The 46,387-nt window shown below is 63.5% G+C and carries 42 protein-coding genes; 30 read left to right on the top strand and 12 right to left on the bottom strand.

The features are described from left to right. Nucleotides 1–114: 114 nt before the first annotated feature. The 11 genes from ACK41V_RS15430 to ACK41V_RS15380 all read left to right on the top strand — a co-directional run bounded on the left by ACK41V_RS15430 (nucleotide 115) and on the right by ACK41V_RS15380 (nucleotide 12,097). Nucleotides 115–864: a 16S rRNA pseudouridine(516) synthase gene (locus ACK41V_RS15430; protein ID WP_409783484.1), complete on the top strand. Its 750-nt coding sequence runs from the start codon at nucleotides 115–117 to the stop codon at nucleotides 862–864. A 233-nt stretch (nucleotides 865–1,097) separates the two neighbouring features. Further along, nucleotides 1,098–2,084, top strand: coding sequence for a YncE family protein (locus ACK41V_RS15425; protein WP_409783483.1), 987 nt, complete (start codon nucleotides 1,098–1,100; stop codon nucleotides 2,082–2,084). A gap of 161 nt (nucleotides 2,085–2,245) precedes the next feature. Further along, nucleotides 2,246–2,920: a polysaccharide deacetylase family protein gene (locus ACK41V_RS15420; RefSeq protein ID WP_409783487.1), complete on the top strand. Its 675-nt coding sequence runs from the start codon at nucleotides 2,246–2,248 to the stop codon at nucleotides 2,918–2,920. 90 nt (nucleotides 2,921–3,010) lie between these two features. Then, nucleotides 3,011–4,039 carry a sterol desaturase family protein gene (locus ACK41V_RS15415; RefSeq protein WP_409783482.1) on the top strand — a complete coding sequence of 343 codons (1,029 nt, stop codon included), beginning with the start codon at nucleotides 3,011–3,013 and terminating at the stop codon, nucleotides 4,037–4,039. A gap of 35 nt (nucleotides 4,040–4,074) precedes the next feature. Next, a complete protein-coding gene (locus ACK41V_RS15410) occupies nucleotides 4,075–5,004 on the top strand; it encodes an EI24 domain-containing protein (RefSeq protein ID WP_409783481.1) in 930 nt (309 codons plus the stop codon). Continuing rightward, nucleotides 5,001–5,822, top strand: a complete 822-nt coding sequence (locus ACK41V_RS15405) for a competence/damage-inducible protein A (protein WP_409783480.1) — start codon at nucleotides 5,001–5,003, stop codon at nucleotides 5,820–5,822. Before ACK41V_RS15410 ends, ACK41V_RS15405 begins: the two co-directional genes overlap by 4 nt. Nucleotides 5,823–5,995: 173 nt before the next feature. Continuing rightward, complete coding sequence (glnA, locus tag ACK41V_RS15400; protein WP_409783479.1) at nucleotides 5,996–7,411, top strand: type I glutamate--ammonia ligase; 1,416 nt, start codon at nucleotides 5,996–5,998, stop codon at nucleotides 7,409–7,411. A 213-nt stretch (nucleotides 7,412–7,624) separates the two neighbouring features. After that, a complete protein-coding gene (locus ACK41V_RS15395; protein WP_409783478.1) occupies nucleotides 7,625–8,128 on the top strand; it encodes a hypothetical protein in 504 nt (167 codons plus the stop codon). 71 nt (nucleotides 8,129–8,199) lie between these two features. After that, entirely contained in the window at nucleotides 8,200–9,222 is a 1,023-nt protein-coding gene (gene glnL, locus ACK41V_RS15390; RefSeq protein WP_409783486.1) for a nitrogen regulation protein NR(II), read from the top strand. Between the two features lie 51 nt (nucleotides 9,223–9,273). After that, complete coding sequence (gene ntrC / locus ACK41V_RS15385; protein ID WP_409783477.1) at nucleotides 9,274–10,926, top strand: nitrogen regulation protein NR(I); 1,653 nt, start codon at nucleotides 9,274–9,276, stop codon at nucleotides 10,924–10,926. 226 nt (nucleotides 10,927–11,152) lie between these two features. Beyond that, complete coding sequence (locus ACK41V_RS15380) at nucleotides 11,153–12,097, top strand: ferritin-like domain-containing protein (RefSeq protein WP_409783476.1); 945 nt, start codon at nucleotides 11,153–11,155, stop codon at nucleotides 12,095–12,097. Nucleotides 12,098–12,327: 230 nt separating this feature from the next. Here the strand turns inward: ACK41V_RS15380 and xth are convergent, their stop codons facing one another. The 3 genes from xth to ACK41V_RS15365 all read right to left on the bottom strand — a co-directional run bounded on the left by xth (nucleotide 12,328) and on the right by ACK41V_RS15365 (nucleotide 14,535). After that, nucleotides 12,328–13,104, bottom strand: coding sequence for an exodeoxyribonuclease III (gene xth, locus ACK41V_RS15375; RefSeq protein WP_409783475.1), 777 nt, complete (start codon nucleotides 13,102–13,104; stop codon nucleotides 12,328–12,330). A gap of 80 nt (nucleotides 13,105–13,184) precedes the next feature. Next, nucleotides 13,185–13,676: a dihydrofolate reductase gene (locus ACK41V_RS15370; protein WP_409783474.1), complete on the bottom strand. Its 492-nt coding sequence runs from the start codon at nucleotides 13,674–13,676 to the stop codon at nucleotides 13,185–13,187. A gap of 19 nt (nucleotides 13,677–13,695) precedes the next feature. Next, nucleotides 13,696–14,535 (bottom strand): thymidylate synthase, encoded by an 840-nt coding sequence (locus tag ACK41V_RS15365; RefSeq protein ID WP_409783473.1) that lies wholly within the window; start codon nucleotides 14,533–14,535, stop codon nucleotides 13,696–13,698. A gap of 110 nt (nucleotides 14,536–14,645) precedes the next feature. On the opposite strand from ACK41V_RS15365, the gene ACK41V_RS15360 reads away from it, so the two are divergent. The 14 genes from ACK41V_RS15360 to ACK41V_RS15295 all read left to right on the top strand — a co-directional run bounded on the left by ACK41V_RS15360 (nucleotide 14,646) and on the right by ACK41V_RS15295 (nucleotide 30,740). Continuing rightward, complete coding sequence (locus ACK41V_RS15360) at nucleotides 14,646–15,191, top strand: hypothetical protein (protein ID WP_409783472.1); 546 nt, start codon at nucleotides 14,646–14,648, stop codon at nucleotides 15,189–15,191. A gap of 80 nt (nucleotides 15,192–15,271) precedes the next feature. Further along, entirely contained in the window at nucleotides 15,272–15,784 is a 513-nt protein-coding gene (locus ACK41V_RS15355; protein WP_409783471.1) for a sigma-70 family RNA polymerase sigma factor, read from the top strand. Continuing rightward, nucleotides 15,781–16,875, top strand: a complete 1,095-nt coding sequence (locus ACK41V_RS15350; RefSeq protein ID WP_409783470.1) for a FecR domain-containing protein — start codon at nucleotides 15,781–15,783, stop codon at nucleotides 16,873–16,875. Before ACK41V_RS15355 ends, ACK41V_RS15350 begins: the two co-directional genes overlap by 4 nt. Before the next feature lie 304 nt (nucleotides 16,876–17,179). Then, nucleotides 17,180–19,666 (top strand): TonB-dependent siderophore receptor, encoded by a 2,487-nt coding sequence (locus ACK41V_RS15345; protein ID WP_409783469.1) that lies wholly within the window; start codon nucleotides 17,180–17,182, stop codon nucleotides 19,664–19,666. 383 nt (nucleotides 19,667–20,049) lie between these two features. Beyond that, complete coding sequence (locus ACK41V_RS15340; RefSeq protein ID WP_409783468.1) at nucleotides 20,050–21,393, top strand: ABC transporter substrate-binding protein; 1,344 nt, start codon at nucleotides 20,050–20,052, stop codon at nucleotides 21,391–21,393. Nucleotides 21,394–21,564: 171 nt separating this feature from the next. After that, nucleotides 21,565–22,428: a carbohydrate ABC transporter permease gene (locus tag ACK41V_RS15335; protein WP_409783467.1), complete on the top strand. Its 864-nt coding sequence runs from the start codon at nucleotides 21,565–21,567 to the stop codon at nucleotides 22,426–22,428. 13 nt (nucleotides 22,429–22,441) lie between these two features. Further along, complete coding sequence (locus ACK41V_RS15330) at nucleotides 22,442–23,284, top strand: carbohydrate ABC transporter permease (RefSeq protein WP_409783466.1); 843 nt, start codon at nucleotides 22,442–22,444, stop codon at nucleotides 23,282–23,284. Between the two features lie 49 nt (nucleotides 23,285–23,333). Beyond that, nucleotides 23,334–24,377 (top strand): ABC transporter ATP-binding protein, encoded by a 1,044-nt coding sequence (locus ACK41V_RS15325; RefSeq protein ID WP_409783465.1) that lies wholly within the window; start codon nucleotides 23,334–23,336, stop codon nucleotides 24,375–24,377. 5 nt (nucleotides 24,378–24,382) lie between these two features. After that, nucleotides 24,383–25,117, top strand: coding sequence for an SDR family oxidoreductase (locus tag ACK41V_RS15320; RefSeq protein ID WP_409783464.1), 735 nt, complete (start codon nucleotides 24,383–24,385; stop codon nucleotides 25,115–25,117). A gap of 30 nt (nucleotides 25,118–25,147) precedes the next feature. Continuing rightward, nucleotides 25,148–26,539: a D-arabinitol 4-dehydrogenase gene (gene dalD / locus ACK41V_RS15315; RefSeq protein WP_409783463.1), complete on the top strand. Its 1,392-nt coding sequence runs from the start codon at nucleotides 25,148–25,150 to the stop codon at nucleotides 26,537–26,539. Nucleotides 26,540–26,569: 30 nt separating this feature from the next. Then, nucleotides 26,570–27,502: a helix-turn-helix domain-containing protein gene (locus ACK41V_RS15310; protein WP_409783462.1), complete on the top strand. Its 933-nt coding sequence runs from the start codon at nucleotides 26,570–26,572 to the stop codon at nucleotides 27,500–27,502. A gap of 178 nt (nucleotides 27,503–27,680) precedes the next feature. Further along, entirely contained in the window at nucleotides 27,681–29,165 is a 1,485-nt protein-coding gene (gene xylB / locus ACK41V_RS15305; RefSeq protein ID WP_409783461.1) for a xylulokinase, read from the top strand. A gap of 28 nt (nucleotides 29,166–29,193) precedes the next feature. Beyond that, nucleotides 29,194–30,222, top strand: a complete 1,029-nt coding sequence (locus tag ACK41V_RS15300; RefSeq protein WP_409783460.1) for a PfkB family carbohydrate kinase — start codon at nucleotides 29,194–29,196, stop codon at nucleotides 30,220–30,222. A 23-nt stretch (nucleotides 30,223–30,245) separates the two neighbouring features. Then, nucleotides 30,246–30,740 (top strand): GNAT family N-acetyltransferase, encoded by a 495-nt coding sequence (locus ACK41V_RS15295; RefSeq protein ID WP_409783459.1) that lies wholly within the window; start codon nucleotides 30,246–30,248, stop codon nucleotides 30,738–30,740. A gap of 121 nt (nucleotides 30,741–30,861) precedes the next feature. On the opposite strand, the gene ACK41V_RS15290 is transcribed toward ACK41V_RS15295, so the two are convergent. Beyond that, entirely contained in the window at nucleotides 30,862–31,332 is a 471-nt protein-coding gene (locus ACK41V_RS15290; protein WP_409783458.1) for an N-acetyltransferase family protein, read from the bottom strand. Nucleotides 31,333–31,555: 223 nt separating this feature from the next. Here ACK41V_RS15290 and ACK41V_RS15285 point away from each other — a divergent pair, with 223 nt between their 5' ends. Continuing rightward, on the top strand, nucleotides 31,556–32,647 hold the full coding sequence (locus ACK41V_RS15285; RefSeq protein WP_409783457.1) for a hypothetical protein: 1,092 nt from the start codon (nucleotides 31,556–31,558) through the stop codon (nucleotides 32,645–32,647). Nucleotides 32,648–32,677: 30 nt separating this feature from the next. Here ACK41V_RS15285 and ACK41V_RS15280 read toward each other — a convergent pair whose 3' ends face one another. Together ACK41V_RS15280 and ACK41V_RS15275 are read right to left on the bottom strand one after the other, a co-directional pair. Further along, complete coding sequence (locus ACK41V_RS15280; RefSeq protein WP_409783456.1) at nucleotides 32,678–34,096, bottom strand: FAD-binding oxidoreductase; 1,419 nt, start codon at nucleotides 34,094–34,096, stop codon at nucleotides 32,678–32,680. Between the two features lie 96 nt (nucleotides 34,097–34,192). Beyond that, entirely contained in the window at nucleotides 34,193–34,648 is a 456-nt protein-coding gene (locus ACK41V_RS15275; RefSeq protein WP_409783455.1) for a DUF2069 domain-containing protein, read from the bottom strand. 21 nt (nucleotides 34,649–34,669) lie between these two features. Between ACK41V_RS15275 and ACK41V_RS15270 the strand changes: the two genes are divergently transcribed. Continuing rightward, nucleotides 34,670–35,920: a YihY family inner membrane protein gene (locus ACK41V_RS15270; RefSeq protein WP_409783454.1), complete on the top strand. Its 1,251-nt coding sequence runs from the start codon at nucleotides 34,670–34,672 to the stop codon at nucleotides 35,918–35,920. 125 nt (nucleotides 35,921–36,045) lie between these two features. Here ACK41V_RS15270 and ACK41V_RS15265 read toward each other — a convergent pair whose 3' ends face one another. The 3 genes from ACK41V_RS15265 to ACK41V_RS15255 all read right to left on the bottom strand — a co-directional run bounded on the left by ACK41V_RS15265 (nucleotide 36,046) and on the right by ACK41V_RS15255 (nucleotide 38,768). Next, a complete protein-coding gene (locus ACK41V_RS15265; RefSeq protein ID WP_409783453.1) occupies nucleotides 36,046–36,393 on the bottom strand; it encodes an Mpo1-like protein in 348 nt (115 codons plus the stop codon). A 157-nt stretch (nucleotides 36,394–36,550) separates the two neighbouring features. Then, entirely contained in the window at nucleotides 36,551–37,369 is an 819-nt protein-coding gene (locus ACK41V_RS15260; protein WP_409783452.1) for an alpha/beta fold hydrolase, read from the bottom strand. 85 nt (nucleotides 37,370–37,454) lie between these two features. Then, a complete protein-coding gene (locus ACK41V_RS15255; protein WP_409783451.1) occupies nucleotides 37,455–38,768 on the bottom strand; it encodes an O-acetylhomoserine aminocarboxypropyltransferase in 1,314 nt (437 codons plus the stop codon). 147 nt (nucleotides 38,769–38,915) lie between these two features. Between ACK41V_RS15255 and ACK41V_RS15250 the strand changes: the two genes are divergently transcribed. Then, the gene (locus ACK41V_RS15250) at nucleotides 38,916–39,365 is read left to right on the top strand and encodes a CBS domain-containing protein (protein WP_409783450.1); all 450 of its coding nucleotides are present in this window, start codon (nucleotides 38,916–38,918) and stop codon (nucleotides 39,363–39,365) included. Between the two features lie 37 nt (nucleotides 39,366–39,402). Here the strand turns inward: ACK41V_RS15250 and ACK41V_RS15245 are convergent, their stop codons facing one another. Continuing rightward, a complete protein-coding gene (locus tag ACK41V_RS15245) occupies nucleotides 39,403–41,637 on the bottom strand; it encodes an EAL domain-containing protein (RefSeq protein WP_409783449.1) in 2,235 nt (744 codons plus the stop codon). Between the two features lie 178 nt (nucleotides 41,638–41,815). On the opposite strand from ACK41V_RS15245, the gene aroC reads away from it, so the two are divergent. Beyond that, on the top strand, nucleotides 41,816–42,913 hold the full coding sequence (aroC, locus tag ACK41V_RS15240; RefSeq protein WP_409783448.1) for a chorismate synthase: 1,098 nt from the start codon (nucleotides 41,816–41,818) through the stop codon (nucleotides 42,911–42,913). Between the two features lie 90 nt (nucleotides 42,914–43,003). Further along, the gene (locus tag ACK41V_RS15235; RefSeq protein ID WP_409783485.1) at nucleotides 43,004–44,773 is read left to right on the top strand and encodes a bifunctional metallophosphatase/5'-nucleotidase; all 1,770 of its coding nucleotides are present in this window, start codon (nucleotides 43,004–43,006) and stop codon (nucleotides 44,771–44,773) included. Between the two features lie 172 nt (nucleotides 44,774–44,945). Here ACK41V_RS15235 and ACK41V_RS15230 read toward each other — a convergent pair whose 3' ends face one another. Together ACK41V_RS15230 and ACK41V_RS15225 are read right to left on the bottom strand one after the other, a co-directional pair. Next, nucleotides 44,946–45,851: a DMT family transporter gene (locus tag ACK41V_RS15230; protein ID WP_409783447.1), complete on the bottom strand. Its 906-nt coding sequence runs from the start codon at nucleotides 45,849–45,851 to the stop codon at nucleotides 44,946–44,948. A 274-nt stretch (nucleotides 45,852–46,125) separates the two neighbouring features. Further along, on the bottom strand, nucleotides 46,126–46,387 hold a 262-nt coding region (locus ACK41V_RS15225; RefSeq protein ID WP_409783446.1), incomplete at its 5' end, for an ATP cone domain-containing protein.

The raw sequence follows: 46,387 nt of genomic DNA, 5'->3' as shown, positions 1-46,387 counted from the left end.
AAAGTAGGTCATCGTCAGGCTCTTATAGCCCCAAACCCCCTCAGTCTCCAAAGGACTGGGGGGTTTTGCGTTGGGGCGCAGGAAAGTATCGATTAACTTTTCCCAGTCCATTTCATGCAATTACAGGATATTTTGTATTCGCAAGGTTTCGGAACTCGCCGTGTTTGTTCCGGACTCATTCAGCAGGGTTGGGTTTCGGTGTGTCTGGCGGGGGCAGACACTGAATATGTAAATTGCTTAAATGCGACTGCCGAGTTCGATCTGCAAGGTTTGCAACTGCGAGTTCAAGGCGTAGATTGGCCCTGTTATGAGAAAGCTTATGTGTTGTTGCACAAGCCAGCGGGCACAGAGTGTTCTCAAAAACCTTCTACTTACCCAAGTATTTACACACTACTGCCTGCGCCTTTGCGCCAGCGGCCGACGAAAAGCGCGGTGCAAGGGGTGCAGGCTGTGGGCCGACTTGATCAAGACACGACAGGAATGCTCTTGCTGAGTGATGACGGGCAATTTATTCATCGGCTCAGTTCTCCGAAGAAACATGTTCCCAAGGTCTACCAAATTACCACCAAGCACGCGGTGGATGCGTCACAAGTTGCGCGGCTTTTAAGTGGAGTTGTGCTGGATGATGATCCAAAGCCTGTAAGGGCCGCTGCGTGTGAGGTTATCGGAAGCAATCGGATAGACCTCACCTTGACCGAGGGGAAGTACCACCAAGTGAAGCGAATGCTCGCTGCGGTCGGCAATCGTGTGGAAGGGTTGCATCGGTCCCGGATTGGCGCTATGGAACTGCCAAGTGATCTGCCGCCAGGAGCGTGGAAATGGCTAAGCAACGATGACCTGGTTTTACTCAATCAGATGACCTGACAAATCGTAGCTTCGCCAACTCATCGACGGTTTCGGTTGTCTCCCATCGTTGGGCGCTAAATACGTAGATGTTTCTTTGAGATCGTGGCGAACTTGAGCAAGGATGCAGTCGCTCGGTGCTGGCACTCCAGTTCACGTGCAGCAATCGATCTCAATCCAAGATGTTACGTGTGCCCGCAAACGTCTAAGACAGGCGCCGCGCTACACTTGCAGGCTTAGCTGAAAGTGGTTCTGTGAAGATTTTTTCGTTTGTGCGTGCGTGTGTTGCGCTTGGCGGGCTCTGCCTGGCGGTCGTCAACGGAGCGTCGGCTGCTCCTACGCCCATCTTTGTATTGAATTCGCTGGAGGCGAATGTCAGTGTCATTGATCCTGTGACTTTGACTGAGACGGCCCGCATCCCCACGGGTAAAGAGCCGCATCATCTCTATCTCACCCCTGACGAAAAATCGATCATTGTGGCGAATGCACTGGGGGATACGCTGACGTTTGTGGACCCCCGAACGGCCCAGATACAGCGCACAGTTCGAGGGATCGTAGACCCGTACCATCTGCGTTTTAGCCCGGACATGAAGTGGTTCATCACAGCCGCCAACCGGCTGAACCATATTGATTTTTACCGCTGGGATGGCAAGGACCTGACGCTGGTTCAACGAGTAGCCACTTCGCGCACGCCGAGCCATCTATGGATCGACAGTCGCAGCACGACCGTGTATTCGACCATGCAGGACAGCGATGAATTGGTGGCTATCGACATTGCGACCCAGGGGATTAAGTGGCGGATAAAAACCGGTGCCATGCCGGCGGATGTCTACGGATCGTCGGATGACAAGCGTGTATTTGTCGGCCTCACGGGCAGCGACAGTGTGGAGGTGTTTGATGTCTCTGGTCGCGAGCCGATCAGCATCAAGAAAATCAAGACAGGGAACGGCGCACACGCCTTTCGTGCTGCTGGGGACGGTCGCCATCTTTACGTCAGCAACCGCGTCGCCAACACCATCAGCAAGATAGACATGGCGACGTACCAAGTGGTGGATTCTTATCCTGTACCGGGAGGGCCCGACTGCATGGAAGTTTCTGCCGACGGCCGGTTCATCTATGTCAGCTCGCGCTGGGCGCGCAAATTGTCTGTGGTCGATACGCACGCCAAAAAAGTGGTGCGGCAGGTCACGGTAGGGAAATCTCCCCATGGCGTTTGGACCTTGCAGCACGCTCCGCGTTAAGGCGTTGCTACCGATAGATGGGCGCTTTGAGGAAAACTCCTGTGAACACGCAGCGCGCTTCGTTTGCTATATTATTTGTAGCGTTATGCGCTTGCTACTCAAGCGCTAGAGCCCAAAAAGACTGTGAAAAACCGCTGTACTTGACCTTCGACACGGGTCACATGGCGATTGCCCCGTTGGTGGCCGACGTGCTCCACCGACAGCAGGTACGGGTTACGTTCTTCGCCGCAAACGAGCGGACGAAAGAAGGAGACGGGAGTCTGGGTGACCATTGGGCTCCCTGGTGGCGTGCCCGGGCGGCGGAAGGCCATGAGTTTGCCTCGCATACGTGGGACCACACCTATTGGCGTGCTGACATGGGAGCCTCAGATCAGCCGCTCTTCCGAGTCCGACCGTCTTCGGGCCCGCGTGAAGGCCAGGATTTCGTACTTTCCGCTGCTGGATATTGCTCTGAATTGACCAAGGCGGCGGATCGTTTAAAACAGATCACGGGCAAAACGCCACTGCCTCTGTTTCGTGCGCCGGGTGGCAAAACGTCAGCGCAACTTCTGACCAGCGCGCGTGCTTGCGGTTACACGCATGTGGGATGGTCGCCCGCCGGTTTTTTGGGTGACGAGCTTTCCAGCGAAAGTTTCAGCAACACCGCGCTGTTGAACAAAGCATTGCGCAACGTGCGCAGTGGAGACATTCTTCTCGCTCACCTGGGTATCTGGTCGCGCAAAGACCCGTGGGCACCTGCGGTGCTTGAGCCATTGATTGAAGGGCTCAAGCAGCGGGGGTTTTGTTTTCGCACCCTGCGCGAACACCCTGTGTACGGTCAGCAGACGGTGCGCTGAGCGCCATTTGGGCAATGCTTCAGATCCTCAACGCACGGATGCAAGGCGAGCGCGCGCATGTGTCTTTTGTGGCTGAGGGAGCGTAGGGAGATGGAATTGCTCGGCAACTGGTTTGACAGCGTGCAGCAGTGGTTGTTTGAAAGCGTGATGCAGCCGCTGATGTTTCATGTGGGTCTGGGAAACGTTCTCGAAACGGGTTACGAGGCGTCTGGATGGCTGTTGGTGGGCCTGTTGCAGCTAGTGGTGATTCTGGTGGTGATCGGCCCGTTGCAGCGACTCTGGCCGGTAGAACCGGTGACCGACCGTGCCACAATCCGTACCGATATTCTCTATACCCTGATCCACCGCCTGGGCCTTTTCCGCCTGGGTTTGTTCCTCGCCATTGATCCTTTGGTCGATGATGTTTTTGGGGCCTTGCGGGTCGCAGGTATCAGCACATTTCAGCTCGATGGCATTTGGCCGGGTATCTCCGATATCCCCTGGGTCAGCCTGTTGATGTACTTGGTCGTGTTCGATTTTGTGGACTATTGGATCCACCGGGGGCAGCACCATTTTGAGTGGTGGTGGCGTCTGCACTCCCTGCACCATGCCCAGCAGCAGATGACGATGTGGAGCGACAACCGCAACCACTTGCTGGATGACCTGCTGCGCGACACCATTTTGGTGGTGGTGGCCCAGCTCATTGGTGTGGCGCCTGGCCAGTTCATCGCTATTGTGGCGATCACGCAGCTGAGCGAGAGCTTTCAACACGCGAATGTGCGACTGTGGTTTGGCCGCTGGGGTGAGCGCTTGTGGGTGAGTCCGCGTTTTCATCGCCTGCACCACAGTGTCGGCATAGGTCACGAGACCATCAAACGGATGAATGGCCCGCTTGGCGATGCGGACGCCACAGGCTTGCCCAGCCCCAGGCATCGTGTGGTGCTGGGAGGGCACAATTTTGGGGTGCTGCTGCCCTGGTGGGACGTGCTGATGCGCACGGCCAATTTTGAATTGCGCTACGACCCTACCGGCGTACGCGACCAGGTAGAGCCCGGAGCAAACGGACAACTGCGCGACTATGGCAAAGGCTTCTGGTCCCAGCAGTGGCGTGGGGTGCTTCGGCTGTTTGGCAAAGCCTGATCGGCGCTGCAGGCGGTCCATGTATGCTTGCTGGCATGGGACTACTGTTCGATTCTTTCTGGCGCGCTGCCGTTTATTGCCTGCGACCGCGCGTCATCGTCTTGTCGCTGCTGCCACTGCTGTTGATGGCGGCGCTGGGATTGGGCTTGGGGTACTTTTATTGGGATGCAGCGGTACAAGGCATGCGGTCGTTGCTGGACGCATCCACACTGCTGGCGGGCTTCTGGAGCTGGCTACAAGGCTGGGGCGTGGGCGATGTGACGACGGTAGTCGCCCCCCTGATGGTTGTGCTGGCGATCACTCCACTGTTGGTAGTGCTTTCGTTGCTGGTGGTAGCCGTGCTCATGACACCCGCGCTGGTGGCGTTGGTAGCCGACCGGCGCTTCCCCAAGCTAGAGCGCAAGAAGGGCGGCTCTTTCATTGCCAGTGTGGCTTGGTCGCTCAGTTCTACCCTCCTGGCTTTGGTGGCCTTGGTGGTGTCTATCCCCTTGTGGCTTGTTCCGCCCCTTGTCCTCATTCTCCCGCCGCTGATATGGGGTTGGCTCACCTACCGCGTCATGGTGTTTGATGCTTTGGCAGACCATGCCAGCAAAGAAGAACGACGCGAGTTGTTTCTCCGGCACCGCAGCAGTCTGCTGGGCATTGGCATCCTCACCGGATATCTGGGGGCTGCACCCAGCATCGTGTGGGCATCGGGCGTGGTGTTTGCCGCCGCCTTTTTTGTGCTGGTGCCGCTGGCGATCTGGATCTACACACTCGTTTTTGCATTTTCGTCGCTGTGGTTCTCCCACTACTGCCTGGCGGCGCTTGAGCGCTTGCGATCAGAAAAAGAAGAAAGCTTGCGAAATGCCCCTGTCGCGGGTGGCTCCGCAGAGGGTTCAGATTCGACCCTGCTGCCCCAGGCCCCGGCCCCAGCATCTTTGCCAGAACCTGCAACATCTGCCAATGGAGCCCCTGCACCATGACTCCCCAATTTGGTCTCGTCATCGTTGGCGATGAAATCCTCTCTGGCAAGCGCGCGGACAAGCACATGCCCAAGGTGATCGAGTTGCTAGCGGCCCGCGGACTCTCTCTGTCGTATGCGGACTATGTGGGCGACAACCCCGATCGCCTCACTGCCACGTTGCAGCGCGCGTTCGCTAATGGGGACGTTGTGTTCTCGTGCGGAGGCATTGGCGCCACGCCAGACGACCGCACGCGCCAGTGCGCGGCACGCGCTTTGGGCGTTGAGCTTGTTTTGCACCCCGAGGCAGAGGCCCTGATCCGGGAGCGCATGCAAGACGTGGCGCGCGAGCAGGGTGTTCCGTACGAAGCCGACCGCCCGGACAACGTGCACCGCCTGAACATGGGCATGTTTCCTTTCGGCGCGCAAATCATTCCCAATCCCTACAACAAGATCCCCGGCTTCAGTTGCGGGGGCCCTGGCGGTGGGGCGGTGCACTTCGTGCCTGGATTTCCCGTCATGGCCTGGCCGATGATTGAGTGGGTGCTGGACCACCACTATTCAGCCCACTTCAATCGCACACCCCAGACCGAGCAATCGGTGGTGGTTTATGGTGCGATGGAGGCTGCGCTGACGCCGCTCATGCAACGCATCGAAATAATGCACCCCGAGGTGCGGGTGTTCAGTTTGCCCAGCGTGGATCATCCACAATACGGGCGGCATATCGAACTGGGCGTCAAAGGCCCGGCACCTTCTGTCCCGGCCGCATGGCAAGACCTGAAAAATGGACTGCACGAATTTGGTGCAACATGCGGCCCTGAATTGGTGCGCAACCTTTGATGTTCCTGGTTGATTCATGGATTGCACTTTATTGGTGCATTCCGCCGGGTGCCGAGCAGGTGCATAGCCCCTAGTGCTCCGTCCTAGTGCGAAGCCTGCACTGGGCTGGCACGCAAACTGCTTTTAAACCGGCAAATTCTTTTTTCAACAAGCGCTTTACCCAGGAGAACCTGATGGCCAAGACCATTGCAGACGTGATGAAGATGGTGAAGGAGAACGAAGTCAAGTTCGTTGACTTCCGTTTTACCGACACCCGTGGCAAGGAACAGCACGTCACCGTGCCCGTGTCCCACTTCGATGAAGACAAGTTCGCATCCGGTCATGCATTTGACGGTTCGTCTGTGGCCGGTTGGAAGGGTATTGAAGCTTCGGACATGCAGCTCATGCCCGACCCCAACACTGCCAACATCGACCCGTTCTTCGAAGAAACCACGATGTTTCTGCAGTGCGACGTGATCGAACCCGGCGACGGCAAAGCCTACGACCGCGATCCACGCTCCATTGCCAAGCGCGCTGAAGCCTACTTGAAGGCCTCCGGCCTGGGCGATACGGCCTACTTCGGACCAGAACCAGAATTCTTCATCTTCGACGGCGTTCGTTGGTCCAACGAACCCGGCAAAGTCATGTTCGAGATCGAAGAGTACGAAGCCCCCTGGAACTCGGGCGCCAAGCTCGAAGGTGGCAACCGTGGCCATCGTCCCACCGTCAAGGGCGGCTACTTCCCCGTGCCTCCTGTCGACAGCACGCAAGACATGCGCGCCGAGATGTCCCTGATCCTCGAATCCCTGGGCATCCCGGTCGAAGTGTTCCACCACGAAGTGGCGGGCGCTGGCCAGAACGAAATCGGCACGCGTTTCAGCACGCTGGTCGAACGCGCTGACTGGACCCAAGTCCTGAAGTACGTGGTCTGGAACGTGGCCAACGCCTATGGCAAGACCGCCACCTTCATGCCCAAGCCCTACGCTGGCGACAACGGTTCCGGCATGCACGTGCACCAGTCCATCTGGAAGGACGGCAAGAACCTGTTTGCAGGCGACGGCTATGCTGGCCTGTCGGACTTCGCGCTGTACTACATCGGCGGCATCATCAAGCACGCACGTGCCCTGAACGCCATCACCAACCCTGGTACCAACTCGTACAAGCGCCTGGTGCCCGGCTTCGAAGCCCCGGTGAAGCTGGCCTACTCGGCCCGCAACCGCTCGGCCTCGATCCGTATTCCGTATGTGGCCAACCCCAAGGGCCGCCGCATTGAAGCGCGTTTCCCCGATCCATCGGCCAACCCTTACCTGTGCTTCTCGGCCTTGATGATGGCCGGTCTGGACGGCGTGGAAAACAAGATTCATCCCGGCGAAGCCGCCACGAAGGATCTGTACCATCTGCCACCCGAAGAAGACAAGCTGGTGCCTACCGTGTGCCACAGCCTGGACCAAGCGCTGGACTATCTGGACAAGGACCGTGGTTTCCTTACCAAGGGTGGCGTCTTTACCGACTCCATGCTGGATGCCTACATTGACCTCAAGATGGGTGAAGTCACGCGTTTCCGCATGGCGCCTCACCCCGTTGAGTACGACATGTACTACTCCCTGTAATGGCTTGCTAGCAGGCCACTACGAACCAAAAGGCGGCGCAAGCCGCCTTTTTTTATGGGGACGCCGCGGCCAATGCCCGCGATTTTGGAACCAACGATGGCAGGCGCGTATCCGTAAGCAAAGCCCCGCCGGGGTGTGCAAGTGTTGAATTGGCGATGTGTGGTGATTGGGGGATACTCCCCTGAAACCTGCGTGGCAGTGCGAGGAAACCGAATGAAAAAAACGCTCATCACCCTGATAGTCATCGCCGCATCGGCACCCGCCGTCTGGGCGCAAGACCGCATTTACCGCTGCGGCAATGAATACACCAACAACGCCACCCAGGCCAAAGAGCGCGGCTGCAAGCTGGTGGAGGGCGGCAATGTCACGGTCGTGCAGGGCACGCGCCCTGCGACAGCAGCCGCGGCTCCAGCGCCTGCTGGTGGCGCAGCGCCAGCCGCGTCCCCGGCCAACGCACCACGCGTCAGTAACAACGACCAGAAGGCACGTGACGCCGATGCACGCTCCATTCTTGAATCCGAGCTGCGCAAAGCCGAAGCCCGCCATGCGGATCTGGCCAAGGAATACAACAACGGCGCGCCAGAGCGCAATGCGTTGGACCTGCGCAATCCCCAGCGCTACATGGAGCGCACCGCCGAGCTCAAGGCCAGCGTGGCCCGCAGCGAAAGCGACATCGCAGGTATTAAGCGCGAGCTTGCCCGCCTGCCCGCAAATTAATCACCAAAGTGAGTTCTTTTGCCCCTGACGCTCCGGGTGCTGGCACGGAGCGTTTTCATTCACTGGACCTGATGTCCACCCTGGTCGCCGTACTGCGTGCAGACGGCGCCGTCCAGTTTGCCAATGCCGCCCTGGAAAACACGCTGGGCCTGTCGCGGCGCACCCTGGAAGGCGTCGATTTTTCTACCTTTTTTACCGACCCCGCGCTGCTGCAAACCGCGCTTGCAGGGGCTCGTGGCAAAGACTTTGCTGCGCTGCGCTACGAGGCCAGCCTGAAGCGCCTGCACCAAGAGCCCGTGCCGGTGCACGTCAGCGTGGCCGACGCCGAGCAGGTGGGCGAAATTTTGGTCGAGCTGTGGCCCCTGGAGCAGCAAGCCCGCCAAGACCGTGAAGAGCGCTTGCTGGACCAGGCCCAAGCCAACAAGGAGCTGATCCGCAATCTGGCCCATGAGATCAAGAACCCCTTGGGGGGTATCCGCGGCGCCGCGCAATTGCTGGAGATGGAGCTGGAAAGCCGCGAGCTCACCGAATACACCCAGGTCATCATCCACGAGGCCGATCGCCTGCAAAGCTTGGTAGACCGCCTGCTGGCCCCGCACCGCCACCCCCATCTGGTGGGGGACGTCAACGTCCATGAGGTGTGCGAGCGGGTCCGCTCCCTGGTGCTGGTGGAGTATCCGCAAGGCCTTCGGGTGCAACGCGACTACGACACCTCGATCCCAGAGTTTCGGGGGGACCGCGCCCAGCTCATCCAGGCGCTGCTCAACGTTGTGCAGAACGCTGCCCAGGCCCTCACAGACCGCATCGCTGCAGGCGATGCCGTGATCACATTGCGCACCCGCGTGGCCCGACAAGTAACGTTTGGTCGCCAGCGCTATCGGCTGGCACTGGAATTGCATGTCATCGACAACGGACCAGGCGTGCCCGACGCGATCAAGGAGCGGATTTTTTACCCTCTTGTATCGGGTCGGGACGGCGGGTCAGGGCTGGGGCTCACGTTGGCACAAACCTTCGTACAGCGGCACCATGGATTGATCGAATGCGACAGCGTACCGGGTCGCACCGACTTCCGTATCCTGATTCCCTTGCCTTAAAAACGCACGATGGTCCCTGACACGCAACCACAGGGAAGGTAAGAAAAACATATGAAGCCGATCTGGTTAGTAGATGACGACCCCTCGATCCGCTTCGTCCTGGAAAAGGCGCTAGCCCGGGAGAACCTGCCCACGCGCAGCTTCACGCACCCCCGTGAAGTGCTCGATGCGCTGGCCGACATCACACCGGGCGATGCCGCACGACAAGGCCCCCAGGTTCTGGTCAGCGACATCCGCATGCCCGGAGGCTCGGGCCTGCAGCTGCTCGAAAAAGTACGCGAACTCCAACCCGGACTGCCCGTCATCATCATGACGGCGTATTCCGACCTGGACAGCGCCGTATCGGCCTTTCAGCGCGGTGCGTTTGAATACCTGCCCAAGCCCTTCGACCTGCCCAAAGCGGTGGAGCTGATCCGCCGCGCGGTCGAAGAAAGCCAGCGCGAGGAAGTGACCGAAGAGCGCCAGGCCGAAACCCCCGAGATGATGGGTCAGGCGCCTGCCATGCAGGACGTGTTCCGCGCCATCGGCCGACTCAGCCAGAGCCAAGTGACGGTGCTGATCACGGGCGAATCAGGTTCCGGCAAAGAGCTGGTAGCGCGTGCACTGCACAAGCACTCGCCCTGTGCCGACGGACCCTTCGTGGCCATCAACACGGCCGCCATTCCCAAAGACCTGCTCGAATCCGAACTCTTCGGCCACGAGCGGGGTGCGTTCACGGGCGCACAGACGCAGCGGCGCGGCCGCTTTGAGCAGGCCGAAGGCGGCACGCTGTTCCTCGACGAAATCGGCGACATGCCGTTTGACCTGCAAACGCGTCTGTTGCGTGTGCTGTCGGATGGCCAGTTCTACCGCGTGGGCGGCCATGCGGCCGTGAAAGCCCACGTGCGCGTGATCGCTGCCACCCACCAAGATCTGGAAAAACGCGTGAAGGAAGGGGGCTTCCGCGAGGATTTGTTCCACCGCCTGAACGTGATCCGCCTGCGCTTGCCCGCGCTGCGCGAGCGGCACGAAGACGTGCCCATGCTGACCCGCCACTTTCTGCAGCAAAGCGCGCGGCAGCTGGGTGTGGAGCCCAAGCGCATTGCCGACTCGGCCCTGGCCCGGTTGGAGCTGTTCGCCTTCCCGGGCAACGTGCGCCAGCTAGAGAACATCTGCCACTGGCTGACGGTGATGGCGCCCGCGCAAGTTATCTCCGTGCAAGACCTGCCCCCCGAAGTGCTGGAAGCGCCGACGTACCAGTTGCCGGTGCGGGCTGACCAGCCTGCCGCTGCGTCTGCCGCTGCGCATGCGGCGCCTGTCGTGTCGGCACCGCCGTCCGAGCTGGTCGGCGGGATTCACCCTGCGGCTTCGGCGCCTTCCACTCCTTCGGTCGGCGCGTCGGCTGCGGCTGTGACGGGTGCGGTGCTGGCAGGGGCACCCTCGTGGTCCGTGGCCGATGCTCACGCAGCGCCTGTGGCCGTTGCCGCGAGCACCATCCACACCTGGGAGCAGGCCCTGGAAGCCGAGGCGCAAAAGCTGCTGGCAGGTGGTCAGCCAGAGGTGTGGGACGCGTTGACGCGCCGCTTCGAGTCGCGGCTGATTCGCACCGCCTTGTTGGCCACCCATGGCCGCCGGATGGAGGCGGCTCAGCGTCTGGGCATCGGTCGCAACACCATCACCCGCAAGATCCAGGAACTGGGGCTGGATGCCCCGGATGAAGCATGAAATAGGCTGCTAGCGCTTGATGGATAAGCGCTAGTAGCTATCAAAATTGCAAAATCGGCGCCCGCTGAACAGCCGCTGTGATCTCGATCACAGCGTGCTGCCAGTGCGTGGGCGCGGACTGCCGGGCAGGTTCCCATGTCCTACAAGCAGGCCCTCCCTGTGCCGACCCAAGGCTCTGGCGACAGCTTCAACAATGAAGTCACTGTCAACCAACCGGAGACCTTCTATGTCGGATTTCAATGATGCCAACCGTGACCCTTTGACCAATGAGCCAGGCGCTCATCCTGTCGGAACGGGTGTGGGTGCGGCAATGGGTGGCGCCGCAGCTGGTGCAGCCGCTGGTGCCTTTGGCGGCCCTGTGGGCGCAGTCATCGGCGGCGTGGCGGGTGCTGTGGCAGGTGGCTTGGCCGGCAAGGCCGCCGCCGAAGCCGTGAACCCCACCGAAGAAGACGCTTACTGGCGTGAAAACTATGAACGCGAGCCTTACTTTGTGGGCGGACGCACCTATGACCATTACCGCCCTGCATACGAGTTGGGTTGGTCGTCGGTAGGCCGCTACGAGGGCGATTTCGACGCCGTCGAACCCCGGCTGGCCGATGACTGGCGCGCCCGCCATGCCACCGACGGCCTGGCCTGGACGGATGTGCGTCCCGCCACTCGCGCTGCCTGGGACCGTGCCTCCGGTACTGCCTTGAACAACGACCGTCCCATGGACGTTCTGGACAACGACGACGTAGTTGATGTACTGAACGACCTGCTGGAATCGTCCCGCGATGGCGAGTACGGCTTTCATGCGTGTGCAGAGCACGCCGAGTCCGGCGAGCTGAAGGGGATCTTTCAGCGCCATTCCCGCGAATGTGCTGCCGCCGCCGTGGAGCTGGAGCACGAGATCCGTCGCCTGGGTGGTGACCCCGCATCAGGTGGTTCCGTATCTGGTGCGTTGCACCGCGGCTGGGTCTCGGTCAAGACCGCCCTGTCCACCAGTGACGACAAGGCCGTTCTGGAAGAGTGTGAACGCGGTGAAGACGCAGCAGTCGCCCGTTACCGCAAGGCGCTGAAGGCCAACCTGCCCGTTGATATCCGTACGCTGCTGGAACGCCAATCGCAAGGTGCTCAGCGCAACCACGACGAAGTGCGTGCACTGCGCGACGGCTTTTCGCCACAACGCTAAGCGGTAGTGCAGGGCGCCCTGCCTGTCGTGACCGTGCACTTGGGTAGTGCACAGTGCGACCGGGGTGCGACCTGCGCATAGCAACAAACTAGCAAAACGCAGCAGCACAATTGGCCTGCTGCCGTCGCCAGAAAAAAGGCTGCAAGGAGAAATCCTTTCAGCCTTTTAGCCTTTGGCCCATAGAGAACGTGCGCCCGCGAGACCCGCGTCTCCACGCAGGCGGTGGATCTTCAGGACATCGTCACCACCACGGGCGCGTGATCACTTGGCTGCGGATTTTTGCGCGGTACGCGGTCGACCACACAAGCGGTCACACGGGGCTTGAGCGCTTCGCTCACCAGGATGTGGTCAATGCGCAGCCCCCGGTTTTTCTGAAAGCCGAGCATGCGGTAGTCCCACCACGAATAGGCTTTCTCGGGCTGGTCAAACATACGGAATGCGTCGGTCAGCCCCAAGGCCAGCAGTGCCTGGAAGTGGTTGCGCTCTTCGGTGGTGTGGTGAATGGTCTCGCGCAAACCGACGGGGTCGTACGAGTCGCGGTCTTCCGGCGCAACGTTGAAGTCGCCCACCAGCACCAGGCCTGGGTGGGCCGCCATCTCGGCGCGCACCATGTCTTGCAGCGCCTGCAGCCAGCGCATCTTGTAGGCAAATTTTTCAGACCCAGGCTCTTGCCCGTTCACAAAATAGCCATTGAGCAGGCGCAAGGGCCCCGACGGGGTGTCCAGCGTGGCGCCAATCACGCGGGCCTGTTCGTCGCCAAACGCCGGGATGTTGCGCACCACATCGCGCATCGGATGGCGGCTGAGGATGGCGACCCCGTTGTAGGTCTTCTGGCCCAAAGCCACCGCTTCATAGCCGAGCTCCTTGAAGGCATCGTGCGGAAACTTGTCGTCCGTCAGCTTCAGCTCTTGCAGCCCCAGTGCGTCGACTGGATTGGTGGCCAACCAGGCCAGCACCTGCGGTAAACGCACGGTGAGGGAGTTGATGTTCCAGGTGGCAATTTGCATATGTTTTTGGCCTCTAGCGCTTTATCTATAAGCGCTAGTAGCTATCAATAGATGAGTAAGTAGGGGATTGATCTCGTCCGTCAAACCCCGGCCCGCCGATAGGTCACAAAACTGAAAGGCAAGCCCTTGGTGCTGACATGGCGGCTGCGCGCTGCGGCCACCCATTCGGTACCGAGTGCAGGTGCCACCGCGTCGCCGTCAAAGTCCTGCTCGATCTCGGTCACTTCGACGCAGTCGGCCAGCGGCAGTGCCTCGGCATAAATCTGCGCGCCACCGATCACCCAGATGGTCTGCTGCGCGTCGCACAGCGCCAGGGCTGCGGGCAAGCTGGCGGCGGGTTGTGCGCCGTCGGCCTGCCAGTCGCTTTGGCGCGTGACCACGATGTTGGTGCGCCCCGGTAGCGGGCGAAACCGCGGCGGCAGCGAGTCCCAGGTCTTGCGGCCCATGATGACCGGGCAACCCTGCGTGAGCTGCTTGAAGTGCGCCATGTCTTCGGGGATGTGCCAGGGAATGGTGTTGTCTTTGCCGATGACGCCGTTGGCTGCGCGGGCGTAGATGAGGTGCAGAGGCATGACGTTCTCTCCGCGTTCGTCAGACGGCCACGGGCGCCTTGATGGCAGCGTGACACTGGTAGTCCAGCACTTCGAAATCTTCGTACTCGTAGCCGAAGATGCTGTCGGGCTTGCGCTTGATGTTCAGCGCGGGGTAGGGGTAGGGCGTGCGCGCCAGTTGCGTCTGCACCTGCTCGTGGTGGTTGCTGTAGATGTGGCAATCGCCGCCGGTCCAGATGAAATCACCCACGTCCAGGTCGCACTGTTGCGCCACCATGTGGGTGAGCAGCGCGTAGCTGGCAATGTTGAAGGGCACGCCCAAAAAGATGTCCGCACTGCGCTGGTACAGCTGGCAGCTCAGCGTGCCGCGCCCGCCGGGCTCCTGCGCCGGTGCCACATAGAACTGGAAGAACGCATGGCACGGCATGAGGGCCATCTTGTTCAGCTCGGCCACGTTCCAGGCGCTCACGATGATGCGGCGCGAATCGGGGTTGGTCTTCAGCGTCTGGATCACGTCGCTGATCTGATCGATGTGCCCACCGTCGGGTGTCGGCCAACTGCGCCACTGCACACCGTACACCGGGCCCAGGTCGCCGTCCTCGCGCGCCCATTCGTCCCAGATGGTGACGCCGCGCTCCTTGAGCCAGTTGTTGTTGCTCGATCCGGTCAGGAACCACAACAGTTCCTGAATGATGGACCGCAGGTGCACCTTCTTGGTCGTAACCAGCGGAAAGCCCTCTTTCAAGTCAAACCGCATCTGGTGGCCGAAGACGCTGCGCGTGCCGGTGCCCGTGCGGTCGGATTTCTCGACACCGTGCGTGAACACATGGCGCATGAAGTCTTCGTACTGGGAGCGGACGGGGTGGGCGTGTTCTGTCATGGCGGTGGGAAGTCGAAAGACGCGATTTTAGGGGGGCGGGAGAGCTGGCAGTCCGGCTAAGCTAGCAGACCTTCCTGTCTCGCAGTCCTTTCCAGAAAGCACCACACACCATGCGCCCGGTTGCCCCTGCCTCCCTTTGCTCTGCCACGTTGGCTGCACTTGCCCTGGCGCTGCTGGCGGGCTGTGGAGGCACCGTGCCTACTGCGCCCACTGCTACCGGCACATCCAGCGTATCTGGCGCATCGGGGGGCTGGGGGCGTCCGTCAACCCCCGCCACCGTCATCAGGGCGGTCAACCCCTGGCCCGGCTTGCAGGCGCAGGTGGGTCGTTACCCGACGGAGGGCACAGACTACCTGCGCACTGGCCCGCTGGCCGACCGGTTGCGCGGGCTGCTGGGGTCTACCAACTACCCCGTGCTGCTGGACAACCTGGCCGTCAGCAGCCCGCTTCGGCAAGAGGGGGCGATGCTTTACATCACCGGCAATCGGCCGCACGCGGGCGGCATCGAGGCCGCCGCCGTGGTGATCCACCCCGCGACGGACGCGGTGCGCGTGTGGTTGCTGACCGGTGGCGAGGAATGGGATGTGCAGGACCAGGGCGCCCCCAAAATCCTGCCTGCCGACGTCGTCACGATGATGGAAAACGCGCGGCGCTGAGCCTGCGCGCCCCGGCGGGGCGGGTAGATGGGCGAATGCATTTTCTATAATCGAGAATCATTCGCAAAAACAGTCGCACTATGCCCGCCGCCCATCCCCTGCATGCGCTTTACAGCGATCACCACGGGTGGTTGCAGTCCTGGCTGCACCGGCGGCTGGGTTGCGCCGACGATGCGGCGGACCTGGCGCAGGACACCTTTGTGCGCCTGCTCGCCCGCCCGGCGGCCCTAGCGCCCGACGCGCTGCGCGAACCCCGGGCCTACTTGACCACCGTGGCGCGTGGACTGCTGGTGGATTTCTGGCGCCGCGGGGAGCTGCAGCGCGCCTACCTGGCCGACTTGGCGCAGCAACCGGAGCCGCTGCACCCCTCGCCCGAGGAACGCCTGGCCGCCGTGCAGATGCTGCAGGCGGTCGACGCGCTGCTGCAGGGCCTGACTCCCAAGACGCGTGCCGCCTGGCTGATGAGTCGACTCGATGGCCTGACGCATGCAGAAATCGCCGAGCAACTGCAGGTCTCAGTCCCTCGCGTGCGCCAATATTTGGCCACCGCCGTGCGCCGCGCCTACCACCTGCGATTCGGCGGCGCCGCGTGAGCGCCACTTGGCCTAATGGCAGCAATGGCAGCCAGCCCGGCACGGCGGCAGATGACCGGCCCGTGCCGCCTGCGGTGCTTGACGCCGCCATCGACTGGCAACTGCGGCTCGCCCCCGAGCGTGACGACACGGCCGCGCCGACCGACAGGCAGGCACTGGCGGATTGGCTGGCAGCCCACCCCGACCATGCCCGCGCGTGGCGCCAATTGGGCGAGATCGACGCGCAGTTCACCCGCGCGGGTGGCGCAGCAGTGGGCCTCGCCGCCCGCGCAGCGCTGTTGAACCGCCGCCAGCGCCGCCCGGTGCGCGCAGCCGGTGCCGTGCTGGGGCTCGCGCTGGCAGTGGCCTGCGGTGTGCTGCTGTTGGACCGCTTTCAACCCGTGGGCCACTTGCTGGCCGACCACCGCACTGCCACCGGAGAGCGCCGCACCATCGTGCTGCCCGACCAGACCGTGCTGCACCTGAATACCCGCAGCGCCGTGGATGTGGTGTTCACGCAGGACCAGCGCGCCATCCGCCTGCTGGAGGGCGAGGTGGCCGTGGAGACCAGCCACTCCGACCCGTTCGAGCAGCGCCCGTTCGTTGTGACGACCGAAGACGGCAGTCTCCGCGCGCTGGGCACCCGGTTCACCGTGCGCCGCTGGCCCCAGACGGACGCCGAACGCGATGCCGGTCAGGCCGGCACCGAGGTCGCCGTCACCCAGTCGGCCGTCGCGGCTCGCCCGGCGGCCTGTGCCGTGGCGGCGCCCGAGCCTTGCGCCGCCGAGCGCATCGTGCCCGCAGGGCAGGGCGTGCGACTGGTGAGCGGGCGCGTGGAGCCTTTGACCACCACCGTGCCCGATGCCGACGCTTGGAAGGACGGCATGCTCGTTGTCGACAACCAGCCGCTGGGTGACGTGGTGGCCACGCTAGCGCGCTACCGCGCCGGGCGCCTCAGCGTCGATCCCCGCGTGGCCAGCCTGCGGGTCACGGGCACGCTGCCGCTGGCCGACACCGACCAAGCCCTGCTGGCGCTGACCGCAGCGGTGCCGGTGGATGTGGTGTCGACGACCCGGTGGTGGGTCACGTTGGAGCCGCGTTCTGAACGTTGAGTCAAAAATATGAATGAAAATGCACTGTAGCGCTTGATGGATAAGCGCTGGTAGCTATTGAAAAGTGAGTAATTCGCAGTCCATCTAGCCTGCGCGTGCGGCAAGGCGCTGTCAGCAGGCAACTGCAGGGGGCAGGCATAGCAACACGCCACTGGCTTGCTGCTACGCCAGCTCAGTCGCCAGATTTCTCTTTTTATTTCCACACGCCCCTCTCACTTTTCCGCGCTCGTTCGGCAATCAGACAGAGACCGTGCATTCGCGCGGTTGTTCTCTTCTTCGATGTGACCGTTACGGAGCCTGATCCATGCCCTCTGCCGTTCTCCCTTTCCCGCTGAACCCTCGCGCCGCGGCGCTGCTGCTTGCGCTGGCGGCCTCTGCCGTGGCCACGCAGCCAGCCATGGCGCAGGTCACCACAGCCACGCCCGCAGCTGCTGCGGCGCGCGACTACGACCTGCCCGCAGGTCCGCTGGGTGGCACGTTGAACCGCATCGCACGCGAGGCGGGCCTGGCGCTCACCGCCGATGCGCAACTGATGGAAGGCCGCAGGGCAGCCCCGGTGCGCGGGCGCTTGGATGCGCCGGAGGCGCTGCGCCGCGCGCTGGCGGGATCGGGGCTGGAGCTGCGGGAGGCCACGGGCGGCATCTTCACCCTGCGCGAGGCGCCGCGGCCTGCCGCGCAGCAGGCGCCTCGGCTCAGCGACGCCGCGACCTTGGGCGCCGTCACGGTGACGGCCAGCGCCGACACAGAACCCAGCGATCTGCCGCCCGCCTACGCGGGCGGCCAGGTTGCCACGGGTAGCCGGGTCGGTGTGCTGGGCAATCAGAGCCTGATGGACACCCCGTTCCACATCACCAGCTACACGGCCGAACTCATGCAGGACCAGCAGGCGATCACCGTGGCCGATGTGCTGGCCAACGACCCCTCGGTGCGCACTGTGTCGTACAGCCTGACGAACGCCGCCGCAGGGGGTGACATCTTTCTGATCCGCGGCTTCTCGGTGCAGGACTCGGTGCTGTTCGACGGCATCGGCGGCATCGCCACCAACCGTGCGGGGGCCGTCGCGGCGGCCGAACGGGTCGAGGTGCTCAAAGGCCCCAATGCGCTGCTCAACGGCATGGCGCCAGGGGCGGGCGGTGCGGTGGGCGGTGCCATCAACCTGGTGCCCAAACGGGCGGGCGATGTGCCGCTGAACCGCGTGACCACCACCTACTTGTCCAAAGGCAACCTGGGCGGCCATCTGGATGTGGGCCGCCGGTACGGGGACGAGCACGAATGGGGTGTTCGTTTCAACGGCGTCTACCGTGACGGAAAGACCGCCACCCAAGGCCAGTCCGTCGAGCTGGGCGCGGCAGCGCTGGCCGTTGACTACCGGGGCAGGCAGCTGCGGGCCTCGGTGGACGTCGGCCACCAGACGATGAACAACGAAGCGCCACAAGGCGCTGCGGGCTTTGGCATCGACGACGCCATTGCCATCCCCAGGCCGCCCCAGGCCAGCCACCGCATCGCGCAGGACTGGGAGTTCGCCAGGTCGCAGAGCAACTACCTCTTGGCCAAGGCCGAGTACGACCTCACCCCGGACTGGACGCTCTCGGCGGCGGCGGGTGGCAGCCACACGCGGTCGCGGTACCTCTCCACCGACGTGTTCGTGACCAGCGTGCAGGGCGACGCGCAGGCCACCACGTACTTCTGGCCCAACTGGACGAACTACCGCACCGTGCAAGGCGGCCTGCAGGGCACGGTGCGTACCGGCGAGCTCACGCACCGCATCAACCTCCACGCGTCGTACCTGAAGAAAAACAGCGGCTACACGGCGGACTACTACGGCTTCGACGGCTTCGGAAGCAGCATGTACTCGCCTGCGACCGTCGCACGTCCGTCCATCGACGGGTTTTCATCGCGGCCACCGAAAACCGATTCCTTGCAACTGCCGTCCGTGGCGGTGTCCGACACGGTCTCGTTGTGGCAAGACCGCCTGGCCGTCACGCTGGGCGCCCGCTACCAGCGTGTGAAGGGTCTCAAGTACGACACTACCACCGGGGCCGGCAGCATCGCGTACGACGAACATGCGGTAACGCCGGCGCTGGCGGCGGTGTTCAAGCTCCAGCCGCACCTGTCGCTCTACGGGAACTACATCGAGGGGCTGGTCCAGGGCGATTCAGCGCCGCTGGGTACCACCAACGCCGGACAGGTGTTTCCGCCGGTCAGGACGAAGCAGCGGGAGGTGGGCGTGAAGGCCGATTGGGGCCGCTTCAGCACCACGGCCAGCGTGTTCCACATCCAGAAGCCGAGTGGGCTGGTGGCATCCAACGGCGATGGCACTTTCACCTACCAAGTCGGTGCAGAGCAGCGCAACCGCGGGGTCGAGCTGAATGTCTTTGGCGAGGTGGCCCGGGGCACGCGCCTGCTGGGCGGCGTGACCTTCAATGACGCCAAGCTCACCAAAACTGAAGGCGGCGCGTACAACGGCAACGCCGCGCCGAACGTGTCGCGCTGGCAGCTGAACCTGGGCGGCGACCACCACGTGGCGGCCATTCAGGGGCTCACGCTGTCGGCCCGCATGATCTCCAGCAGCCCGCAGCATGTGGACGCTGCCAATCTTCGCAGCATCCCTGGCTGGACGCGCTGGGACATCGGAGCCCGCTATACCACCCGGGCTACCGGACGGCCGCTGGTGTTGCGGGCCAGCGTGGACAACCTGTTCAACCGAAACTACTGGTCCAGCGGCTCCGGAAACTGGCTGTACGTGGGCGGTCCACGCACGGTCACGCTGTCTGCCACGGTGGACTTCTGAGCTGCTGGGCGAAGCCAGCGCGCCCGGGCTGTTGGACGGGCATTCGCCTCGCGCAAGTGCTTTGAGGTATAAAAATTTGGTCAAATTGCCACTTTGCGCTTATTGGATAAGCGCAGATAGCTATTAATTTGATAGTTGAAGGCATGCCATGCTACGTCCGTGCCGAGGCAAGGTGAATGCCGACGCAGAGGGAGTTTTAGATACCCAATTGATAGTCCTAGGTATAAATCCTGATTTGTTGGTGCATAAAAGTATCTTTGCGGACTCTGGGAGTACCAATCGGGCATCGCAGCATCGGTATCGTTCAGTCCGTCAATGCCCGCATGCCTTGCGCCGGTGTTGAAAGGCAGATTCCCATACCAACTACCGAGGAGACTTTTCCGATGCCACATTCCACCCGTGTCGCCGCGCCCAAGCGCCTGGCCCTGGCCGCTGCGCTGGCCACCACACTGACCATGTCGCTGTGCGGCGCCGCCAGCGCGCAGACCGAGCTTGTGATTGCCACTGTGAACAACGGCCACATGATCGAGATGCAAAAGCTCAGCAAGAATTTTGAGCAGGCCAATCCCGACATCAAGCTGAAATGGGTGACGCTGGAAGAAGGCGTTCTGCGCCAGCGCGTCACGACCGACATCGCCACCAAGGGCGGTCAGTTCGACGTGATGACGATTGGCCTGTACGAAGCGCCCATCTGGGGCAAGAAAGGCTGGCTGCAGGAGCTGAAGACGGATGCCGCCTACGATGTGGACGACCTGTTGCCCGCGGTGCGCAGCGGCCTGTCCATCGACGGCAAGCTGTTTGCGGCGCCGTTTTACGCGGAAAGCTCCATGCTGATGTACCGCAAGGACCTGGCCGACAAGGCGGGCGTGCAGGTGCCCGAGCGTCCCACGTGGCCGCAGATCAAGGACCTGGCCGCCAAGATGCATGACCCCAAGAACGGCGTGTATGGCATCTGCCTGCGTGGCAAGCCGGGCTGGGGCGACAACATGGCGTTTTTGACCACGCTGGTCAACACGTTCGGCGGTCAGTGGTTTGACATGCAGTGGAAGCCACAGCTCGAATCCAAGCCGTGGAAAGAAGCCATCACGTTTTATGTGGACCTGCTCAAGAACTACGGCCCGCCCGGCTCCGCAGCCAACAGCTTCAACGAAATCCTGGCGCTGACCAACTCGGGCAAGTGCGGCATGTGGATCGACGCGACCATCGCGGCATCGTTTGTGAGCGACCCTAAACAATCGAAGGTGGCTGACCAGATGGCGTTTGCCCAGGCCCCCACCATGAACACGCCCAAGGGTGCCAACTGGCTGTGGTCGTGGAATCTGGCGATTCCCGCCGGTTCCAAAAAGGTCGATGCCGCGCAGAAGTTCATCACCTGGTCGACCAGCAAGGACTACATCCAGTTGGTGGCCAAGACCAATGGCTGGGCCAACGTGCCCACCGGCACGCGCAAGAGCACGTATGCATCGCCAGAGTTCCAGAAGGCAGCCCGCTTCGCTGCGGCGGAGAAGACCGCCATCGACTCGGCCAACCCGACGGATTCGACCCTGCCGAAGAGCCCGTATGTGGGCGTGCAGTTCGCTGCCATCCCTGAGTTTCAGGCCATCGGCATTGCGGTGGGGCAGCAGATGAGCGCGGCCCTGGCAGGCAAGACGACGGTGGATGCGGCGCTGAAGGCCAGCCAGGTGTCGGCCGAACGTGAAATGAAGAAGGCTGGCTACTACAAGTAAGCAGTCATCCGGCTACTGCGCAGCCCGATCTGGGGGCGGTGTTCCTCGCCGTACGAGAGTACGGCTGCGGTACAGCGACCCTGCCTCAACCCGCTCGCGACGCCGACTGAACGCCTATTGCGCTGCTGGTTTTAATTTCATCTGGCAAAGCCGGATTCTCCCGAGACTCCCATGAACCGCCGCCTGCTCCCCCGTCTGCTGCTCACGCCAGCCATGGTCACGCTCTTCCTGTGGATGATCGTGCCGCTGGTGATGACGATCTACTTCTCGCTCATCCGCTACAACCTGATGCAGCCGGACCAGACCGGTTTTGCTGGGCTGGAGAATTTTGAGTATTTCGTCACCGACCCCTCGTTCGGCACGGCGGTGCTCAACACCATCTTGTTGCTGGGCAGTGTGATCCTCATCACGGTGGTGTTCGGCATTGCGATTGCGTTGCTGATCAATGAGCCGTTTGCGGGCCGGGGCATCGTGCGGGTGCTGTTGATCTCGCCGTTCTTCGTCATGCCCACGGTCAACGCGCTGATGTGGAAGAACATGATGATGAACCCCATCTACGGCGTGCTGGCGCAGGTGTGGATGTTCTTCGGCGCACAGCCGGTGGACTGGCTGACGGACCACCCGCTGTTCTCGGTCATCGTCATGGTGTCGTGGCAATGGCTGCCTTTTGCCACGCTGATTTTCATGACCGCGCTACAGAGCATGAACCACGAGCAGCTGGAGGCCTCGCGCATGGATGGCGCCAACTACCTGCAGCAGTTGCGCTATCTGTACGTGCCACACCTGGCGCGTTCGGTGGCGGTGGTGGTGATGATCGAACTCATCTTCTTGCTCAGCATCTTTGCCGAGATCTACACCACCACAGCGGGCGGGCCGGGCGATGCCAGCACCAACGTCACCTTTTTGATCTTCAAGCAGGCGCTGCTCAACTTTGACGCGGGCGTGGCCTCGGCTGGGGCGCTGTTCGCGGTGATTCTGGCCAACATCGCGGCGGTGTTTCTGATCCGCATGGTCGGCAAGAACCTGGACAAATAACCAAGCGCGAACCATGACCACCACACGACGCCGTTCCAACTATCCGCTGGGCATGCTGGCCCTGCGCACCGTGGCCGCCTGGGGCGTGGCCCTGCTGCTGTTCTTTCCGCTGGGCTGGCTGCTGCTCACCGCGTTCAAGACCGAGCTGCAGGCCATTGCCGTGCCGCCCGAGCTGTTCTTTGTGCCCACGCTGGAGAACTTTCATGAGGTGCAAGAGCGCAGCGACTACCTGCTGTATGCCAAGAACTCGGTCATCACCAGCGTGGTGTCCACCCTGGTCGGGCTGATGCTGGCGGCGCCCGCAGCGTATGCCATGGCCTTCTTCAAAGGCAAGTACACCAAGGACATCCTGATGTGGATGCTCTCCACCAAGATGATGCCCGCCGTGGGCGCGCTGGTGCCGATCTACGTGCTGGCGCAAAAGAGCCACCTGCTCGATACGCAACTGGCGCTGATCATCGTGTTCGCGCTGTCCAACCTGCCCATCATGGTGTGGATGCTGTACTCGCACTTCAAGGACATCCCGCGCGAGATCCTGGAGGCCGCGCGCATGGACGGCGCCACCCTGTGGCAGGAGGTGCGCCTGGTGCTGCTGCCCCTGGGCATGGGCGGCCTGGCATCCACCGGCCTGCTGTGCCTAGTGCTGTCGTGGAACGAGGCTTTCTGGAGCCTGAACCTCAGCGCCGCCAAGGCCGGCACGCTGGCCACGCTGATCGCGTCCTACTCCAGCCCCGAGGGCTTGTTCTGGGCCAAGTTGTCGGCCGCCTCGCTGATGGCGATTGCGCCCATCGTGGTGTTTGGCTGGTTCAGCCAGAAGCAACTGGTGCAAGGCCTGACCTTTGGCGCCGTGAAGTAACGCGCAGCTCTCCCATCTAACGCAATCAAGTTTTCAGGAACCCGATTCCATGGCCTACCTTCAACTGCGCGGCATCGAGAAATTCTTCGGTGAGCACCGCGCCATCAAGGGCATCGACCTCACCATCCAGCAAGGCGAGTTCATCGTCTTCGTCGGCCCCTCGGGCTGCGGCAAGTCCACGTTGCTGCGCCTGATCGCGGGGCTGGAGAACATCGACGGCGGCTCGCTCATGCTCGATGGCCGCGACATCACCGACCAGCCGTCGAGCAAGCGCGACCTGGCCATGGTGTTCCAGAGCTATGCGCTGTACCCGCACATGAGCGTGTACGAGAACATGAGCTTCGCGCTCAAGCTCGCCAAGGTGGATCCGGCCATCGTGCGCGAGAAGGTCGAGCGCGCCGCCGCCATCCTGAACCTCACCACCTACCTGCAGCGCACGCCCAAGGAGCTGTCGGGCGGGCAGCGCCAGCGCGTGGCCATCGGCCGCGCCATCGTGCGCGCGCCCAAGGTGTTTCTGTTCGACGAGCCACTGTCCAACCTCGACGCTGCGCTGCGCGGCCAGACCCGCGTGGAGATCGCCAAGCTGCACCGCGACCTGGGCGCCACCACCATCTACGTCACGCACGACCAGGTGGAGGCCATGACCCTGGCCGACCGCGTGGTGGTGCTGCGCGACGGGCTCATCGAGCAGGTCGGCACGCCACTGGAGCTGTACGACCGCCCGGCCAACCAGTTTGTGGCCCAGTTCATCGGCACGCCGCAGATGAACGTGGTGCCTTTGTTGCAGTTGCCACTGCCGGTGCAGCAACAGGCTCCCGCAGGCGCCGAGGGCGGGTGTATCGGACTTCGCCCGGAGACCATTGCCGTGCGCAGCCCCGGCGTTACGCCAGTGACTGGCCAGGTGGATCTGGTCGAAGCGCTGGGCGCCGAAACGCTGATCTACGTGGGTACGCCAGGCGGTGCGCAGTTTGTCGCACGCCAGACCGAACGCACCAGCCTGCGCGCGGGTGACGCGGTCAGTCTGGAGATTGATGCCTCAGAGGCGCATTGGTTTGACCCCAACGGTCGTGTTGTGGCTCGCCAGGCTGCATGACCACCATGGCATTTCGACAAGCACTGCAAGGCAAGGTGGCTGCAGTCACCGGCGCGGCCTCGGGCATTGGGTTCGCCAGTGCCAAGGCCATGGCCGATGCGGGCGCACACGTGGTACTGATCGACCGCGATGAAGCAGCACTGGCCAGGGCCTGCGCCGCCATCGGCGCCAGCGCCTCACCGTTGGTGCTGGATCTGCTTAATGCCAAGCAATGCGCCTGCCTGCTGGAGCGCACGCTCGCCATCGCGGGCCAGCTCGACATCTTTCACGCCAATGCGGGCCTGTACGTGGGCGGCGACCTGGTGGACGCTGATCCCGACGCCATCGACCGCATGCTGAATCTCAACGTCAATGTGGTGATGAAGAACGTGCACAACGTGCTGCCCCACATGATTGCGCGTAGCACGGGCGACATCATCGTCACCAGCTCGCTGGCGGCCCATTTCCCCACGCCGTGGGAGCCGGTGTATGCATCATCGAAGTGGGCGGTGAACTGCTTCGTGCAGACCGTGCGCCGCCAGGTGTTCAAGCATGGCATCCGTGTGGGCGCCATATCGCCGGGCCCGGTCATCACGTCGCTGCTGGCCGACTGGCCTGCGGAAAAGCTCGAAGAGGCCAAGGCCAATGGCAGCCTCATCGAGGCCGCCGAAGTGGCCGAGGTGGTGCTTTTCATGCTCACCCGCCCGCGGGGCATGACCATTCGCGACGTCGTGATGATGCCCACGAACTTCGACCTCTAGTCCCCATTTTTTGAATCTGTGCAACGCACCATGAATTTCATTCTGCACCTGGGCTTGGGCTCCTTTCACCGCGCCCACCAGGCCGTCTACGTTCACCAGCTGCGCCAACAGGGCGATACAGACTGGGCCATCGTCGGGGGCAACCTTCGGCCCGACATGACCGAGACCATCGCCGCCCTGCAGGCCCAGGGCGGACGCTACACGCTGGAAACCGTCACGCCCCAGGGCGAGCGCAGCTACACCGTCATCGAGTCGATCGAGCGAGTCGTTTCGTACCAAGACGATCTGGCGCCGCTGATCGCCGCTGGCGCCGACCCGGCCACGCGCATCATCGGCTTCACCGTGACCGAAGCGGGCTACTACCTGGACGCCCAGAACCAGCTCGACTGGCCCACCTTTGCCGACCTGCGCGCCGACCTCGCAGCCGTCAAGTCGGGCCAGGCCGGTCACACCATTTATGGCGCTTTGGTCTGCATCCTGCGGGCCCGCATGTTGGCGGCCGCAGGCCCTGTGACGTTGATGAACTGCGACAACCTGCGCCACAACGGCGAGCGCTCGCGCGGCGGGCTGCTGCAGTTCATCGACGCGCTGGGCGATGCCGCGCTCAAGGCTTGGGTGCTTGCCAACACTAGCAGCCCCAACGCCATGGTTGACCGCATCACGCCGCGCCCCACACCCGACGTGGCCGAGCGCGTGAAGGCCGCCACCGGCTGGGACGACAAGGCGGCGCTGATGGGCGAGAGCTTCATCCAGTGGGTGATCGAGGACCAGTTCATTGCCGGGCGCCCCGCATGGGAAAAGGTGGGCGTCGAGATGGTGGACTCGGTGCAGGCCTACGAGGAGGCCAAGATCCGCCTGCTCAACGCCACCCACAGCTGCATCGCCTGGGCAGGCACGCTGGCGGGCTACCAGTACATCCACGAAGGCACGCACGACGCCGCCATCCGCCAGATGGCCTATGACTACGTGACCGATGATGCGATCCCCGTATTGCTGCCGTGCCCCATCAACCTGGAGCAGTACCGCGACGTGGTGCTGGACCGCTTCGGCAACCCCGCCATCGCCGACACCAACCAGCGTGTGGCCATGGACGCGTTCTCCAAGATCCCCGGCATGATCGCGCCCACCATCAGCGACCAACTGGCCCGCAATGCGCCGTTCGACAGCGTGGCCATGCTGCCCGCGCTGTTTCTGGCTTACCTGCAGCGCTGGCATGCGGGCCAGATCCCCTACGACTACCAGGACCAGGCCATGGACCCCGCCGTGGCACATGCTATTTGTAATGCTGCCGACCCTGTGGCGGCCTACGCCGCAGACACAACACTGTGGGGTGAGATGGCCAGTCACCCCCAACTGGTGGAAACCCTGCGCAAAGCCTATGCCCGCGTGTTGGCCTTTGTGGCAGAGCGGACAAAAGCCTGATGCTGGTGTAATTTCAGCCTACCCACCGCCATGACCGTGAAAACGCCCATCGCCCCACGCCAGACCAAGCCCGAGCTGGAGCACGACTATGTGCGTTTTCCCGAGCTGGGCTACGAGTCCCCCGAGGCGGCGGGTTTTATCCGCTGCCTCTCGCACGGTTTTCCCACCCCGCTGGCGCGATGGCACTACCACGACGAGTACGAGCTGCACCTCATCACCGCCACCTCGGGCAAGGTGTTTGTGGGGGACTGGATCGGGCAGTTTCAGCCTGGGCAACTGGTGCTCACGGGGCCACGTCTGCCGCACAACTGGATCAGCATGGACCTGCCCGAGGGGGGTGTGCCGCTGCGCGATCTGGTGATTCAGTTTTCGCACGCTCCCCTGATCGCCAGCAGCGAGAACATTCCCGAGCTGCGCGAGGTGTTGCCCCTGCTGGAGCGCGCGCGCCACGGCATCGAGTTTTTTGGGATGGAGGCGCAGGCGCAAGAGCACTGGCACCGCATCAAGTCGCGCCAGGGGCTGGCTCGCTTTGGTGCCTTCTGCGAATTTTTGAGCGACCTGGCCCGCTGTACCGACTTTCGCCTGCTGTCGAGCACGCAGCTGCAGAGCGAAGACAACGACACCCAGCTCGACCAGATCAATGCCATCGTGAGCCGCATCACCGACCACCTCGCAGATCCTTTGTCCGCTGCCGATTTGGCGCAAGAGCTGGGCATGACGGAGAGCCGCTTCTCCCGCTTCTTTCGCCGTGCCACGGGCAACACGTTTACCGACTTTGTGAACCTGGTGCGCGTGAACCGCGCCTGCCAGCTGCTCATGGAGACCGAGCGCTACATCACCCACATCGCCTACGACGTGGGCTTCAACAACATGGCCAACTTCAACCGCCGCTTTCTGGACATCAAAGGCATGACGCCGAGCGAGTACCGCAAGCAGGGTGCTGGAAGGTTTGGCAAGGTGTGACGTCCTCGGCGGTCGTGGATGGAGGCTAGGGCGGGGTGCGTTGGCAGACTCTATGGCTCCCACCCAAAGCCTCCACTAATCCCCCCACCGTTCGAGCTGAGCCCGTCGAAGCCAGGGCGCATCGCGCACATCAACCTCTTTCACGGCAGCGACAGCCCACGGAATCATCGAATTACCCATGTACCTCGGAATCGATTTAGGCACCTCGGGTGTCAAGCTCCTGCTGCTCGACGACGCGCAGACCGTCATCGCCACGGCGGATGCTGCTGTGCCCCAGCACCGCCCCCAACCCATCTGGAGCGAGCAGCACCCGGCAGACTGGATGGCCGCAGTTGAAGCGGCCATGGAACAACTGCGCTCTCAGGTTCCCACCGCATGGGCACAGGTGCGCGGCATCGGCCTCTCAGGCCACATGCACGGCGCCGTGGTGTTGGGCGCACAGGGCCAGGTGCTGCGCCCCGCCATTTTGTGGAACGACGGCCGCGCCAGCGCCGAGTGCGCTGCGCTGGAGCAGGCCGTGCCCATGTCACGCCAGATCACCGGAAACCTCGCCATGCCCGGCTTCACCGCGCCCAAGCTGCTGTGGCTGCGCACTCACGAACCCGCCGTGTTCGACCAGATCCGCACCGTGCTGCTACCCAAAGACTGGCTGCGCCTGCAGCTCACGGGTGACGCGGTGAGTGACATGTCTGACGCGTCCGGCACGTTGTGGCTCGACGTACAGGCCCGCGCCTGGAGCCCGGCGATGCTGCAGGCCTGTGGGCTGGACACATCGCACATGCCCGCCCTGGCCGAAGGCAATGCGCCCACCGGCACGCTGCGCAGCGATGTAGCGCGCCGTTGGGGGCTTGGAGGCGGCGTGGTCGTGGCCGCAGGCGCGGGCGACAACGCAGCCAGCGCCGTGGGCGTGGGCGCGCGTACGGCCGGGCAGGGCTTTGTGTCGCTGGGCACCTCGGGCGTGGTGTTCCGCGTGACGAACGCCTTTGCCCCCGCCACCGAACGCGCCGTGCATGCCTTTGCCCACGCACTGCCGCAGCGTTGGCACCACATGTCGGTCATGCTCAGTGCTGCGAGTGCGTTTGGCTGGATCACGCGGCTCACGGGGCGGGGCGATGAGGCCCAGCTTTCCGAGGCAGTGGGCGCATTGGCACCAAGCCGCCAGGCCCAGGCGCCCTTGTTTTTGCCCTACCTCAGTGGCGAACGCACGCCACACAACAACGCTGCCGCCACCGGCGTCTTCATGGGCTTGCGGGCCGAGCACGAAGCAGCGGACCTGGCCTATGCCGTGATGGAAGGCGTGGGCTTTGGCCTGCTCGACGGCCTCAACGCCATGCGCGCCGCAGGGGAAGGGTGGGGCGGTGCCACAGGTCTGAATGACGAAGCCTTGGCCTTCGTCGGCGGCGGCGCCCGCAGCAACCCCTGGGCGCAGCTTTTGGCCAGTGCACTGGGCACCCCGCTGCAACGCCCGCACGGCGCACACGCCGCAGCCGCCCTGGGCGCCGCCCGCCTGGCCGCCATGGCCTGCGGTGGTGACGAAGCCCATTGGTGCCAGCCTTTGCCCGCCGACGCCACCTTCACTCCCCAGCCCGCACAACAAGCGCTGCTGGCCGACCGCTACGCCCGGTTTGTGGCGCTGTACCCCGCGCTGCAATCGCAGTTCTGACGCACTGTCCGCACCTTTCAGAGCCTCCATGACTTCAGCACAAGACACCTCCAGCGCTACAGCGCCTATCCACGCCGCCATCGCAGGCGAGGCCCTCATCGACCTCATCCGCCGCCCCGAGGGCACCTACTTGCCGTGCCTGGGCGGCGCGCTGTACAACCTGTGCCGCGCGTTGGCTCGCCAGGGTGTGGGCACGCAGTACCTGAATCCCTTGTCGCACGACCGCTTTGGCCGCGAGTTGGTCGCGCAGTTGGTCGCCGACGGCGTGTTGCTGGCCCAGCCTGAGCCCGTGCAGCAAGTCACCTCATTGGCCGTCGTCAACCTCAATGAACACGGCCACCCTGACTACGCCTTCTACCGCGAGGGCGTGGCCGACCGCGCTGTGTCTGCCCAGGGTCTGATCGAAGCCTGCACCGCCTTGCCCGCACTGCAACTCGTCTGTACCGGCGCGCTGGCGCTGGACGCACGCGACACCGCTATCTACCTGCCCTGGCTTTCCGCCCAGCGCGCCGCAGGCCGCTGCGTGGTGGTCGACGCCAACCTGCGTCCCTCCGTCATGCCCGACCTGGCTGCGTACCGCACCACGGTGCACGCCGCGCTGGCCCACGCCCACATCATCAAAACCAGCGACGAAGACCTGGACCACTTGGCCGTGCCGGGCACCGATGCTTTGACCCGCGCCCGCCACCTGCTGGCCGCCAACCCGCAGGCGCACTTACTGGCCCTGACCTTGGGGGCTGAAGGCGCATGGCTGTTGCACCGCAGCGGCGCGCAGTGTTTTGCCAAAGAAGCGCAAGCGTTGGAGGTCGTTGACACCGTTGGCGCGGGCGACAGCTTTCTGGCCGGGCTGCTGGCGCACCTGCTGCGGCAGGCGGAGGCTGCCAGCCTTGCGAGCTTTGCGCAGTTTGTTGAAACACTGACGGCCGACGCGTGCAGAACGGCGCTGCGCCATGCGCTGGCCAGTGCGAGCCTGTGTGTGATGGAGCAGGGCTGTGTGCCGCCGGAGTGGGAGGCGACCATGCAACGGGCGCGGTCCTGCCCACCCGCTGAGCGGTAGACGTCGCGACGGCAGAATGGCGCATGCCTTGCACCGCCACCGCCACCCCGCCCGACTTGACCGCCGTCCGCCCGGTCGTGGCGGATGATGCAGCCGATGCCTGCACCGTCATCCGCCAATCCATCACCCACTGCTGCGCCCTCGACCACCACAACGACGCCGACATCCTCGGCGCATGGCTGTCCAACAAAACCCCCGAGAATCTGGCCGTGTGGATCGCTGCGCCGGGGGCAACGGCCTGGGGTGCGTACCGTGGGCAAGCGATGGTGGGTTTTGCCTTGCTGACGCGGGCCACCCTGGCGCTGTGCTACGTGGTGCCAGAGGCCTTGCATCAAGGCGTAGGCCGCGCCTTGCTGCTCGAAGCCGAAGCCCATGCGCGGCTAGAGGGCGTGGTCACCTTGTCTTTGGACAGCACGCGCACGGCGGAGGCTTTTTACCGCCGCAACGGGTACGAGCCGTCGGGCCCGGTGCAGGCCTGGGCGGGGCTGGTGGCGCAGCCGATGCGCAAGCACCTTTGAACGTGGACGGGGCAGCTTCGTGGTTTTGATGTGGCTTGCACAAAAAATATAAGCAAAATATGCCTCTAGCGCTTGATGGATAAGCGCTAGTAGCTATTGTTTTTATAGTTTTCCACCTTGGTCATCGCAGTTCTTGCGCGTAGACGATGAACCCATGGTGCTGCGCCAACTTGTCGTACAGCAAGCGTCCGGCGGCATTGGCCTCGTGGGTCTGCCAATACACGCGCGATGACTGGGCCACGCGGGCTGTGCTGCCCACCGCGTCGATGAGCGCGCGCCCCACACCCCGGCCGCGTGCGGCTTCGCGGGTGAACAGGTCGCTCAGGTAGCAAACGGGCTGCAGGCGGGTGGTGCTGCGGTGAAAAAGATAGTGCGCAAGCCCCAGCAGTTCGCCGTTGGCCGGGTCTTGGGCCACGAGGCAGAACATGGGTTCGGCATCGTCCAGAAAACGCTGCCACGTGGTCTGGGTGATGTGTTCCGGCACGGCTGTAGCGCCAAAGCGGTCATAGAACGCGTTGTAGCCATCCCAAAGCGGGCGCCAAGCGGCGTAGTCGGTGGACTGAACGGGGCGCACAGAAGGAGCGGAACGCATGGTGTCGGCCTGGCAATGTTGCGGGGGAACTGATTGTCTGGCCAGAGCGACACATCGACGCTGCCCACAACCGCCGAAGCTCGGCATGCAGAGCGCTCTGGCAAGCGCAGGGGCGGCTGCGGCGGCATGTGGGTTTCTAGCGACGGCTGAGGGCCGCGGTGCCTTGGGCGTGGCTACGATGTGCGCTGTATTGCCCCCGTCTCTACCTCGTCACTGCCTGCCCATGAGCTACGTCCTGCACCTTTGGCGCCATCCCATCCCTGTTTCCAGTGAGGACGCGCAAGCCACGCTGCGCGACCTGCGCCAACAACTGAGCTTTAGCCCCGATGCGGCGGCGGGCCAGCTGCTGGAGGCCATTGCATCCGCGCTGCCCCAAGACGGCGAGCCGGAGGACTACTGGACCGAAATCCCGGAGCCAGACCCCTTTGCATTGGTGCAAAGCCTCAGTCCGTCCGTGGCCGAGCTGGAGGTGGTGCTGCCGGTGATCGAGAAGACGGCCATTGCGCTGGGGTGGGTGGTTTTTGATCCGCAGAGCGGCCAGGTGCACACGCCCTCGGGGCAGATGATCGGCCCTGCTGGGCCTGGGCCTGCCGTGGCGGATGTGCCCGTGTCGCCGGATCTCGACCTGTCACCTTCGGCGCGCAGCCGCTGGGTGCAGCAATCGCTGGAGCCCTTGTTTACGCAGCGGGGCTGGCGCAAGGTGCGGGGCGAATGCTGGTTCAAGAAAAAGCTGCCCGTGGGCGAGGCGCTGGTGTATTCGGACATGGTGCGAGACACCTTGCACCACGGCGTGTGGATACGCCTGGCATTGCCCGCCCACCTCAAGTCCGCTCTTAACAGCGACGGCGGGCCGGCCTTTAAGGTGTCCCTGCAGCACTTCGCGCAGACGCACAGACTGCCCTTCACTTACCTGGAGCCACCGGCACTGTTCCAAAAACAGGCGGGAGGAGTGATCTACGAGTTGCCCATGGGCAGCGCAGACAGTGCCGCCACGCGCCGGGATGAACTGGCGGCGCTGTACGACAGGGCCGTGCTGGACTGGCTGGACCAGTTGCACAGTCTGCAGGATCTGGACAGTTGGGCCAACCGCGTGCCGGATGAGGAATGCCCCTTCGTGGGCCTGCGCCAACGCAGCAACTACCGCTTGCTGAACTACCACCCCGATCTGCTGGTGGCTGCTGCAGTTAATGCCCCTGACTTCGCGCAACGCGCCCTGGAGCGTTATGCCATGTACGAGGCCGATGCGTTTGGCAGGGGGCTGCTGCCCCAGATGCGCGAACTGCTGGCCGTGTGCGGCCTGCCATTCCCGCGCTGATCCGGCGCTGATTTCTCAGTGCTGGGCGGCCTAGGCCTTCAGTACCCGCCCCGGGTTCATGATGCCCTGCGGGTCCAGCGCCTGCTTGATCGCACGCATCATCGACAGCGCGACGGGCGACTGGTACTTCTCCAGCTTGTCGGCCTTGAGTTCGCCGATGCCATGCTCGGCCGAGAACGAACCACCGAACTCGGCAACGGCTTCATATACCAGGTGGTGCACATGCTGCTCATGGTCGCGCAAGAAGGCTTTTGCATCGCCTTCGACCGGTGCCTGCACGTTGTAGTGCAGGTTGCCATCGCCCAGGTGGCCAAAATTGACCAGGCGCACGCCGGGGATCTCACGCTGTAGCACTGCATCGGTATGCGCGACAAAGGCGGGGATGCGTGAGATCTGCACCGAGATGTCGTGCTTGATGTTCAGTCCCTCCTCGGCCTGCGCGAGCGGGATGTTTTCGCGGATGTGCCACAGCTGATTGGCCTGCGTCAGGTTCTCGGCCACCACGGCGTCGGTCACGCAGCCAGCCTCGAAGGCGGTCTCCAGCAGCGCTTCAAAACGCGCGCGCGCATGTTCTTCGGATTCGCTGTCGGAGTTCTCAAGCAGTACGCACCAGGGCGCGCTCTCATCGCCCAAAAATGGCACGCGCAGCTGTGGCATGTGTTTGCCCACCAAGCTCAGCGCAAACTGGCCCATCACCTCAAACCCCGTGAGTCCGGCGCCCAGTTGCTTGTGTGCCAGGCCCAGCAGTGCCACGGCATGTTCCATCGACGGCACGGCGGCCCAGGCCGTCAGGCGTGCGGCGGGCGCGGGGTACAGCTTGAGCGTGGCCGCGGTGATGATGCCTAGCGTGCCTTCGCTGCCGATGAACAGGTCGCGCAGGTCGTAGCCGGTGTTGTCCTTGCGCAGGCCCTTGAGGCCATCCCACACCTCGCCCTGTGCGGTGACGACTTCCAGGCCCAGGCACAGGTCGCGTGCATTGCCGTAGCGCACCACCTGCGTGCCGCCCGCGTTGGTACCCAGGTTGCCGCCGATGGTGCAGCTGCCTTCGGCCGCCAGCGACAGGGGGAACAGCACACCCGCGTTCTCCGCCACGTCCTGCAGGTTCTGCAGGATGCAGCCGGCTTCGACCGTCATGGTGAGGTTGTCGGTGTCCACACTGCGCACTGCATTCATGCGCGTAAGGCTCAGCACGATCTGCGTGCCGGAATCATCGGGTGTCGAGCCCACGGCCAGCCCGGTGTTGCCGCCCTGCGGCACGATGGAAGTGCCCGCCGCCGCGCAGGCCTTGACCACGGTCGCCACTTCCTGCGTGTTGGCAGGCCGCACCACGGCCAGGGCCTTGCCGCGCACGCGGCGGCGCCAGTCTTGTTCCCAGGCCGTGAGGTCGCCTTCGGTGAGGACGTTGGAGGGGCCGACCAGGGTGCGCAGGGTGTCGATGAGGGTGGTCATGGGCAAGGGTCTTTTCTTGGTCAGTCCAAAGGCGCCAGATTCAGGTGAGGTGGTCCTGGTGCCGTTGGGGCTTGAAATGGCGAAGGGGTGCTTGTGTCAGTGGACAGCGGGTGCAGCGGTGCCACTGTCGGCAGAGGCCTCGGCAAGTGCCGCGGCGGCTTTGGCGTTGCGCTGGCGCAGCCGCACATGCAACGTGCAGGCGGTAAACAGTACCAGGCACAAGGCCACTTCGACGAGGGCCAGCCACTGCGAGGGAGGTTGGTCGCTCCAGCCACGCACCACGCCTTCGGTGAAATACAGCCAGATCACCAGACTGACCCAGCGGTAGGTGTACATGCGGTTTTTGAGAATGCCTGCGAGCGGAATGCACAACGGCAGCGCCTTGATGGCCAGCCACGTGCCACCGGGGCGCAAGGGGGCCAGCACCAGCTCCCAGGCCAGGCACAAAACAATCAGTGCCAACAGGCTGCCAGTGGCCAGCCAGCGTGTGGCGGCAACGCCGTTGTCGGAGGCCGCGAGCGCGGGGGAGGGGGCGGTGGGGGATGCGGTCATTGGGGTGGCATCATATCGGCCATGCCTTTTTCCTTACAGACAGTAGCGCTGCGCTTAGAAGCGCTGATCACCGAGCTGTCCAAATTTCCTTGGCGCACCACAGCGCAAACCCTGCGTGAGCGCTTTCGTGAGGACCACCTGGGCTTGACCGCCAGCAGCCTGACCTTCACCACCATCCTGGCGCTGGTGCCGTTCTTCACCGTGGCGCTGGCCGTGTTCACCGCGTTCCCCATCTTCGGCAAGCTGCAGGATGCGCTGCAGGGCTGGCTGGTGAGCAGCCTGGTGCCCGACAGCATCTCGCGCCAGGTGCTGGGCTACCTCACGCAGTTCGCGGCCAAGGCCAGCAGCCTGGGGGTGGCCGGGTTCAGCATCTTGCTGGCCACGGCGCTGGCGCTGATCCTCACCATCGACCGCACACTCAATGACATCTGGCGTGTGCAGCGTTTGCGGCCTCTGGGGCAGCGCGTGCTGATCTACTGGGCCGCCATCACGCTGGGCCCGCTGTTGATGGGAGCCAGCCTGGCGCTCACGTCGTATGTGATGTCAGCGTCTGGTGGCCTGGTCAAGCGCTTGCCTGATGGCGTCCAACTGCTGTTCGATTCGATCCAGTTTCTGGTGCTGGCAGGCGGCATGGCGTCGCTGTACCACTATGTGCCCAACACCCCGGTGAAGTGGCGGCATGCGTGGACCGGGGGCTTTTTTGTGGCCGTGTGTATTGAGCTGGCGAAGAAGGTACTGGCGCTTTACCTGGGCAAAGTGCCCACGTATTCCGTGGTGTACGGCGCCTTCGCGACCTTGCCCATCTTGTTGATCTGGATCTATGTGGCCTGGGTCATCGTGCTGCTTGGGGCGGTGGTCACGGCCTACCTGCCCAGTTTGCTGGCCGGTGTGGCGCGGCGCGGCACCGTGGCGGGCTGGACGTTTCAGCTGGCGGTGGAAGTGCTGCAAGAACTGCACCGCGCCCGTCGCCACGCTAAGCGGGGTTTGCGCCCCAGCCAACTGGCGCAACTGCTGCGGGTGGACGTGCTGCAGCTGGAGCCTGTTCTGGAGGCACTGACCGCCCTGGATTGGGTGGGGCAGGTGAACGACGCAGCCGTGAGCGCTGCCGACGTGCCGGAGTCCCGCTATGTGCTGCTGGCCGACCCCGAGAGCACCTTGCTTGCGCCCTTGGTGCAGCGTTTGCTGCTGCAGCGGGTGGAAAGCCTGGGGCCGCTGTGGGCCAAAGCCCAGCTGGAAACCTTGCACATGGCCGATGTGTTGCGGGTGGGTTGAGTCGCTCGCGTGAGGTGGCCAGCAGCCTGGACCTGTCGTTTTTTGGTGGTGATTTTGCTATATAAAATATAGCTAACTGTGTCTATGAATAAAGCGCTACAGGCCGATTTGATTCAAAAAAACAGTCACAGTCGGACTTTTCCCGTCCAGATGTCCTTGTACATCACCCAGTCGCCCATGAAGCTGTAGAGCGGTCGCTTGAAGCTGGCGGGTTTGTTCTTCTCAAAGCCAAAGTGCCCGACCCAGGCAAAGCCGTAGCCGCAGAGCAGGCCGTACAGCAGGTACTGCGGCTTGCCCGTGGCGACCAGCATGGCCAGGCAGACCAGCGTGAGCGTCGAGCCCACAAAGTGCAGGCGGCGGCAGGTGCGGTTGCTGTGTTCGCTCAGGTAGAACGGGTAGAAATCGGCAAAGCGCTTGAAGGCACGAGGGTCTGTACTTGGCGCGGGGTCCCGGGGGGCGGTCTGGATGGTCATGGCGTGGTCTCCTGGCGGCGTTGGGGCTCTGCCCGCGTTATACGCCGCAGCCTCAGGGCGCACCAGCGGGGCAGTGCGGGTGCACTGTCGCCAACAGGTCTGCATACAAAAAACCCGGCGGGCTTTTCAGCGCGCCGGGGTTGCTGGTCATTGGGTATCAGCGCACCAGGAAGTCCCGTAGGGCGGCGAGTGTTTCCTCCGGCGCCTCGGTCATCTGGTTGTGGCCTACGGGCAGATGCGCCACCTGCACGGTTTTGCCCGCCGCGCGGGCAGCGCCGATCAGGCCCTGCGCGGCCTTGGGCGGTGTCATCTGGTCTTGGCCACCCAGTGCGAACAGCACGGGGCAGGTGAGTTGCGCCATGGCAGCCTCGCCGCCCGCATAACTGTCGCAAGCCACAAAGCCCCGGTGAAACACGTTGACCTGCGAGTTGCTGCGAAGCACCTTGCGCCCGAGCGCCATGCCAGCGCCAAACACCCAGGTGCCAGGGCCCAGCGCCGAGGGTGGCGCTGCCAGCGTGCTGCGCGAAAACACGTTGACCATGCGCATGGCCTTCTCGGGGTCGGTCTGCGACGCATCGATGAGCGCTGGCGACACTTTCATGGGAAAGGCAGTGCCCACCAGCACCAGGTGGCTGATGCGGTCCTTGAGCCGCGCAGCAGCCTCCATGGCAATCAGCGAGCCCCAGCTGTGGCCCACCAGCGCAGCGCGCTGAACGCCTGCTGCATCGAGCAGCGCGCCGATGAAGTCCGCGCCTTGTTCTACCGATGCAGGCGCCTCGCCACCACTGCGGCAGTGGCCGGGCAGGTCGATGGCCAGCACGTTCCAGCCGTGGTTGGCCATGTAGCGGCTTTGCAGTGCCCACACGCTGTGGTCGTTGAGCACGCCGTGGATGAACACCACGGTGGGTTTGGTGGCATCGAACGCCTTGCCGCCGGTGTAGCAATAGATGGCAGCGCCGTTGATTTGGAGGTGCATGGTCAGGACTCCCGCCGGGCCGCCCCAAGGGAGGCCTGTGCCCCCTTGGGGGGCAGCGAATACACGAAGTGATGAGCGTGGGGGTTCATGGGTTTACTGCTTTCTCGGCGGCCTTGAGCCCTCGCTTGAGGTCGTCGATTAGGTCGTCGGCGTCTTCGAGGCCGATGGACAGGCGGATCGTGCCTTGGCTGATGCCCGCACCCGCCAGCGCTTCGTCGGTCATGCGGAAGTGCGTGGTGCTGGCCGGGTGAATCACCAGGCTGCGGCAGTCGCCCACATTGGCCAGGTGGCTGAAGACCTTGAGGGTTTCGATGAACTTCTTGCCTTGCTCACGGTTGCCCTTGAGGTCAAAGCTGAACACCGAGCCTGCACCGCGCGGCAGCAGTTTTTGTGCAAGGGTGTGGCTGGGATGAGATGCGAGCATGGGGTGGCCCACGCGCGACACAAAAGGCTGCGCTGCCAGGAACTCCACCACTTTCTCCGTGTTGCGCATGTGTTGTGCCATGCGCAGCGGCAGGGTCTCAATGCCTTGCAGGATGAGCCATGCGGTGTGCGGGCTCATGCACGCACCAAAGTCCCGCAGGCCCTCGCGGCGGGCGCGCAGCAGGAAGGCGCCCACGGTGCTTTCTTCGGTAAACACCATGTTGTGAAAGCCGTCGTAGGGCTGGGTCAGTTCGGCAAACTTATCCGCAGACTTCGGGCCGTCCCAGTCGAAGCTGCCGCCATCCACCACGACGCCACCCACCACGGTGCCGTGGCCCGAAAGGAACTTGGTGGCCGAGTGGTAGACCAGATCGGCGCCATGTTCAAACGGCTTGATGAGCCAGGGCGAGGTCAGGGTGGAGTCCACCAGCAGCGGTACACCGGCCTCGTGCGCGATAGCGCTCACAGTAGGGATGTCCAGCACATCCAGGCCGGGGTTGCCCACGGTCTCGCCAAAGAACAGTTTGGTGTTGGAGCGCACCGCGGCGCGCCAGCCGTCGATGTCGCCGGGCTTGACGAAGGTGGTCTCGATGCCGAATCGCGAGAGGGTGTAGTGCAACAGGTTCTGCGAGCCGCCGTAGAGCGCCGTGCTGGCCACGATGTGGCTGCCCGCGCTCATGATCGTGGCGATGGCAAGGTGCAGCGCGGCCTGGCCGCTGGCGGTGGCGATAGCGCCCACGCCGCCTTCGAGGGCCGCTACGCGTTGCTCCAGCACCGCGTTGGTGGGGTTGCTGATGCGGCTGTACACGTGGCCGCCGCGCTCCAGGTTGAACAGCGAGGCCGCGTGGTCGCTCGATTCGAAGACGAACGACGTGGTCAGGTGGATGGGCGTGGCGCGTGCGCCCGTGGCGGGGTCGGGGCTGGCGCCTGCGTGCAGCGCCAGCGTGTCAAAGCCGGGGTCGGAGTAACCGGGCATCTTGTGTCTCCCATGTTGTCAATGCAGGCGGGCATTGTGGGCTATATTTGCTGGCAAATGGCCTGCGGCACGTGAGCACCCGATGCGGATGTGAACATGCCCATGGGCCCGCACACACTCTTCCCGCTCTCCCGGAGACTCCGCACCATGAAAGTCAGCGATATCCTTCGCGTCAAAGGCAACACCCTCTACACCGCTACGCCGGACGAGCCGCTGGCCGGTGCCGTGAGCCTGATGGCCGACCGCGATATCGGCTCGCTGGTGGTGATGGAGCACGGAGACCTGGTGGGCATGCTCACCTTCCGCGAGGTGATCCAGGCTGTGGTCAAGAACGGGGGCAGCGTGGGCACGATGCTGGTGCGCACGGCCATGGACGATGCGCCGCTGACCTGCACCTTAGAGACCGACATGGACGAAGTGCGCCGCATGATGCTGGACCGCCACGCACGCTACATGCCGGTGATGGACCGCAAGATGCTGATGGGTGTGATCAGCTTTTACGACGTGGCCAAGGCCGTGGTGGACAGCCAGAATTTTGAGAACAAGATGCTCAAGGCCTACATCCGCGATTGGCCAGAAGACGAGTCCCGCCCCTGAACACCTTTACCGAGCCAAAACGGCAGGGCGCAATCAATCATCCCAGCGACATTTGGCCACGCAACCAAGCCTCCAGTTCGTCGGCTGGCATTGGCTTGCCAAACAGATAGCCCTGCATGACCGGGCAGCCCTGAGACTGTAGCCACTGCTGTTGGCCACTGGTCTCCACGCCTTCGGCCACGACCACCATGCCCAAACTCTGCGCAATGCTCAGCACCGAAACCGTAAGCGCACGCGCAGTGGGGCTGGTGGTCAGGTCTTGGACAAAGGCCATGTCCAGCTTGAGTTCAGAAATGGGAAGCCGGTGCAGGTAGCTCAGGCTCGAATATCCCGTGCCAAAGTCGTCCAGCGACAGCTTGAAGCCCTCGCGGTGGAGCGCTTCGATGTTGGTCAGCGTCACAGGCCGCGCGTCCATCATCACGCTTTCGGTGATCTCCAGCAGGAGGTCGCTGGTGTGAAGGCCGTGGGTTTTGAGCGCACGGCTGATGGCCTGGGCGAAATCTGGTTGATGAAAGCTGCGGCCTGACAGGTTGACGGCTACGCAGGGCACGCGATAGCCTGCTGCGCGCCACGCCGCCAACTGGCCGCAGGCCTCGTCCAGCAACCAGAGCGTCAGATCATGGATGAGTCCCGCTTCTTCGGCCACGGGGATGAACTGGCTGGGCGGCACAGGGCCCCATTCAGGGTGGTTCCAGCGCGCCAGCGCCTCTACCCCATGCAAAAAACCACCCGGCTCGCTGCTGAGCACCTGGGGCTGGTAGTGCAGGGTCAGGCTGCGCTCTGCCAGGGCCTGGCGCAAAGCGCGCTCCAGTGCGGCACGCTCTTGCGCACGCCGATTCATCTCGGCACTGAAGAGTTGCAGGCTGTGCCGGTGGTCGCTTTTGGCCTGGACCATGGCCTGGTCCGCGTGGCGCAGCAGGGTGTCGATGGATTCGCCATCGTCCGGAAACATCGCAATGCCGATGCTGGCGTGGGGCACATAGTTTTGCCCGAGGATGTCCATGGGCTGCGCAATAGCCGCCAGCATGCCGTGTGCGATTTGTATGGCTTGCTCTGTGCCGCATTCAGACAACAGCATCACAAATTCGTCGCCAGCCAGGCGGCCTATCAGGTCACGTGCTCGCAGGCACTGGGTGAGCCGGTCTGCCACCTCACTCAGCAAGGCATCGCCGGCAGTATGTCCCTGGGTGTCATTGACTTGTTTGAACCGGTCGAGGTCCACAAACAGCAGCGCCCCTGCTTGGTCGTTGCGTTCGAGGTTGGCCAGCATGCGCTCCGCGCTGCTGCAGAACATGGATCGATTGGGCAACCCGGTGAGCACGTCAAAAAAAGCCAGTTGGTGAATGCGCTGGCGGGTCGTGTCGCGTTCGATGGCCAGCGCACACAAGTGCAGGCAGGCGTCCACCAGTCGGCGATGCAATTCATTGGGGCCGCGGGACTCGCGAAAGTAAAAAGCGAACGTGCCTACCACCTTGCCGCTGTGGTCAAGGATGGGACTCGACCAGCACGCCCGCAGGCCGCTGGCTGCGAAAAGACCCCGGTAGTCTGCCCACCGCGCGTCGGTGGAGATGTCGATCACCTCCACAGGCTCACCCAGAAACGCCGCCGTGCCACACGATCCCGCAAGGGGCCCGATGGCCGCACCATCCAGCGCAGCGCAGATGTCGGGCGGCAGCCGCGGCGCAGCCAGCGGATGCAACCGGCCCTCTTCATCCACCCCCAGAATGGAGGCTGTCACCTCTGGCGCAATGCGCTCCACCTCGCGGCAGACCAAGGCCATCAGGTTGGGCAAAGGCAGTTCGTTGACCATTCCTTCGAGCACGCGCCTTTGCAAGACCTCGTGCATCTTCGTGAGCGTGATGTCGGTCAGCACCGTGATGCTGCCTCCGGGCCCTCCCGATGCGTCACTGGAGGCGTTGATGACCATGGAGATCCACAACGGCTGGCCATTCTTGCTGTACAGCAAGGTGTCCACGCGATAGCAGCCCTGCGCGGTCACGTTCTCACGGATTTTTTCAAGCAGTTCTGGATCGGTATGGGCCCCAAAAAGCACGGCGCTGAGGAATTTTCCCAACACTTCCTCGGGGCCGAACCCGAACAGGCGGGTGAAGCCTTCGTTGATGTACACCACGTGGCGTGACCGATCACTCAGGACGATGGCGTCATCGCTGGCATCCAGCGCCCGGCGCAAAGGCGCGTCAGCCAAGGGGGCTGGCAGGGACGGGGTAGGTGCAAAGGGTGGGCCGAAAGAGGGCGGTGCAGAGACGGGCATGAATATCCCAGTGGTCGTCTGCCCATGCTAGCAACTGAGTGTTTCGCTGCCAAGTGCAATATCGGGGATGGGGCCGCGATCTGTGCACAGCCTGTGCTTCCGACGCTGTGGGCCAGAGGATGTATCCCCGTGGCGGCAAACGGAGTCGGTGCCCCCGGCTCTGGGATAATCCCGCGCCATGAGCGGCAATACCTTTGGCACCCTATTCGCAGTCACCAACTTTGGTGAATCCCACGGCCCGGCCATTGGCTGCGTGATTGACGGGTGCCCACCCGGCATGCCGCTGTCAGAGGCCGATATTCAGGCGGATCTGGACCGGCGCCGCCCTGGCACGAGCCGGCACGTCACGCAGCGCAACGAGCCTGACGCGGTCGAAATCCTGTCCGGCGTGTACGAGGGCAAAACCACAGGCACGCCGATTGCCCTGCTGATCCGCAACACAGACCAGCGCAGCAAGGACTACAGCAACATCGCCGAGAGCTTCCGCCCCGGCCATGCCGACTACACCTACTGGCACAAATACGGCATCCGCGACCCCCGCGGCGGTGGCCGTTCTTCGGCCCGTCTCACAGCGCCTACAGTGGCCGCCGGTGCAGTGGCTAAGAAATGGCTGGCCCAGCAATACGGCGTGCAGTTTCGCGCCTGCATGACGCAGCTGGGCGAGCTGGCCATCCCGTTCGAGAGCTGGGACCATGTGCGCAGCAACCCCTTCTTCGCTCCCGTGGCCGACGTGCAGCAGTACGAGGACTACATGGACGCCCTGCGCAAGGCGGGTGATTCGTGTGGCGCCCGCATTCGCGTGCAGGCCACCGGCGTTCCGGTCGGCCTGGGCGAGCCGCTGTACGACAAGCTCGATGCGGACATTGCCTACGCCATGATGGGCTTGAATGCCGTGAAGGGTGTGGAGATTGGTGCTGGTTTTGCCAGCGTGGCCCAGCGCGGCACCATGCACGGCGATTCGATGGCACCACAGGGCTTTCGCAGCAACAACTCTGGCGGGGTGTTGGGCGGCATCAGCACCGGGCAAGACATCGAAGTCAGCATTGCGATCAAGCCCACCAGTTCCATCATCAGCCCGCGCGAGTCCATCGACATCCACGGCCAGAGCGCCGAAGTGATCACCAAAGGGCGCCACGACCCCTGCGTGGGCATTCGCGCCGCCCCGATTGCCGAGGCGTTGCTGGCCCTGGTGATCATGGACCACGCCTTGCGCCACAGGGCCCAGTGCGCGGACGTGGTGCAACCCGTGCCACCCATCCAGGCCTCGTTTCTGTAGGCGTTTCAACGGCTCGGCGCCATCTTGGAGACGCGCAGCATGCCCGGCAGATCGGTCGAACCTCGTCAAGGTCTGGTGTCGCCGCGCAGGATGTGCGCCGCCGCCATCGGTTTGGTCGGGGTTGGTATCGCGCTTGCGGGCTGCAGCAGCGCTTGGCATGCCCCCGCGCCGGTCAGCACGCCTCCTCACATCGACATCACGCTGATCGGGTTCAATGATCTGCATGGCCATTTGGATCCGCCCGGCATAGCGCTCACGGTGCCAGGGCCGAGAGGCCCAGTGGCGGTGCCCGCCGGAGGCGTGGCCTATCTGGCCAGCGCCGTGGCAGCCCTGAAGGCACGTGGGCCGCACCATGCCGTGGTGTCGGCGGGGGACATGGTGGGGGCCTCTCCGCTGGTGTCGTCGCTGTTTCTGGATGAGCCCACCATCGAAGCCGTGAACCAGATGCAGATCGACTTCAATGCCGTCGGCAACCACGAGTTTGACCGTGGCTGGCGCGAGCTGTTGCGCTTGCAGCACGGCGGCTGCGAACAGCACACCAGCCGCCAGCCCTGCCAAATCAGCCAGCCCTTTGCGGGTGCGCAGTTTGGATTTTTGGCTGCCAACACTGTGCACGACGATGGGCGCACCTTGCTGCCCGCCACGGGGATCAAACGGTTTACGCAAGGCGGCGCCACGGTGGTGATGGGTTTCATTGGCCTCACCCTCAAAGCCACCCCCACCATGGTGACCCCGGCGGGTGTGGCCGGGCTGCGGTTCGAGGACGAAGCGGAGACGGCCAATGCGCTGGTACCTCAGCTCAAAGCCCAGGGCGCCGACGTGATTGTGGTGGTCATCCACGAAGGCGGGCAGACCCCTGCCGGGCCGTTGGAGCAGAGTTGCGCGGGCCTGAGCGGCGACATCCTGCCCATCCTGGAGCGGCTGGACCCTGCCATTGATGTGGTGGTCTCCGGTCACACGCACCAGGCCTACGTGTGCGACTACGGCCGTGTCAACGCGGCCAAACCTTTTCTGCTGACCAGCGCGGGCCAATACGGAACCTTGTTGACCGATATCCAGCTGCGCGTGGACACCCGGACGCGCCGCGTGGTGAGCAAGACCGCGCGCAACCTGGTGGTGCAAAGCCAGCCGTTCACCAGCAGCCAAGGGCATGTGCCCGTGAGCGGTGCTTTCCCCGCATTTGCGGCGGATGCGCAGGTGCAAAAGATCATCGACACCTACCGCGCTGCGGCCGTGCCACTGGCCCAGCGGCCCGTGGGGCAAGCGACTGCGGCCGTGCGGCGTGTGACCGCTGCATCGCTGGAGAGTGCGCTGGGCAACCTGATTGCCGATGCGCAATGGCTGGCCACCCGCGCGCCCGAGCAGGGCGGTGCGCAGCTGTCATTCATGAACCCGGGCGGGCTGCGGGCGGATCTGGTGCCGGACGAACAAGGCCTGGTGCGTTTTGGGCAATTGTTTGGGGTGCAGCCCTTTGGCAACCAGCTGGTCGTCAAAACCCTGACCGGTGCGCAGATCCAGGCCGCGCTGGAGCAGCAGTTTGCAAGTGGCAGCAACACCGTGCAGCGCCCCCGGGTGCTGTCGGTGTCCAAGGATTTTGCCTACCGCTACGACCTTGCCCAGCCGCCCGGTGCGCGCGTCAGCGGCATGCTGCTGCAGGGGGCCCCGTTGCTGCCCGATGCGCAGGTGCGTGTGGTGATGAGCAGTTATCTCGATAGCGGGGGTGACAACTTCTCGGTGTTGGCGCAGGGCCGGGACCGCCGCGTGGGCATGCTCGATGTGGATGCGCTGGAGGCGTACTTTCGCACCCAAAGCCCGGTGTCTCCGCCCGCTGCAGACCGCATCACGCGGGTCGGACGCTGACCCGGGGGTGGACGCCACCCATTTCACCCCGTATCGGGCCCCCGGCAGGTCAGTTAGAGCGGCTAACAAAACTCAGCGAAGCGGTTCTGGCTAGGCGCTGCATTGCAGGCAGTACGAGCAGTACGACAAGACGCGGCAACAACGCCAGAAGAGTTTTGTTAACCGCTCTTATTTAGTCTGCGTTGCGTGACCGCAGCGCCGCCAGCCATCGCAAGGGGTTGAAGCCCGTCACCAGCCCCGTGGCCACCAGCACGAGCGTGCCCCCCCACACCATCCCGGGGCCGAGTGCCTCGCCTAAGAAGATGTGCCCCCATGCCACGCCAAACAGCGGGATCATGAAGGCCGAACTCATCGCCGCGACGGGCGACACGTGCTTCAGCACCCGCAGGTTGAGCCAGTAGGCCATGCCCGAGGTCACGATGCCCATCACCGCCACCGCCGCCAGAGCACCCGGCGTGAAGCGTGCGTCGGGCAGGCTCCACACAGCGCCGGGCATCAGCAGCACCAGCGCGGCGCCGTGGATGCCCGCGGCAATCGCCAGCGGAGACATGCGAGTGGTGGCGCGCTTCATCCAGGTGGTGGAGATGCCGTAGCAGGCAGAGGCCGTCACGCACGCAGCGGCTGCCGTCAGGAGGGCCGGGGTGGGTTCTACCGGCCCCAGTTGCACGATGAGCGCAACCCCCGCAAAGCCGCAGATACAGCCCAGCCACTTGCGGGTGCTCAGGGTGTCTTCCTTCATCCACGCGGCGGCAATCACGCCAAAAGGCACGGCCATGGTATTGAGCAGCGAGCTGTAACCCGCGGGCAAATGCAGGGCGGCCCAGGCGTACAGCAAAAAAGGCAGGGCCACGGTCAGCGTGCCCAGCCCAAACAGTTCGCGCCAATGCTGCCAGGGCCACGGCTCCTGGGCCACCCGCATGATGCCGATGAGCGTCAGCGTGGCCAGGCCAATGCGCAGCGCCGCCATCACGTTGGGCCCCAGCACCGGGCTGGCAATGCGGATGAAGAGAAATGAGGCGCCCCACAGGGCAGACAGCAGCACCAGCTGCAGGAAATGGCGGGTTTTCACCGGGCGCATTGTCGTGCACCCGCGCAGGGTGCGCTGACATCTCAGGTGCCAAATATTTAATGAAATATGGCTCTAGCGCTTATCCAATAAGCGCTGGTAGCTATCAATTTGAGATTTTTCTGTGTAGCCTGGGCGACAGCGCCCGCCTACTGGCGGAACTGCTGATCCACTCAGTTATGAATCGCTGCTAAATTAATAGCTGCTAGCGCTTGTTGCATAAGCGCTAGAGGCCAAAAAGACTTGAAATTAGTGCCTGTGACTCTTCTATCGTGGATGGCACAGGCTACTTGCGCACTTCATCCACCATCGCGCGAAAGTCGTCAATGTCTTCAAAGCTGCGGTACACGCTGGCAAAACGGATGTAAGCCACCTTGTCGAGCTTCTTGAGCTCGCGCATCACCAGCTCGCCGATGCGGCTGGAGATCACTTCGCGCTGGCCCAGGTTGAGCAGTTTTTCTTCGATGCGCTCGATGGCGCTGTCGATCTGAACGGTGCTGACCGGGCGCTTGCGCAGTGCCAGGTTGAACGAGGCGAGCAGCTTGCCT

Origin of the sequence: Acidovorax sp. (genome assembly GCF_046291265.1) — a bacterium.
GTDB lineage: Bacteria > Pseudomonadota > Gammaproteobacteria > Burkholderiales > Burkholderiaceae_C > Acidovorax.
Note: the sequence above shows the minus strand (reverse complement) of the source record. Positions and strands in the feature narration are given on the sequence as shown.

Bases quoted from the DNA above. Each gene is read 5' to 3' on its own strand.
- ACK41V_RS15270 (WP_409783454.1), top strand. From the start codon at position 34,670: ATGCCTTTTTCCTTACAGACAGTAGCGCTGCGCTTAGAAGCGCTGATC.
- ACK41V_RS15310 (WP_409783462.1), top strand. From the start codon at position 26,570: ATGACCGTGAAAACGCCCATCGCCCCACGCCAGACCAAGCCCGAGCTG.
- ACK41V_RS15265 (WP_409783453.1), bottom strand. From the start codon at position 36,393: ATGACCATCCAGACCGCCCCCCGGGACCCCGCGCCAAGTACAGACCCT.
- ACK41V_RS15245 (WP_409783449.1), bottom strand. From the start codon at position 41,637: ATGCCCGTCTCTGCACCGCCCTCTTTCGGCCCACCCTTTGCACCTACC.
- ACK41V_RS15365 (WP_409783473.1), bottom strand. From the start codon at position 14,535: ATGACAGAACACGCCCACCCCGTCCGCTCCCAGTACGAAGACTTCATG.
- ACK41V_RS15405 (WP_409783480.1), top strand. From the start codon at position 5,001: ATGACTCCCCAATTTGGTCTCGTCATCGTTGGCGATGAAATCCTCTCT.
- ACK41V_RS15300 (WP_409783460.1), top strand. From the start codon at position 29,194: ATGACTTCAGCACAAGACACCTCCAGCGCTACAGCGCCTATCCACGCC.
- ACK41V_RS15395 (WP_409783478.1), top strand. From the start codon at position 7,625: ATGAAAAAAACGCTCATCACCCTGATAGTCATCGCCGCATCGGCACCC.
- dalD (WP_409783463.1), top strand. From the start codon at position 25,148: ATGAATTTCATTCTGCACCTGGGCTTGGGCTCCTTTCACCGCGCCCAC.
- ACK41V_RS15285 (WP_409783457.1), top strand. From the start codon at position 31,556: ATGAGCTACGTCCTGCACCTTTGGCGCCATCCCATCCCTGTTTCCAGT.
- ACK41V_RS15260 (WP_409783452.1), bottom strand. From the start codon at position 37,369: ATGCACCTCCAAATCAACGGCGCTGCCATCTATTGCTACACCGGCGGC.
- ACK41V_RS15335 (WP_409783467.1), top strand. From the start codon at position 21,565: ATGAACCGCCGCCTGCTCCCCCGTCTGCTGCTCACGCCAGCCATGGTC.
- glnL (WP_409783486.1), top strand. From the start codon at position 8,200: ATGTCCACCCTGGTCGCCGTACTGCGTGCAGACGGCGCCGTCCAGTTT.
- ACK41V_RS15320 (WP_409783464.1), top strand. From the start codon at position 24,383: ATGGCATTTCGACAAGCACTGCAAGGCAAGGTGGCTGCAGTCACCGGC.
- ACK41V_RS15380 (WP_409783476.1), top strand. From the start codon at position 11,153: ATGTCGGATTTCAATGATGCCAACCGTGACCCTTTGACCAATGAGCCA.
- ACK41V_RS15410 (WP_409783481.1), top strand. From the start codon at position 4,075: ATGGGACTACTGTTCGATTCTTTCTGGCGCGCTGCCGTTTATTGCCTG.
- ACK41V_RS15290 (WP_409783458.1), bottom strand. From the start codon at position 31,332: ATGCGTTCCGCTCCTTCTGTGCGCCCCGTTCAGTCCACCGACTACGCC.
- ACK41V_RS15370 (WP_409783474.1), bottom strand. From the start codon at position 13,676: ATGCCTCTGCACCTCATCTACGCCCGCGCAGCCAACGGCGTCATCGGC.
- ACK41V_RS15415 (WP_409783482.1), top strand. From the start codon at position 3,011: ATGGAATTGCTCGGCAACTGGTTTGACAGCGTGCAGCAGTGGTTGTTT.
- ACK41V_RS15340 (WP_409783468.1), top strand. From the start codon at position 20,050: ATGCCACATTCCACCCGTGTCGCCGCGCCCAAGCGCCTGGCCCTGGCC.
- ACK41V_RS15430 (WP_409783484.1), top strand. From the start codon at position 115: ATGCAATTACAGGATATTTTGTATTCGCAAGGTTTCGGAACTCGCCGT.
- ntrC (WP_409783477.1), top strand. From the start codon at position 9,274: ATGAAGCCGATCTGGTTAGTAGATGACGACCCCTCGATCCGCTTCGTC.
- xth (WP_409783475.1), bottom strand. From the start codon at position 13,104: ATGCAAATTGCCACCTGGAACATCAACTCCCTCACCGTGCGTTTACCG.
- aroC (WP_409783448.1), top strand. From the start codon at position 41,816: ATGAGCGGCAATACCTTTGGCACCCTATTCGCAGTCACCAACTTTGGT.
- ACK41V_RS15360 (WP_409783472.1), top strand. From the start codon at position 14,646: ATGCGCCCGGTTGCCCCTGCCTCCCTTTGCTCTGCCACGTTGGCTGCA.
- ACK41V_RS15325 (WP_409783465.1), top strand. From the start codon at position 23,334: ATGGCCTACCTTCAACTGCGCGGCATCGAGAAATTCTTCGGTGAGCAC.
- ACK41V_RS15275 (WP_409783455.1), bottom strand. From the start codon at position 34,648: ATGACCGCATCCCCCACCGCCCCCTCCCCCGCGCTCGCGGCCTCCGAC.
- ACK41V_RS15250 (WP_409783450.1), top strand. From the start codon at position 38,916: ATGAAAGTCAGCGATATCCTTCGCGTCAAAGGCAACACCCTCTACACC.
- ACK41V_RS15330 (WP_409783466.1), top strand. From the start codon at position 22,442: ATGACCACCACACGACGCCGTTCCAACTATCCGCTGGGCATGCTGGCC.
- xylB (WP_409783461.1), top strand. From the start codon at position 27,681: ATGTACCTCGGAATCGATTTAGGCACCTCGGGTGTCAAGCTCCTGCTG.
- ACK41V_RS15420 (WP_409783487.1), top strand. From the start codon at position 2,246: ATGGCGATTGCCCCGTTGGTGGCCGACGTGCTCCACCGACAGCAGGTA.
- ACK41V_RS15280 (WP_409783456.1), bottom strand. From the start codon at position 34,096: ATGACCACCCTCATCGACACCCTGCGCACCCTGGTCGGCCCCTCCAAC.
- ACK41V_RS15255 (WP_409783451.1), bottom strand. From the start codon at position 38,768: ATGCCCGGTTACTCCGACCCCGGCTTTGACACGCTGGCGCTGCACGCA.
- glnA (WP_409783479.1), top strand. From the start codon at position 5,996: ATGGCCAAGACCATTGCAGACGTGATGAAGATGGTGAAGGAGAACGAA.
- ACK41V_RS15355 (WP_409783471.1), top strand. From the start codon at position 15,272: ATGCCCGCCGCCCATCCCCTGCATGCGCTTTACAGCGATCACCACGGG.
- ACK41V_RS15345 (WP_409783469.1), top strand. From the start codon at position 17,180: ATGCCCTCTGCCGTTCTCCCTTTCCCGCTGAACCCTCGCGCCGCGGCG.
- ACK41V_RS15230 (WP_409783447.1), bottom strand. From the start codon at position 45,851: ATGCGCCCGGTGAAAACCCGCCATTTCCTGCAGCTGGTGCTGCTGTCT.
- ACK41V_RS15295 (WP_409783459.1), top strand. From the start codon at position 30,246: ATGCCTTGCACCGCCACCGCCACCCCGCCCGACTTGACCGCCGTCCGC.
- ACK41V_RS15235 (WP_409783485.1), top strand. From the start codon at position 43,004: ATGTGCGCCGCCGCCATCGGTTTGGTCGGGGTTGGTATCGCGCTTGCG.